General features: G+C 47.6%; 50 protein-coding genes and 1 tRNA gene (1 of these 51 running past the window's edge). 33 read left to right on the forward strand and 18 right to left on the reverse strand.

Annotated elements, in window-relative coordinates:
* Positions 1–149: 149 nt before the first annotated feature.
* On the reverse strand, positions 150–440 hold the full coding sequence (locus RIG61_03815) for a co-chaperone GroES (GenBank protein ID MEQ9618285.1): 291 nt from the start codon (positions 438–440) through the stop codon (positions 150–152).
* A 214-nt stretch (positions 441–654) separates the two neighbouring features.
* Complete coding sequence (locus RIG61_03820; protein ID MEQ9618286.1) at positions 655–1,020, reverse strand: YraN family protein; 366 nt, start codon at positions 1,018–1,020, stop codon at positions 655–657.
* 166 nt (positions 1,021–1,186) lie between these two features.
* Here RIG61_03820 and RIG61_03825 point away from each other — a divergent pair, with 166 nt between their 5' ends.
* On the forward strand, positions 1,187–2,497 hold the full coding sequence (locus tag RIG61_03825) for a tetratricopeptide repeat protein (protein MEQ9618287.1): 1,311 nt from the start codon (positions 1,187–1,189) through the stop codon (positions 2,495–2,497).
* A 71-nt stretch (positions 2,498–2,568) separates the two neighbouring features.
* On the opposite strand, the gene mutS is transcribed toward RIG61_03825, so the two are convergent.
* A complete protein-coding gene (mutS, locus tag RIG61_03830; GenBank protein MEQ9618288.1) occupies positions 2,569–5,163 on the reverse strand; it encodes a DNA mismatch repair protein MutS in 2,595 nt (864 codons plus the stop codon).
* Between the two features lie 135 nt (positions 5,164–5,298).
* Here mutS and hspQ point away from each other — a divergent pair, with 135 nt between their 5' ends.
* The 3 genes from hspQ (at position 5,299) to RIG61_03845 (ending at position 7,687) form a co-directional block, all read left to right on the forward strand.
* Complete coding sequence (gene hspQ / locus RIG61_03835; GenBank protein MEQ9618289.1) at positions 5,299–5,613, forward strand: heat shock protein HspQ; 315 nt, start codon at positions 5,299–5,301, stop codon at positions 5,611–5,613.
* A gap of 123 nt (positions 5,614–5,736) precedes the next feature.
* Positions 5,737–6,825 (forward strand): histidinol-phosphate transaminase, encoded by a 1,089-nt coding sequence (gene hisC / locus RIG61_03840; GenBank protein ID MEQ9618290.1) that lies wholly within the window; start codon positions 5,737–5,739, stop codon positions 6,823–6,825.
* A gap of 4 nt (positions 6,826–6,829) precedes the next feature.
* Complete coding sequence (locus RIG61_03845) at positions 6,830–7,687, forward strand: prephenate dehydrogenase/arogenate dehydrogenase family protein (protein ID MEQ9618291.1); 858 nt, start codon at positions 6,830–6,832, stop codon at positions 7,685–7,687.
* A gap of 18 nt (positions 7,688–7,705) precedes the next feature.
* On the opposite strand, the gene RIG61_03850 is transcribed toward RIG61_03845, so the two are convergent.
* Both RIG61_03850 and RIG61_03855 read right to left on the reverse strand, forming a co-directional pair.
* Positions 7,706–8,185 (reverse strand): gluconokinase, encoded by a 480-nt coding sequence (locus tag RIG61_03850; protein ID MEQ9618292.1) that lies wholly within the window; start codon positions 8,183–8,185, stop codon positions 7,706–7,708.
* 695 nt (positions 8,186–8,880) lie between these two features.
* On the reverse strand, positions 8,881–9,912 hold the full coding sequence (locus tag RIG61_03855; protein ID MEQ9618293.1) for a hypothetical protein: 1,032 nt from the start codon (positions 9,910–9,912) through the stop codon (positions 8,881–8,883).
* 826 nt (positions 9,913–10,738) lie between these two features.
* On the opposite strand from RIG61_03855, the gene RIG61_03860 reads away from it, so the two are divergent.
* The 14 genes from RIG61_03860 (at position 10,739) to RIG61_03925 (ending at position 26,278) form a co-directional block, all read left to right on the forward strand.
* Complete coding sequence (locus tag RIG61_03860) at positions 10,739–11,698, forward strand: phosphate ABC transporter substrate-binding protein (protein ID MEQ9618294.1); 960 nt, start codon at positions 10,739–10,741, stop codon at positions 11,696–11,698.
* 41 nt (positions 11,699–11,739) lie between these two features.
* Positions 11,740–14,061 carry an ABC transporter permease subunit gene (locus RIG61_03865; GenBank protein ID MEQ9618295.1) on the forward strand — a complete coding sequence of 774 codons (2,322 nt, stop codon included), beginning with the start codon at positions 11,740–11,742 and terminating at the stop codon, positions 14,059–14,061.
* A gap of 48 nt (positions 14,062–14,109) precedes the next feature.
* On the forward strand, positions 14,110–15,732 hold the full coding sequence (gene pstA, locus RIG61_03870; GenBank protein MEQ9618296.1) for a phosphate ABC transporter permease PstA: 1,623 nt from the start codon (positions 14,110–14,112) through the stop codon (positions 15,730–15,732).
* A 154-nt stretch (positions 15,733–15,886) separates the two neighbouring features.
* Positions 15,887–16,633, forward strand: coding sequence for a phosphate ABC transporter ATP-binding protein PstB (gene pstB, locus RIG61_03875; GenBank protein ID MEQ9618297.1), 747 nt, complete (start codon positions 15,887–15,889; stop codon positions 16,631–16,633).
* 72 nt (positions 16,634–16,705) lie between these two features.
* Entirely contained in the window at positions 16,706–17,137 is a 432-nt protein-coding gene (locus RIG61_03880; GenBank protein ID MEQ9618298.1) for an arsenate reductase ArsC, read from the forward strand.
* A gap of 46 nt (positions 17,138–17,183) precedes the next feature.
* Positions 17,184–17,846 carry a phosphate signaling complex protein PhoU gene (phoU, locus tag RIG61_03885; GenBank protein MEQ9618299.1) on the forward strand — a complete coding sequence of 221 codons (663 nt, stop codon included), beginning with the start codon at positions 17,184–17,186 and terminating at the stop codon, positions 17,844–17,846.
* Between the two features lie 180 nt (positions 17,847–18,026).
* On the forward strand, positions 18,027–18,878 hold the full coding sequence (prmC, locus tag RIG61_03890) for a peptide chain release factor N(5)-glutamine methyltransferase (protein ID MEQ9618300.1): 852 nt from the start codon (positions 18,027–18,029) through the stop codon (positions 18,876–18,878).
* Entirely contained in the window at positions 18,866–20,122 is a 1,257-nt protein-coding gene (murA, locus tag RIG61_03895) for a UDP-N-acetylglucosamine 1-carboxyvinyltransferase (protein ID MEQ9618301.1), read from the forward strand. Before prmC ends, murA begins: the two co-directional genes overlap by 13 nt.
* Positions 20,119–20,742 carry an ATP phosphoribosyltransferase gene (gene hisG, locus RIG61_03900; GenBank protein MEQ9618302.1) on the forward strand — a complete coding sequence of 208 codons (624 nt, stop codon included), beginning with the start codon at positions 20,119–20,121 and terminating at the stop codon, positions 20,740–20,742. Before murA ends, hisG begins: the two co-directional genes overlap by 4 nt.
* A 235-nt stretch (positions 20,743–20,977) precedes the next feature.
* Positions 20,978–22,312: an ergothioneine biosynthesis protein EgtB gene (gene egtB / locus RIG61_03905; protein MEQ9618303.1), complete on the forward strand. Its 1,335-nt coding sequence runs from the start codon at positions 20,978–20,980 to the stop codon at positions 22,310–22,312.
* Positions 22,313–22,364: 52 nt separating this feature from the next.
* Positions 22,365–23,327, forward strand: coding sequence for an L-histidine N(alpha)-methyltransferase (egtD, locus tag RIG61_03910; protein MEQ9618304.1), 963 nt, complete (start codon positions 22,365–22,367; stop codon positions 23,325–23,327).
* 37 nt (positions 23,328–23,364) lie between these two features.
* Positions 23,365–23,859: a DUF427 domain-containing protein gene (locus tag RIG61_03915; GenBank protein ID MEQ9618305.1), complete on the forward strand. Its 495-nt coding sequence runs from the start codon at positions 23,365–23,367 to the stop codon at positions 23,857–23,859.
* A 170-nt stretch (positions 23,860–24,029) separates the two neighbouring features.
* Positions 24,030–24,782, forward strand: coding sequence for an ATP-binding cassette domain-containing protein (locus tag RIG61_03920; GenBank protein MEQ9618306.1), 753 nt, complete (start codon positions 24,030–24,032; stop codon positions 24,780–24,782).
* 20 nt (positions 24,783–24,802) lie between these two features.
* Positions 24,803–26,278, forward strand: a complete 1,476-nt coding sequence (locus RIG61_03925; protein MEQ9618307.1) for a glycine betaine ABC transporter substrate-binding protein — start codon at positions 24,803–24,805, stop codon at positions 26,276–26,278.
* Between the two features lie 44 nt (positions 26,279–26,322).
* On the opposite strand, the gene RIG61_03930 is transcribed toward RIG61_03925, so the two are convergent.
* Positions 26,323–27,045, reverse strand: coding sequence for a hypothetical protein (locus tag RIG61_03930; protein ID MEQ9618308.1), 723 nt, complete (start codon positions 27,043–27,045; stop codon positions 26,323–26,325).
* Between the two features lie 518 nt (positions 27,046–27,563).
* Here RIG61_03930 and ispE point away from each other — a divergent pair.
* Entirely contained in the window at positions 27,564–28,448 is an 885-nt protein-coding gene (ispE, locus tag RIG61_03935; protein MEQ9618309.1) for a 4-(cytidine 5'-diphospho)-2-C-methyl-D-erythritol kinase, read from the forward strand.
* An 84-nt stretch (positions 28,449–28,532) separates the two neighbouring features.
* Positions 28,533–29,057, forward strand: a complete 525-nt coding sequence (locus RIG61_03940; protein MEQ9618310.1) for a gamma carbonic anhydrase family protein — start codon at positions 28,533–28,535, stop codon at positions 29,055–29,057.
* Positions 29,058–29,089: 32 nt separating this feature from the next.
* Here the strand turns inward: RIG61_03940 and RIG61_03945 are convergent, their stop codons facing one another.
* Both RIG61_03945 and RIG61_03950 read right to left on the reverse strand, forming a co-directional pair.
* Positions 29,090–30,703: an ATP-binding protein gene (locus tag RIG61_03945; GenBank protein MEQ9618311.1), complete on the reverse strand. Its 1,614-nt coding sequence runs from the start codon at positions 30,701–30,703 to the stop codon at positions 29,090–29,092.
* 63 nt (positions 30,704–30,766) lie between these two features.
* Positions 30,767–31,246: a CAP domain-containing protein gene (locus tag RIG61_03950; protein ID MEQ9618312.1), complete on the reverse strand. Its 480-nt coding sequence runs from the start codon at positions 31,244–31,246 to the stop codon at positions 30,767–30,769.
* 960 nt (positions 31,247–32,206) lie between these two features.
* Between RIG61_03950 and RIG61_03955 the strand changes: the two genes are divergently transcribed.
* From RIG61_03955 to RIG61_03975, 5 genes are all read left to right on the forward strand, one after another.
* Positions 32,207–32,284: transfer RNA gene (locus RIG61_03955), tRNA-Glu, on the forward strand.
* Between the two features lie 266 nt (positions 32,285–32,550).
* Positions 32,551–33,024, forward strand: coding sequence for a hypothetical protein (locus RIG61_03960; protein MEQ9618313.1), 474 nt, complete (start codon positions 32,551–32,553; stop codon positions 33,022–33,024).
* A gap of 84 nt (positions 33,025–33,108) precedes the next feature.
* Positions 33,109–33,651 (forward strand): heme NO-binding domain-containing protein, encoded by a 543-nt coding sequence (locus RIG61_03965; GenBank protein MEQ9618314.1) that lies wholly within the window; start codon positions 33,109–33,111, stop codon positions 33,649–33,651.
* A 2-nt stretch (positions 33,652–33,653) separates the two neighbouring features.
* Complete coding sequence (locus RIG61_03970; protein MEQ9618315.1) at positions 33,654–35,810, forward strand: ATP-binding protein; 2,157 nt, start codon at positions 33,654–33,656, stop codon at positions 35,808–35,810.
* Positions 35,811–35,953: 143 nt separating this feature from the next.
* Positions 35,954–36,559: a calcium-binding protein gene (locus tag RIG61_03975; protein ID MEQ9618316.1), complete on the forward strand. Its 606-nt coding sequence runs from the start codon at positions 35,954–35,956 to the stop codon at positions 36,557–36,559.
* A 167-nt stretch (positions 36,560–36,726) separates the two neighbouring features.
* On the opposite strand, the gene RIG61_03980 is transcribed toward RIG61_03975, so the two are convergent.
* Complete coding sequence (locus RIG61_03980) at positions 36,727–37,467, reverse strand: glycosyltransferase family 2 protein (protein ID MEQ9618317.1); 741 nt, start codon at positions 37,465–37,467, stop codon at positions 36,727–36,729.
* 143 nt (positions 37,468–37,610) lie between these two features.
* Positions 37,611–38,588, reverse strand: a complete 978-nt coding sequence (locus RIG61_03985; protein MEQ9618318.1) for a family 43 glycosylhydrolase — start codon at positions 38,586–38,588, stop codon at positions 37,611–37,613.
* A gap of 193 nt (positions 38,589–38,781) precedes the next feature.
* Between RIG61_03985 and RIG61_03990 the strand changes: the two genes are divergently transcribed.
* Positions 38,782–40,401 (forward strand): glycosyltransferase family 39 protein, encoded by a 1,620-nt coding sequence (locus tag RIG61_03990; GenBank protein MEQ9618319.1) that lies wholly within the window; start codon positions 38,782–38,784, stop codon positions 40,399–40,401.
* Between the two features lie 480 nt (positions 40,402–40,881).
* Here RIG61_03990 and RIG61_03995 read toward each other — a convergent pair whose 3' ends face one another.
* The 4 genes from RIG61_03995 to RIG61_04010 all read right to left on the reverse strand — a co-directional run bounded on the left by RIG61_03995 (position 40,882) and on the right by RIG61_04010 (position 47,548).
* Positions 40,882–46,137 (reverse strand): pentapeptide repeat-containing protein, encoded by a 5,256-nt coding sequence (locus tag RIG61_03995; protein ID MEQ9618320.1) that lies wholly within the window; start codon positions 46,135–46,137, stop codon positions 40,882–40,884.
* Between the two features lie 270 nt (positions 46,138–46,407).
* On the reverse strand, positions 46,408–46,782 hold the full coding sequence (locus RIG61_04000) for a peptide chain release factor-like protein (protein MEQ9618321.1): 375 nt from the start codon (positions 46,780–46,782) through the stop codon (positions 46,408–46,410).
* 9 nt (positions 46,783–46,791) lie between these two features.
* Positions 46,792–47,247 (reverse strand): CBS domain-containing protein, encoded by a 456-nt coding sequence (locus tag RIG61_04005; protein MEQ9618322.1) that lies wholly within the window; start codon positions 47,245–47,247, stop codon positions 46,792–46,794.
* A gap of 88 nt (positions 47,248–47,335) precedes the next feature.
* The gene (locus tag RIG61_04010; GenBank protein MEQ9618323.1) at positions 47,336–47,548 is read right to left on the reverse strand and encodes a hypothetical protein; all 213 of its coding nucleotides are present in this window, start codon (positions 47,546–47,548) and stop codon (positions 47,336–47,338) included.
* An 89-nt stretch (positions 47,549–47,637) separates the two neighbouring features.
* Here RIG61_04010 and RIG61_04015 point away from each other — a divergent pair, with 89 nt between their 5' ends.
* On the forward strand, positions 47,638–47,880 hold the full coding sequence (locus tag RIG61_04015) for a BolA/IbaG family iron-sulfur metabolism protein (GenBank protein MEQ9618324.1): 243 nt from the start codon (positions 47,638–47,640) through the stop codon (positions 47,878–47,880).
* A gap of 66 nt (positions 47,881–47,946) precedes the next feature.
* Entirely contained in the window at positions 47,947–48,264 is a 318-nt protein-coding gene (gene grxD / locus RIG61_04020; protein ID MEQ9618325.1) for a Grx4 family monothiol glutaredoxin, read from the forward strand.
* Between the two features lie 3 nt (positions 48,265–48,267).
* Here grxD and RIG61_04025 read toward each other — a convergent pair whose 3' ends face one another.
* From RIG61_04025 to RIG61_04040, 4 genes are all read right to left on the reverse strand, one after another.
* Positions 48,268–48,960 carry a sigma-70 family RNA polymerase sigma factor gene (locus tag RIG61_04025; protein ID MEQ9618326.1) on the reverse strand — a complete coding sequence of 231 codons (693 nt, stop codon included), beginning with the start codon at positions 48,958–48,960 and terminating at the stop codon, positions 48,268–48,270.
* A 78-nt stretch (positions 48,961–49,038) separates the two neighbouring features.
* Positions 49,039–49,656 carry a TetR/AcrR family transcriptional regulator gene (locus RIG61_04030; GenBank protein ID MEQ9618327.1) on the reverse strand — a complete coding sequence of 206 codons (618 nt, stop codon included), beginning with the start codon at positions 49,654–49,656 and terminating at the stop codon, positions 49,039–49,041.
* A gap of 221 nt (positions 49,657–49,877) precedes the next feature.
* Positions 49,878–51,092 (reverse strand): RNA polymerase sigma factor RpoD/SigA, encoded by a 1,215-nt coding sequence (locus RIG61_04035; GenBank protein MEQ9618328.1) that lies wholly within the window; start codon positions 51,090–51,092, stop codon positions 49,878–49,880.
* Between the two features lie 55 nt (positions 51,093–51,147).
* A complete protein-coding gene (locus RIG61_04040) occupies positions 51,148–52,473 on the reverse strand; it encodes a nucleoside transporter C-terminal domain-containing protein (protein MEQ9618329.1) in 1,326 nt (441 codons plus the stop codon).
* A gap of 264 nt (positions 52,474–52,737) precedes the next feature.
* On the opposite strand from RIG61_04040, the gene RIG61_04045 reads away from it, so the two are divergent.
* From RIG61_04045 to RIG61_04065, 5 genes are all read left to right on the forward strand, one after another.
* Positions 52,738–53,277, forward strand: a complete 540-nt coding sequence (locus RIG61_04045) for a hypothetical protein (GenBank protein MEQ9618330.1) — start codon at positions 52,738–52,740, stop codon at positions 53,275–53,277.
* A 186-nt stretch (positions 53,278–53,463) separates the two neighbouring features.
* A complete protein-coding gene (locus RIG61_04050; GenBank protein ID MEQ9618331.1) occupies positions 53,464–54,477 on the forward strand; it encodes a TRAM domain-containing protein in 1,014 nt (337 codons plus the stop codon).
* Entirely contained in the window at positions 54,437–55,183 is a 747-nt protein-coding gene (ispD, locus tag RIG61_04055; protein ID MEQ9618332.1) for a 2-C-methyl-D-erythritol 4-phosphate cytidylyltransferase, read from the forward strand. The genes RIG61_04050 and ispD overlap by 41 nt, the downstream gene beginning before the upstream one ends.
* Before the next feature lie 60 nt (positions 55,184–55,243).
* A complete protein-coding gene (gene ispF / locus RIG61_04060) occupies positions 55,244–55,723 on the forward strand; it encodes a 2-C-methyl-D-erythritol 2,4-cyclodiphosphate synthase (protein MEQ9618333.1) in 480 nt (159 codons plus the stop codon).
* A gap of 403 nt (positions 55,724–56,126) precedes the next feature.
* A protein-coding gene (locus RIG61_04065) for a sulfatase-like hydrolase/transferase (protein MEQ9618334.1) crosses the window boundary here: on the forward strand, positions 56,127–57,671 show its 5' portion. Its footprint extends 183 nt past the window's final position; the window shows 1,545 of its 1,728 coding nt (coding positions 1–1,545); the start codon lies at positions 56,127–56,129; its stop codon lies beyond the right edge, outside the window.

Consider the following 57,671-nt stretch of genomic DNA (forward strand, 5'->3'; position numbering starts at 1 on the left):
CTTCTCTATCAGTACGTTCCTCCCTCTTGGCCCCAACGTCGCCTTCACCGCGTTCGCAAGAGTGTTTACTCCCTTTAGTACGGCGTCCTGCGCCGCCCTGCTGAATTTTATTTCCTTCGCTGCCATGCTTCTGTTACCTCCAATAAGATTTAGGATTCAATAACTGCCAATACACCATTTGCATCTAGGATAACATAATCCTCTCCCTCGATGCTTATTTCGGTGCCGCCGTACTGTTCGAAGAGCACCTTTTGCCCCGCTTTAACCTCGAGCGGTTTTACAGAACCATCCGGCATGAGCATACCGCTTCCGACAGCGACCACTTTCCCCTCCTTGGGCTTTTCCGCCGCTGTATCGGGAATGATAATTCCGCCCTTGGTTGTCTCTGCCGCATCAATCCGTTTTATCAATATCTTGTCGCGAATTGGTCTTACACCCATAGTAAAAACCTCCTGAGTTGAAAATTATAGTAGAATTACCCAAACCCTTCAGGTAAAAAACTGATTATAAGATATGCACGAATCTTTCGGTGTCAAGAGCGGAAAAATAAAAATTTTTTCACATATTCTCAGGTGATTATACCGGTTAAAACTCGGACTCGGTACAAGCCCGCAACGGAGACCGGAAGCCCGCGCCAAGAGTCGGGAGGAAGGCTCAAACGCTTACCTCGAAGGCGTTCTTTATAATTCTCGTTTTATCGTTTACGAGGTCAACCGACACGATATCAAACCGCATGTCTTTTGATTTTACCTTTTTCGATTCAATATAATTAAACGCAGCCGCAAGTAGATTCCTCTGCTTCCTTGGTGTCACCGCTTCCTCCGGAAGGCCGAAGTTCTCAGAGGATTTGGCTTTAACCTCTACGAAGCAAAGAACCCCTTTTCTATCCTCGGCGATAATGTCAATCTCACCTTGCCTGCATGCAAAATTCTTCTCCAGTATTTTGTATTTATCCTTCTTCAGAAACTTGCATGCTATATCTTCCCCTCTTCTCCCTATAGACCTGTTATTTTTAGTCATAAGAAAAAACTCGCTTACAATTCAATGCATCGTTTGAAGCCTATGCGCCGAAACTTCTCTGCCTAATATAGCAAATTTACATTATCCCCGCCTGTCCACTTCCCAAAACAGGCAATTTGATATAGATTTTAAATCAGTACCCTGTGGAGATACAAGGGGGGGTGTATTGAAAGACTCGAATGATTTGGAAATAACAACCAGCTCATCGGAGGTAATATCAGCGGCGGATAAATTCAGAGCGGAGCTGCTTTCCATGGGCGGTGGCGTAACCGAAATCTTGACTCACGCGGAAAATTATCCGGAAAGCGCTTTAATTCAAGCATACGCAGCCTGTCTTTTTCTCTACGGACAAACAAAGGAATCTGACAGGGAAGCTCATAAATATCTCGTCCGGGCCAAATCGGCGGCTGAGGAGACAAATGACAGGGAAAGGCTCTTTCTCTCCTCACTTGAGAGCTGGCACGAAGGCAGGCTAGAGGAAGCGTCCCGCAAACTCGAGAATTTGATCAGGGAGTGGCCGAGGGACCTCGTTTCCGCAAAAGTTCTCGAATTTTTATACTACCTCCTCGGTCAGCAGTACTCGGGGCCGAGGTTTTTAAAAACAATGGAGTCAATATATGAGCCTAATAAGAACTCTGGCTACTTTCTTTCAAGCTATTCCTTCGCCACAGAGCTCTGCGGTCGGTATGAACAGGCTCTTACCCTCGCCGAAAGGGCGGTGGAGCTTGAAGAAATAAATCCCTGGGCGCATCACACTTTGTCTCACGTCCTTCTAAAGAGGGGGAATATATCTTCCGGCACAAGGCTGCTTGAGAATTACCGGTATGTATGGGAAAGAAGCGGACAGGCGATTAAATCACACAATTACTGGCACCTGGCTTTAATGTATCTTGAGAACCTCGAGCATGATAAAGCGTTTTCTTTTATACATAGTGAAATTCTGAAAGATAAACCCTACCTGGTAATACAGCATTTAGACGCGATATCGCTCCTGTGGAGACTTGAGATGGCGGGTTTTGAGGTTCCGTATGAACTGTGGAAATCCATCGCCGATATAACCTTGGAGAACTCAGGCGACTTTTATGTCCCCTTTAACAGCGCCCATTACACATACGCCCTTGCAAGAGCGGGGAAAAAAGATGAGCTCGCCGCTTCGATGTCTGTCATAAAAAAACGCGCGTCGGAAAAAACCGGTCATGAAGGAGAAGTATGGAACAAGACTGGCATACCCCTTTTAGAGGCTTGCAGGGCGTACGCCCTAGGCAATTACACTCAGGCTGCGCTCTTCCTCGAACCCGTTATTGATGATGTTGTAAAGGTCGGGGGTAGCGACGCTCAGGACGACCTCTTCAGGCAGGCTTATTTACTAAGCCTTATAAAAAGCGGAAACAAACAAGAGAGCAAAACCTACTTAAACGACATTTCCACATCAGAGGTTATGACTCCTCTCCAGAATTATTGGAAGTCGCTCATTTAATATAGAAACCGGTTGTGCATATTCCCGGAACGGTAACGTCCATATACGTATTAAACTCGTAAGGTATTGTACTAATTATCCTCCAAAATCTTCTTTAATTCCGAAAGCCTGGTCAAAGCGTCGAGCGGGGTCATCGAGTTTGTATCAAGCGCCTTTATCTCCTCAATAACCGGGTGCTCTTCAATATCGGAATTTTTTTCCCTCTCGTCGAAAAGTGAAATCTGCCCCCCCATGATTGAGCTTCTGAGGCCCGCCTGAGACTTCTCCAGGTTTGACAGCACCCTTTTCGCGCTTTTGATTACCGTCTCGGGCACCCCCGCGAGCTTTGCGACCTGAATCCCGTAGCTGTGGCTCGCCGCCCCCGGTATGAGCTTCCTCAGAAATACGATCTTGTCCCCGTTGTCCTTGACGTAAATATTGTAATTCTTCGCCCTCCTCTTCGACATAGCGAGCTCGGCAAGCTCGTGATAGTGAGTCGCAAAGAGCGCCCGCGCGCCCCTGTCGTGAAGAAACTCAGCCACGGCCCAGGCAATGCTCATACCGTCGAAAGTGCTTGTCCCCCTCCCTATCTCGTCCAGTATAACGAGGCTCTTCTCGGTTGCGTGCCTCAGAATGTAAGCCGTCTCCACCATCTCCACCATAAAGGTCGAGTGTCCCTTCGCAAGATTGTCCGAAGCCCCGACCCTGGTAAATATCCTGTCGGTGATGCCTATCCTGGCATGTGACGCAGGGACGAAGCACCCCATCTGCGCCATTATTACGGTAAGCGCGACCTGCCGTATGAGCGTTGATTTCCCCGCCATGTTTGGGCCCGTGATGATAAGGAACTGATTCTCGTCCGAATCGAGCTTTATGTCGTTTGGCACGAACCTCTCTCCAAGCTCCATTCTCTCAACGACAGGGTGACGGCTGTTTTTAAGCTCTATTATTTTCGAGTCCGTAACCCCTGGTCTCAAGTAATCGTATTTTTCAGCCACATCGGCAAGAGAGCAAAGAACATCCACCTGCGCTATAAGCGAAGCGGTTTGCCTCACCCTCCCGGACTCGCCCGCCACCTTTTTTCTGAGCTCTTCGAAAAGCTCCCTCTCGATTTCGAGAATCCTCTCTTCCGCCCCGAGAATTTTTTCCTCATACTCCTTAAGCTCTTCTGTTATATAACGCTCTGCGTTCGAGAGCGTCTGCTTTCTCACGTAGCCTTCGGGCACGGATTGGAGGTTCGTCTTCGAGACCTCAATGTAGTAGCCGAATACCCTGTTGTAACCCACTTTGAGGGAATTGATCCCGCTCGATTTCCTCTCCCTTGACTCAAGCTCGGCAATCCATTTTTTCCCGTCCCTCCTGAGAGATTTGAGCTCATCCAGCTCACCGCTCACCCCCTCCCTAACGATCCCCCCGTCGCGTGCGCTTGCCGGTGGCTCCTCTACGAGAGCCCTGTCCAGCATCTCCTTCAAATCGCTCAGATCATCGAGATTTTCCCGGATTCTCGCTAGATATCGCGAGCCGGCTGAGCTAGATGCCTCTTTTATCATTGTAATGTATTGAGAGGAATCTCTAAGAGATCCCAGATCTCTAGGCCTGCCAGAATATGTCGATATCCTTCCGATAAGTCTTTCAATATCGCTTATCTCCTTCAGGGCTTTCCTTATTTCCGCTCTCATCACCTGATTGTTTTTAAGCTCTTCCACAGCGTCGAGCCTGACCTCAATTTCCTCAAGATCCAACAGCGGGTAATTGAGCCAGTGCTTGAGCATCCTCCCTCCCATGGGGGTCACCGTCTCGTCAATCACATAAAGTAAAGAACCCGAGTCGCCGCCCGCCGCTGACTTTAATAGTTCGAGGTTCTTCTTGGACGAATCGTCTATCAGTAAGAATTCGGATTTCTCATAGAACTCCGGCTCTCCCAAGGGCGGCATATCATCTATCTGAGTATCTCTCAGGTACTGGATCATGGCCCCGCACGCCGTTACAGACTCGGGGCGGCCCTCCAGACCGAAAGGCTCAAGGGTCTTTACCGAAAGCTGCTCAAGCAGCATTTCACTCGCCCTGTCCAGGTCCCAGATCCAGGAATCAAGCTCCGTAATCAGGGGATTTCCCGCATTCTTAATCGAAAGACGTATGTTTTTGTTCTCATCTGCCGAGCCCTCTATGAGTACTTCCTTGGGCTCAATCTGAAGTATTTCGTCCACGAGCTCATCCACTGAGTCAAAACTGGCGGTTCTGAATAGCCCCGTCGATATGTCAGTGTAGGCGAAGCCGTAAAGCCCGCCTCCCGCATATACGCTCGCCAGATAGTTGTTCGATTTCGAATCCAGGTTTTCCGTATCGAGAATCACCCCCGGTGTAAGAACCCTGACAACCTTCCTCTTTACAACCCCCTTGGCGGATTTCGGATCCTCGACCTGCTCGCAGATTGCGACTTTGTGTCCGCTTTTTAGCAGCTTGGCCAGATAAGGCTCCGCGCTGTGGTGAGGGACCCCGCAGAGGGGGACCGGATTTTTATCGGATTTATTTCTTGAGGTGAGCGTAATACCGAGCACCTTGGACGCGATTCTGGCATCCTCGTAGAACATCTCATAGAAATCGCCCAGACGGAAAAACAGTATTGCGTCGGGATATTCCTTTTTGATCGATATATACTGCTTGAGCATCGGGGTATGTGCGGACATGGATGAAAAGATTATATCAATTCGCCGTGCAACTCTCAATTTAAAACAGGAAATCCTTGAACCGTATGCGCGTACATAATACAATAAAGGGTGACTGCGAGAATCAGTATTCATGCAAACAGGGGATAAATGACAATGGAAAATTCCGTTAAATTTTCAATAGGACAGATCATTCATCATAAGATGTTCGATTACCGCGGGGTCATAGTCGATGTTGATCCCGTGTTCAGCAGTACCGATGAATGGTACGAAAAGGTCGCACGGTCGAGACCCCCGCGGGACAAGCCCTGGTATCACGTGCTCGTTGACGGCGCCACGCACACGACGTACGTTGCGGAAAGGAATCTGGAGCCCGACAAGACGCGAAAACCCGTCGATCATCCCCTGATCCCGGAGTTCTTTTCGGGGTTAAAAGACGGGATATACACAATACGAAAGGGAGTCAATTAAGAGCGCCGTATTGCCTGAGACGCGCCCCGGTGATAGATTATTCCTTTTCGGTCGAGCCTTTATTAAACGAGCAGAGTCGGTTATTGCCAAAAACTTACAGAAATCCACACCCGGGAAACAAAATTGATAAAGCCTAACCCTTATGTGAGGGATTTAATCCCATACGTCCCCGGAAAACCGGTAGAAGAGCTTGAACGGGAGCTTGGAATCAAAGGCGCCGTCAAAATAGCGTCAAACGAAAACCCTCTTGGGCCTTCTCCCCTGGCGCTGCGAGCAATAGAAGCAGCCCTGAGGAATGTAAACCGCTACCCGGATGGAGACGCATTTTATCTCAAGCACAAGCTTGCCGGGAAACTGAACTTAAAACCCGAAATGCTTATCTTCGGAAACGGCTCTAACGATGTAATCGACATTGCGGCGAGAACATTTTTAAAACCGGGGGACGAAGCGGTGATGGGGGAGTACGCTTTTATCGTCTATCCGATAGTCACGCAGGCGGTGGGGGCAAAGGCCGTTATATCGCCCATGCCGGATTACAAACATAACTTGACGGATATGTGCTCCCGGATTACCCCGAAGACAAAAGCCGTTTTCATAGCTAATCCCAATAATCCCACGGGCACAATGGTAAGAAGGGACGAGCTCGAGTGGTTTCTGGACAGGGTGCCGGACGACATAATGGTTTTAATAGACGAAGCCTACTTCGAGTACGTCGAAGACCCGCACTACCCGGATTCTCTTCATTACCACGATAACGGGAAATCCATTATTACGACGAGGACGTTCTCGAAAATATACGGCCTCGCGGGGCTCAGGCTCGGGTACGGAGCGGCGTCGGAGGAGATTATATCAAACATGCAGAGGGTAAGGCATCCCTTCAATACCAACTCCCCCGCCCAGGCGGCCGCACTCGCGGCGCTCGACGACGATGAGCATGTGGCAAGATCAAAAGAGGTTAATAAAGAAGGTTTGACGTACCTGACCGGGGAGCTCCGGAAAATGGAGATACCATTCGCGCCCAGCTACACGAACTTCATACTGATCGATCTGGGTTCGGACCCGATCCCTGCATACGGCGCGCTTCTCAGAGAAGGCGTCATTGTGAGACCGGTCGGCGGCTACGGGCTCAAAACCCATCTCAGGGTCACTGTCGGACAAGAGGCGGAGAACAAAAGATTTGTAAAATCTCTTAAGAAGGTACTAAAAAAATAAGAATATGCCATTTAAAAAAGTAACCGTAATAGGACTCGGGCTCATCGGGGGTTCGCTTGCGTGGGCGCTTAAAGAGTCAAAGCAGGTCGAAAATGTTTACGGCGTCGATACAGACAGAGAGTCCGTCGATTATGCGCTCGGAAACAATATGATCGATACGGGCTCGTCAGACCCGGAGGAGGGTGTATCGGATGCGGAGATAGTGGTAATCGCAGTCCGCGTGGGAGCAATCACAGAAGTCGCAAAATCAATTATTCCATCACTTACTCAGGGCACGGTGCTTACGGATGTCGGAAGCGTCAAGGGAGATATTGTGAATGAAGTGGAGAACCTAGTCCCCTCCGGTATCCATTTCGTCGGAGGACATCCTATAGCCGGCACCGAGCGCTCCGGCGCCATGGCCGGAGAGCGGGGACTCTTTCGAGGTAGAAGAGTAATCCTCACGCCCACAGCAAAAACCGATCCAGGGGCCAGGGATAAAGTGGCCTCTCTGTGGAAAGCCGCGGGCAGCGAGGTCCACGAGCTCGACATGCTGGCGCATGACCGCATATTCGGTTTCATAAGCCATCTGCCGCATGTAGTCGCTTACTCATTAATCGATTCGGTACTCAACGCCGATAATTCGGAGGCACTCTTCGACTTTGCGGGAGGGGGGCTCGGGGATTACACCAGGATCGCGGCGAGCTCGCCCGATATGTGGGCCGATATATTTAACGCGAACAAAGGAAACGTGCTTCAAGCTATCGGAGAGTTTAAAGGATCTCTCGAAAAAATAGAGGCCGCTATCAAAAGCGGTGACAGGAGCTCACTCTTGGAAATTCTTTCACAAGCTAGCGAGGCAAAAAGAGAAACCGTAAAGTAGCCCCAGGTTTTTATCATCTCAACCCAGACCGAGCGCGCCTATAATATCATCGGCAATAGACTCGGCGTCGTTAGAAATATCCTCTGTCAGGGCGTCATCAGGCTCCTCGAGCGCATCGAACTGCCCATCGAGAATGCCCGCTCCTGCAAAATGTCCTTTCCTGTTTTGAAGCCTCTTGCGAATTAATTCTTTACTTCCCTTGAGATAAATAAACCTCACCCCTTTATTACCCGATCTTAAATAGTCCCTGTACGACTGCTTGAGCGCGGAGCACGCTATTACAGCGGACCCCGTCTGCTCCCCGATAAGCCCCCGGAGCCTTTCGAGCCAGGGTTTTCTATCCTCGTCCGTCAAAGACACACCCCTTTTCATCTTCTCCACGTTCTCTTTGGGGTGGTAGTCGTCGGCATCATAGAATTTCCAGCCGAGCTTCTCGGCCAAAAGCTTTCCGACGGTAGTCTTCCCGGCCCCGGCCACACCTATTATTATGAGGATCATATGTACCGTGATTTAAACAGGCAGCTTGTCAATACTGGTTCTTGATTACCGCTTTTATCCTACATCGCACTGGCATGCGGTGAGCATAAGCGTCACGAGAACTATCGAAAATAAAGTCAGGTACAAGCGCATTCTCTTTATCCTTCTTCAAGATTAATTTTTATGCTTAAAAAGGATTATACAATGAAAATTTAATTCTGAATATTTTTGTCGGCGGCACAAGCGTCGTGAAAGCACCGGTTCCCACGCCAGTCGGGATGAGCTTACGGGCAATCCCGAATACCCCTAACATTACCGGTTTTAATGAGGCTCGGAGCTTCAGCAGCTCTACAGTTCTTGAAATCCGGTTCGTCAGCGGTATCCTCTAACCGATTCCGCATCTGCAAGCCGTTACCAGAAACGCGATCACGAGTATCGAGCTCAAAGCAATGTATGTACGCATATTTATATCCCTGTTCAAAAAATTATCGAACTACTCGTAAAAACTATACAATTTTAATTCCATATTCAAGCGAAATAATCACGCGGAATGTCGATGATAAATCCCGTTTTAATCCGCAGAACATAAAACCCGATGAATCGCACCGGCTTCTAACTTTTATCTTGAGATAATAATCGGCAGCACAGCTTTTGAAGCAATCTCGTATAAAAAAAGACAATGGCTGAAAGCGAAGCGCCATGTTACCGTGCCAGCATTATTTGCTTTGGCTTTTATTTAATTTGAAGCACCATGTCCGCAAGTCAAAGCATTCGAAGTCCGAGATAAGGTCGTCAAAATTCAATAGGTTTATATCCTCGTTCATCAGCATGTCTTCTATCTTGAAGGAAACATTCATGCTTCCGACATCACCGGGGTCAAAGCTACTATCCGTCAAACCCTTATGGCCGCAATTGTGTACAAATTCGTGGGCCATTACATGAGGCGTCAACACGGCGGACACAAAGGCTTTGTCAGATATGAGAAGGGGCTTTTTCTTACCTAAATTCAATCCATTTACTATTCTTCCCTTTTTGTCCTTCAGCCCTTTAACGAAGACAAAGTTGACGCACTCGCTCGAGTCCGGGAGTCCCTCCTTTTCAAGCTCTTTCAGTAATTTATTACTATTCTTGCTATTCAGAGTGCCGTCGTCCTCGAAAACGTCATCGGATACCGGGGCGCTTTTCACCACTTCAATCTCAACAGAAATATTACATTGATCGAGTGTATCATTCAGTTGCTCCAGAAGATCTTCTTGAAAATCCTGATTTTCTATTTTACTTATATTTGAGGTCCCGCCTTTTCCCGTCACAGCCGTCAGACAGATTTTAATCTTGCACTCATCGACAACCTGTGTAAAAAGCATCTTTGAGCACTCCCGTGTTCCCGGCCCCGTACAGGTTGCTTTAGCCTCGAGAATCTGGTTAATCTCCACGTCCTCCGTAGTAGTCACTGTCGCCTTAGCTCCCGCCGAGGAGAAGGAAAATCCCGGCGGTACTATTATACTTTCCCACGTACACACTGCTCCGCCTAATTCGTTCATTGCTCCGGTGAGGTCAAAACTCTTGGCAGTGTAGTCTTCTTCGTCACTCGGGCATATGAACGGATCTCCAAAAATCATCACCTTACATCCCCCGGGTCCCGGCGTAGGTTCCTGAGCATCCGTGGTGTAGGAAATACCGTACGTAAGCACTAATATTATGACTGCTCGGGTTAGAACGAGAACGGCCTTTCTATGTTTATACTTCATTGATCTCCCCCCTTCTGACAATCTAATGGAACAATTAGTGTCAGATAATTTATAAACTTCGCTCTTTCACCTTCATATCGTTAAAAAGTTTACAAAAAAGACCTCGCGCTCAATCATTGGGGTCTCCTGCTGCTTTCGTCGTGTGTGCTCGCAGACGATGTTAAGGAGTTAGGAATCCAAAAGAATATTCGGTGGAATGTATGATAGAATAGTTAAAGCTGACTCTCTTGAGTACTTGTGGAAGTTTAAAAGCTAAAAAGCGATGTAAGAGAAACCTGGTTCTTAAACCTGCTCCAGCAGAGCTAAAAGAACAATTATGTTTGAACTTAATATGCGCTACCCCATCCCTGTTTCTTCCTCCGCCGTTAATCTGACAAAAAATATAATAGCATTTTCGGAGGTGATCTTCAATAATCCGCCCGCCCCCGTAATAAGTCCATAAGTTAACTTGGATTTTTGACAGAGAATCCCGTTAAGGAGATCATAAGAATAGCCCGTAAGCGGTGCGTGTTTCATAAATCCGACTTACACCACGCACGACAAAAGGGCGCCGCCGCAAGTATTTCTTTAATATGTTTCAATACTAAAAGCGATTACAATGCAGAGCGAATATATCACAGGAAATTGCTATAAGTGCTTATTTTCATAGGATATATTTTAAAGATAAAGAAAAAACGGACAGAGGCTCAAAACGGTTAACTCGTGTTTAACCTTTTCTTAACATGTTCTTAACAATTTTAGGGTTTACTCCTAACGAGATTACATCCTAAAGGAGGCAGTAAAAATGAGTAATAGTAAATTTCTAAATATAAGCATAGTAGCCGGCATGATTGTTTTCATGCTAACGCTGGTTTCAAATACAGGTATCGCGGATGAGCCCGCGAAGGTAGATTCCAGCATTCCTACGTATACCAAAACAAGCGGAGTATCGGGGAATATAAACAGCGTAGGTTCAGACACCATGAATAACCTCATGACTCTCTGGTGCGAGGGTTTTACAAAGTATTACCCGAATGTTAAATGCCAGATAGAAGGTAAGGGATCGAGCACGGCGCCGCCCGCGCTTATAGAGGGCACGGCACAGTTCGGACCGATGTCGCGTGCTATGAAGAGTAAGGAAGTGGATGAATTCGAGAAGGCTTTCGGATACAAGCCTACCCCGGTTGCGACGGCAATAGATACGCTTGCGGTGTTCGTGAACAAGGACAACCCTATCGATTGCCTGACTATAGAGCAGGTGGACGCAATATTTTCCAAAAACAGAACTTGCGGGGGCTCTGAAAACATCACGACCTGGGGGCAGCTCGGACTCACGGGCAACTGGGCTGATATGCCGCTAAGCATGTACGGCAGAAACTCCGCCTCCGGAACCTACGGCTTTTTCAAGGAAAACGCTCTGTGCAAGGGCGACTACAAAGACTTCGTCAAAGAGCAGCCGGGCTCGGCATCGGTCGTTCAGGGTATTACCGAGGATAAATCCGCCATCGGTTACAGCGGAATCGGATACACAACTTCAGGCGTAAAAGCCGTGAAGCTCGCTGAAAAACCCGGAGAATGCGCCGCTCCGAATCTTGAAAATGTTGCCAGCGGGGCTTATCCTCTCGGAAGATACCTATGGCTCTACGTTAACAACAAGCCGAACGAGGCCCTTGATCCCCTTCGGAGGGAGTTCCTGAAATATGTACTCAGCAGGGAAGGCCAGGAAGTCGTGATCAAGGACGGCTACCTGCCGCTACCGGCTAAAGTTGATTCCGAGCAGATGATGATGATCGAAGCCAAAAAATGATTTGTAATATGAGTAAACAGTCTCATCCGGGTTATTAATTTATGACGCCCAGAACCAAGCTGAAAGAACCCGGACAATCTTCCTCCGGCATCAAACGGAGGAAGATTGTCAACCGTATAGCGACATTTGTCGTCACAACCGGGGGAATCGGAATAATCCTGAGCATCATCGCCATTCTCGTATTCATAGGAATCGAGACTATACCACTGTGGCAGGGCGTGAAATCCGAGCTCACAAGCTCCTTCATTTTAAAGGAATCACCGGAGCTCGCCTCTTATTCCCTGGAGGACCCTGAAGCTAAAGAGTTTCCGTTCCTAGCGACGGGCGCCGAAGAATACAAGGAAATAGGTTTTGTGGTATCCGATGACGGAGTCGTTTACTTCCTTTCCCTCAAAGACGGAAGCGTAATAAAAAAGGTTCCGCTTACGGGGCTTGAAGGGAACAGGATTACTTCAAGCTTCGTATCCGTTAATAATGAGCTCTACAGCTTCGGAACCGATAACGGATACATTTTACCCCTCGAAACGAAGTACAAAATAGATTTCGAGGATGGTAAAAGGACTATTACACCCTATATCACTCAGGATGAACTCCTGAAAGTGAGCGATTCCTCTATAGTAGAGTTGGCGTTTGAAAAGCATATAGACGAGGACAGCTTCGCCGGGGCGGTATATACGTCGGCGGGGGAGCTTTTATTCTTCGCTTCCGAAGAATCCGGTTCCTTGTTCGGAGGGCTGGGAAGTGACGATAAGGATGAAGGGGAGGAGAGTAAGCCGGATACTACCGACCTCACCCAAAGCCTTGAGGGAAGTAAAGCTACCGCTATAGAGCTTGACTATTACCTAGAGAATCTGTTTATAGGGACCGACAACGGGAAAATATTTCACTGGGATACAAGCGACAAGAATAATCCGGAGTTGTTGAATGTTCTCAATGCCGACGGGGATATCAGAGCCCCTGTTACGGCCCTCGCATTCCTGATCGGAGACCGCTCCCTCGTAGTCGGAAACGAATCGGGAGATGTCTCCGTCTGGTTCGAGGTTTCAGACCCCGTCAGGGGCAGAGTGTTTAAGAAGATCCGCGAGCTTCCCCCTCTTGCTCTGCCGGTAACGAAGATTATAGCATCGACAAGGGACAGGGGATTTCTGGCTTCGGACACGGGTGGCAATATCAATCTCTACTATGCGACCACCGGCGAAAAGCTTGAAAAATTTAAAACGGACGGATCAGAGGTTAAGAATCTCGCCTTTACCCCAAAGGCAAACGGAATAATAGCTATTGACAAGGAGGGAAAGCTCTACAACTGGAACGTAAAAAATTCCCACCCCGAGACAACCCTCAAAACCCTGTTCGGCAAGGTATGGTACGAGGGCTACAGCGAGCCCGAGTACGTATGGCAGTCAACCGGAGGCACCGATGACTTCGAGCCTAAATTAAGCTTAACTCCGCTCGCCTACGGAACGTTGAAGGGAGCGATTTATGCGCTTTTTTTTGCAATACCCCTATCGATTCTGGGCGCTATATGCGTCTCTCAATTCATGCATCCGTCTCTCAGAAACACAATAAAGCCCGTGATAGAGATAATGGCGGCACTTCCAAGTGTTGTGCTCGGGTTCTTCGCGGGCCTCTGGCTTGCCCCGGTCATAGAAAAAATAATACCGGCAGTCTTTACACTACCCATAGTCCTCACACTTTTTACCTTGCTTACCCTATTGATCTGGCAATATTTACCGAGAGCGATAAGGGGGAGGTTCAAGGTCGGATCCGAGCTCTTCTTACTTGTTCCCGCTATTGTATTGGGAGTTATTGTTACCTTATGGCTGAACACCCCGGTCGAGAACGCGATCTTCGGCGGCGACTATAAATCCTGGTTTTATAATGTATTGGGGCTTCAGTACGACCAGAGAAATTCCCTGATAGTGGGATTTGCCATGGGATTCGCGGTAATACCTATAATCTTCACTATTTCCGAAGACGCCCTGTCAAGCGTGCCGAAGCATTTACAGGCAGGCTCGCTCGCTCTGGGAGCAAACCGCTGGCAAACCGCGATAAGGGTCATACTGCCGACGGCAAGCCCCGGCATATTCTCTGCGGTCATGATTGGTCTCGGAAGAGCTATAGGGGAGACGATGATCGTGCTTATGGCAACGGGAAACACTCCGATAATGGACTGGAGCATGTTTAACGGCTTCCGCGCGTTGTCGGCAAACATAGCGGTGGAGATACCCGAAGCACCGCACGGGGGAACTCTGTACAGGGTTTTATTCCTGGCCGCGTTACTTTTGTTTTTCTTTACATTTTTCATAAACACGGCCGCGGAGCTGGTCAGGCAAAGACTGAGAAAAAAATACGGACAGCTATAAATTACCGATGAATCTTGTAACTTGCGAAATGTACCGAGGTTGTAATTAATGAAAAAATTCTGGAAGAGCGGCGATCCTTTTATATGGCTTACAGGTGTCGCACTTATGTTCAGCCTGCTTATGATAGCGGGGCTCATGTATCTCATAGCCGCAAAAGGGCTCGGATTTTTCTGGCCGTCCGACGTAGCCCAGGTCCGGCTCAAAGACGGCAGAAAGCTTCTGGGCGAAATCACCGATCGTGAGAAAGTTAAGACGGATTACTCCGGCGAGAGTGATACTTTCACACAGAGGACTCAGCTCAAGATCGGCAACAGGGACCTTTACGGGCTCGACTTCAGATGGGTCGACAATGACGAGATAGAGGACATAACCTACCCCGAATACTCCGTGGTTCTCGAGAGAAGGGAATGGGGAAATATGTACGGATTTATAAAAGAGATAACCGGGAACGGCACCGTTAAGTGTGCGGGCAATCAGGATTGCTGGCCCGTGCTGGAATCCCTCCTTCCGCAGTATAACAAAATCTATAAAGAGATAAAAGCTATTGAAAAGGGTGAGATCGGCGGGATAAACAGGGAAATTGAGCACCTCAGGCTCGAAATCCGGGGTTTGGGGACGAAGGAGGGGGACAACAGGGAAAAAATCAACAAACTTGAGGCCCGGGTTGAAGAGCAGGAAGCAATTTATAGGGAGAAGGAAGAAAAGCTATCGGCGCTTTACAAAGAGTTCAATGAAGACAAGATAACAATGACTTCGGTCGACGGAAGGGATAAGGAGATGCCGGTGGGAAACATAGTAAGAGCGTTCAGACCCAACGCCATGAGCTGGCTTGAAAAGGCGTCCCTGTACCTATCAAAGATGTGGGAATTCGTATCCGAGGATCCGAGAGAAGCCAACACGGAAGGGGGCGTATTCCCCGCCATATTCGGAACCATCATGATGGTGTTAATCATGAGCATCGTGGTTCTTCCCTTCGGCGTGCTGGCGGCTCTGTATCTGAGGGAATACGCAAAGCAGGGGACCCTTGTAAGACTCGTCAGAATATGCGTCAACAACCTGGCGGGCGTCCCCTCGATCGTATTCGGCGTTTTCGCCGTGGGCTTTTTCATCTACGGTCTCGGGAGCACCATAGACAGTCTCTTTTACAGCGAAGCCCTCCCCAATCCCACTTTCGGCACGGGCGGCATACTCTGGGCATCGCTTACGCTTGCGCTCCTCACAGTCCCCGTTGTAATAGTAGCGACCGAAGAGGGGCTTGCCGCCGTCCCGAGGGAAATCAGGGACGGCTCACTGGCGCTTGGAGCGACAAAATTCGAAACCACATGGAAAATAGTTATTCCGAGCGCGATGCCGGCAATACTTACAGGGCTTATACTGGCGATTGCCAGAGCGACCGGCGAGGTGGCTCCGCTAATGATAACAGGCGTCGTGAAATTGGCTCCGGAGCTTCCCATAGACGGCTATTTCCCATACGTGCACCTCGAGAGAAAGTTCATGCATCTGGGTTTTCACATATACGACGTCGGCTTCCAGTCCCCTAACGTGGAGGCTGCAAAACCGATGGTCTTTACAACCGCGCTGCTTTTGATATTGATCGTAATCGTGCTTAATCTAACGGCAATAATAATAAGAAATCAACTAAGAAAGAAGTACACTACCTCGGCTGTTTAATAAATGTTATATTATTTTTTGTACGCCGGAAACGGTGAAGGAGATTAAAGAGGTGGCGATTGAAAAAGTGAAAGAGGCGTTCGAAGGCACTGTTTCAGACCGGGTCGGGGTTCACGTAGATCCCAAGGCGGACAAGTTCAAGGTACCGGATCCCATAGTCGAGGCAAACGACGTCAACCTGTGGTACGGCGACAATCATGCTTTAAAAAATATCTATATGGATATTCCGAAGAATAAGACAACGGCGTTTATAGGACCTTCAGGCTGCGGAAAATCGACCCTGCTCCGCTGTTTTAACCGTCTTAACGACCTTGTAGACTCGGCAAGAGTAGAGGGCGAGATACTCATTGACGGAGAGGATATTTACGATCCCGGCGTCGATATAACCGAGCTTAGAAAGAATGTCGGAATGGTCTTCCAGAAATCGAATCCCTTCCCGAAATCAATCTACGAGAACGTCGCCTACGGCGCCCGAATAGCGGGCGAAAATAAAAAATCGGTACTCGACGAAATTGTCGAAAAGAGTTTAAAAGGAGCCGCGCTCTGGGATGAAGTTCATGACAGGCTAAACGACAGCGCGCTCGGTTTGTCGGGCGGTCAGATGCAGAGGCTTTGTATCGCAAGGGCAATAGCGGTCGAGCCGGAAATGCTCCTGATGGATGAGCCCTGCTCGGCGCTCGACCCCATAGCAACCGGAAAGATAGAAGACCTTATCACAGAGCTTAAAGACAGTTACACAATAGTGATCGTAACTCATAATATGCAGCAAGCCTCACGTGTATCCGATTACACAGCTTTCATGTATCTGGGAGAATTAATAGAGTACGACAGCACAGAGACAATCTTCCTCAACCCGAAATTAAAGCAAACGGAAGATTACGTTTCCGGAAAATTCGGATAATAAAAGCCGTTGGAATACGGCATCGATCTTTTACATGTTTTATTACATCTCAAGTAATTTAAACGGGACAAAATGTCTGAAGTCGACAAAAAAAAGGTTATTTTCATCTGTACTCATAACTCAGCGAGGTCACAAATGGCCGAAGGGATATTAAGAGATTTATACGGTGACAGGTTCGAAGTGTTCAGCGCCGGTACGGCTCCTTCCAGAGTAAATCCCTACGCAATCAGGGTTATGGAAGAGATAGGCATCGACATATCCGGACAAAGCTCAAAAAATATGAACAGGTTCCTCGAAACAAATTTCGACTATGCAGTGACCGTATGCGATAACGCCAGGGAGTCCTGCCCGGTATTGAAAGGCGGGGACAATTACCTGCATAAAGGATTCAGGGACCCTTCCAGATTCAGGGGGAAAGACGAGGAAATACTCGAGGGGTTCAGAGAAATCAGGGATGAAATAAAAAGCTGGATAGAGGAGGAGTTCGGAAATAACCAGCTTTAATTGTGAGATTTAATTTATATAATCAGCAGGAAGCAAGAGATAAAAAATGATCAGACTGGAAGAAGAAATCGGCAAATTAAAAAAAATGCTCTTCGAGATGGCAACCTCCGTTGAAGAGATGATTGCCAAGAGCATCAAGGCGCTTAAAGACCGTAATATGATAATGGCGGAGGAGGTAATTAAAAGCGACGCCAAAATCAATGAGATGGAGATCGATATAGATAACCAGTCCATTAAGATTTTAGCTTTGTTCCACCCCGAGGCAGAAGACCTGAGAACCGTCTCAATGATAATGAAAATAAACAACGACCTTGAGAGAATAGGCGATCATGCGGTGAACATAGCCGAAAAAACCATTTATCTTTCCGACAAACCGGCCGTTAAGCCCCTAATCGATATCCCCAAGATGGCCGATAAGGCAATTCAGATGCTGCAGGAAAGCCTCGATGCATTTGTCAACAAGGATGCCCAGCTCGCGATAGCCGTGTGCAAGAAAGATGACGAAGTCGATTCGCTCGAACCGCAGATAGTAAGGGAGCTGATTACTTATATGATATCGGACCCGCAAACAATCGACCGGGCTCTATCACTGATTCTCATAGCCAGGGAGCTTGAAAGAGTGGCGGATCTGGCGACAAACATAGCGGAAGACACCTATTACATAGCGAGCGGGAAAACCCTGAAGCATAACGTCCTGAAAAAGGACTGAATACGAGCCTTGTGCGCCGGTCCGTACTGCCACGATTCCGGTTTTTAATTGCGCACCTTCCAAATCCCCGCAAAATCAAGCCGCTGCCCGGAACGCCGTTTTTTCGGGGCGCGGGACGAGCTTGAAAAGATTCGGCATACGTATAAACTCTTTGTTTCTTAAATTCAAGGTATTAATAATATGCACCTGAGAGAGCTCTACCAGTATGGAAAAGAGAACATGAGCCTGCATTCGATAGAGAATCCCGGGCTCGAAACATCCCTGCTTCTTACCAGGACCGGAGCTATTAATAGTATTTCCGAGATATACACATCCCCCGAAAAGGAAGTCGAGCGATACAAGGTCGTAAATTTTCACGGCCTTCTCGACAGAAGAATCAGGCGTGAGCCAATGGCTTATCTAATCGGTGAAAAAGAGTTTTATTCAAGACCCTTTTCGGTAAACCGCAGCGTGCTCATCCCGAGACCCGAAACGGAGCTTCTGGTAGAACAGGCGGTTCGAGCGGCAGACGGTACACGGGACCCGGTCATTCTCGATATCGGCACGGGCAGCGGGTGCATATCGGTCACGATTGCGTGTGAGGTCAAGGATTCCGGGGTTTATGCGACCGACGTATCAAGGGAAGCTCTTTCCCTCGCTCACCGGAACGCTATAAGGCACGGAGCGCGCGATAGAATACACTTTATCAACTGCAACCTGTCGGATCCGCTGAAAGAAGAGTCTTTTGATGTCATCGTATCAAACCCTCCCTATATTCCGGAGTCTGAGTTCCCGTTTTTAGAGCGGGACGTAAAGGACCATGAACCGGGCATATCGCTCATCGGGGGAGAAGACGGGTTACTTTACATAAGAAAAATAATCTCCACTGCCGGCTCTTTACTTAAAGACGGCGGATGGTGCCTGCTTGAAGTAGGGGCGGGCCAGGCTTCGAGAGCAAAGGAGCTATTCGAGGAACACGGTTTTCACGAAACCTCGTCGGTAAAAGACCTCGCTAATATTGAAAGGGTAATAAAAGCCAGATGGAAAAAATAATAATAGAAGGCGGGAAAAGGCTTGAGGGAGAGGTTACTGTAACAGGGGCCAAAAACGCAGTCCTGCCACTTATGGCCGCCTGCATACTTTCAGAAGGCGTGAACACCCTCGAAAACGTCCCCGATCTGGCGGACGTGAGAACGATGGCGAAACTGCTCGAGATTCTGGGAGCGGCAGTCGAGTTTGATAGAGGCAATTTCACAATAGATACGACAAATTTGAACAAATGGGTTGCGCCCTACGACCTCGTTAAAACCATGCGCGCCTCTGTTCTTGTATTGGGACCGCTTACGGCCAGATTCGGCAGAGCGAGGGTTTCACTTCCGGGCGGATGCGCAATAGGGGAGAGACCGATAGACCAGCACCTCAAGGGATTGAGCATATTGGGCTCCAATATAGAGATAGATGAAGGGTATGTAGAAACAGAAGCCAAAAAGCTCACTGGCGGGATCATACCGTTTGACGTTTCGACTGTAACCGGAACGGAAAACCTGATGCTCTCTTCAGTGCTTGCGGATGGGGAGACTATATTACTGAACGCCGCGTGCGAGCCCGAGGTCACGGACCTGGCAAATGCGCTTAACCGTATGGGCGCGGATATAAAGGGGGCGGGTACTGATATAATTACCGTTACCGGAGTGAGCGGCCTTTCCCCTCTTAAAGACTACGCGGTCATGCCCGACAGAATAGAGGCCGGGACATATATGATCGCTTCCGTGCTTACAGAGGGAGACCTGCTGGTGAAGAATTGCCGTTTTGAGAATATGGGAGCCCTGATAGGAAAGTTAATCGAAACAGGCGCTCAGATTTCCCGTGAAGACGGCGGCATAAGAATTAAATCAAACGGAATAATCAAAAGCACCGATATAACCACGCTTCCCTATCCGGGATTCCCGACCGATATGCAGGCGCAGATGATGACGCTTATGAGCACTGCAAACGGCCTGAGCGTCCTGACAGAGACAATATTTCCCCAGAGGTTTCTTCATGCGGGCGAACTCAGGAGAATGGGCGCGGATATAAAGCTCGTCGGAAACAGCGCGGTCGTGAGAGGGGTCGGCAGCCTGAGCGGGGCGCCAACGATGGCGAGCGACCTGAGGGCGAGCGCTTCTCTGGTACTCGCGGGACTCGCCGCTTCGGGAAAAACCGAGATATCAAGGGTCTACCATCTCGACAGGGGCTATGAAAGGCTGGACAACAAACTGGAAACGCTCGGCGCAAGAATCTGGAGGGAGAAGGAATGATAACCGTTGCGATAGCAAGGGGGAGACTGCTCGACGAGGAAGTCTCGCTACTGGAAAAAGCCGGGTACCCGGTTGGTAATATTTTAAAGGATTCGAGGAAGCTTATATTCGAATATCCCGGGCTTGAAATGAAGATACTGATCATCAGGCCTACCGATATTCCCTCCTACGTTGAATACGGGGCTGCCGATATGGGAATAGTCGGCATGGACACACTTATGGAAGAGAAACACAATTTGTACGAACCGCTTAATCTCGGCATAGGGCAATGCAAGCTCGTGGTCGCGGCGCCCAAGGGATTTGAGTACAATTCATCCGGGTCACTGAGAGTGGCCACCAAATATCCGAGAATTGCACATGAGCATTTTTCAGGGAAGGGGGTCGGTGCGGAAATAGTCAAGCTATACGGCTCGGTCGAGCTCGCTCCAATTGTAGGGCTATCCGACGTGATAGTGGATCTGTCCGCGACCGGGGAGACCCTCAGGAAAAATAATCTTGTGGAGTTTGAATCGATTGCCGATATTTCCGCGAGGCTTGTGGTAAACAGAGTGAGCATGAAGGTGAAATCAGAGGAAATAAAGGAGATAATAAACAAGCTAAAACAGGTAAGGGAAAATTAACTCACTCCGTTTTTACTCAACACTCTCTATCAGCGCCTGATAAACGCGATTATCCACAACTTTCCATACCCGGATCACCTCCGATTTACTGAGAGATGCTGCTGAAAGAACAAACGCTTTGAAAACAGCCGAGTATTTGCTACACTTAAACCAATCAAACCCTGCGAATTAGCGCTTAAGATAATCAGTTTTTTTCTTGTTTACAGGGGGAGCTACTCCTCCCGGGAGAATCAAAATGGCAAAAAAAACCGTGTCGCGCGCGGAAACGAAAGAAGAAATAACCGGCTCGAATAATAATCATTCTAAAGAGCGGTTAATCGAAAGTTATAAATCCGTAAGGGAGCTTTCGGGCGCCCTGGCCGAACCGCTTGAGATAGAGGACTGTGTAATACAGTCCATGCCCGATGTGAGCCCTACAAAGTGGCATCTCGCTCATACGAGCTGGTTTTTCGAAACCTTCGTCCTTTCAGAGGCGATAAAAGATTACAAATCCCCTAGCCCTCAATACGCGTACCTCTTTAATTCCTATTACGTGCAGGCGGGGGAGAGGCATTTCCGTCCCAAGCGCGGACTAATATCGAGACCCACTGTCGAGGAAACCTATAACTACCGGAACTTTGTAGATGAGCACATGATTCGGTTCATGGAAGATGCGGATGATAAAGAATGGAAAGAGTACGCGCCCGTAATCGAAATCGGGACACATCACGAGCAGCAGCACCAGGAACTGATAGTAACAGATATTAAGCACGTGTTTTCCGAAAATCCCCTCCACCCGCGATATATTAGCGAAAAACCGGTAAACGGCTCGGATAAAGCACACACCCCACCACCCGCCGAATGGATTGCATTCGAGGAAGGAATCTACTCCATCGGACACGAGGGCAAGGGGTTCGGATACGACAACGAATTCCCGCTTCACAAGGTCTTTCTCAATCCGTTTTTACTCCAGTCCCGCCTTATAACGAACCGTGAATATATGGAATTCATGAAAGACGGGGGATACGAGACCCCGGAGCTCTGGTTGTCCGAGGGCTGGGCTACGGTCGAGACAAATAACTGGAACGCGCCCTTTTACTGGGAATTAAGAGACGGTGAATGGACTCAGTTTACGCTCTCCGGTATGCGCAAAGTCTCTCCTCACGAGCCCGTATGCCATCTTTCCTATTTTGAAGCGGACGCCTATGCCCGCTGGGCGGGGGCGAGGCTTCCTACAGAAGCCGAGTGGGAAATTGCCGCGGGAGACCTGCCGATAGAGGGTAATTTCGTCGGCGACAGAAACTTTCATCCCGCACCCTTAAACGAAAAGGGTGGTAAGGATTCTCTTCAGCAAATGTACGGGGACGTATGGGAATGGACTCAGAGCGCCTACTCCTCTTATCCGGGCTTCAAAACGCTTCCCGGTGCTCTCGGGGAATACAACGGCAAGTTCATGTGCAATCAGTTTGTATTGAGAGGAGGGTCATGCGCAACCTCGAAATCGCATATAAGAAAAACATACAGGAATTTCTTCCCCCCGGATGCCAGATGGCAATTCACGGGTCTCAGACTGGCTAAAGATTCCTCTTAAAGAAAATTTTTTAAATCCAAACGGCGTTTAGCGCCATCTAAAATATGACCCGATGAATAAGAACCTGCTTAAAGTAAAAAAATTCGAACCCGAGATAGAAGATATTCTATCCGAGGTTATCGACGGCTTCGAAAGACCGCAGAAACAGCTGCCATCCAAGCTTTTTTACGACAAAAGGGGCTCACAGCTGTTCGATCAGATCACCGAGCTTGAGGAATATTACCCCACTCGTACGGAGATTGCGATAATGGAGCAAAACATTGACAGCATTTGCTCCGTTCTGGGAGAGAACTGCCTTCTGATTGAGCTCGGCAGCGGAAGCAGTATAAAGATAAGGTTGCTGATTGAGAATCTCCTGAATCCGGCGGGCTACGTCCCCATAGATATATCGGAAGAACATCTTACGGATTCGGCGGAAATTCTCTCGCGGGACTACCCCGAGTTAAGAATCATGCCCGTATACGCGGATTATACGCAGCCTTTCAGCCTGCCGAATTTCGACTTTCCGTACTCACGCAAGGTTGTTTATTACCCGGGCTCAACCATAGGGAATTTCCCGCCCGTCTCTGCAAAACGTTTCATAGACAGCGTAGCCGAATGGGCCGGGAAGGGAAGCGGTCTCCTTATCGGGGTTGATCTTGTAAAGGACGTAAAGACTCTCGAAGACGCGTACAACGACCGTAAAGGCGTAACAGCCGAATTCAATCTGAATATTCTCAGGAGATTAAACCGCGAGATAGGCTCCGACTTCAATATCGGCATGTGGAGGCACGACGCGTTCTACAATGAAAAGGAGAGTCGTATCGAAATGCATCTTGTAAGCCTTGCCGATCAGGAAGTGCGCGTTAACGGTACACGTTACCGCTTCAGGAAGGACGAATCCATATTGACCGAATACTCATACAAATACTCGCTGGAAGGATTCAAGAAACTGGTTTCGGGGTCATTCAGAGTTGACGAGGTATGGACAGATAAAGAGAACAAGTTCAGCATACAGTATCTGACGGCGTTTTAATCTATTTCTATATTTGTGAAGGTTTCAACAAACTACTATGAAACATAAACGAATAGAACCCGGACCGGGTCAGGAATCCGTGTGGGACTATCCGAGACCCCCGGCAGTCGAGGATACGGACAAACACGTCGAAGTCTTTTTCAACAACATACTGATAGCGGATTCCACAGATGCTAAAAGGGTGCTTGAAACGAGCAGTCCTCCGGTATTCTATATCCCGCCGCAGGACATCGAAATGAAATACCTTATAAAGAGCGGGAGAACCACCTATTGCGAATGGAAGGGCATTGCCTCATATTACACCCTGGAAGTACACGATAAGCGCGCCGAGGACGCGGCCTGGTATTATCCCGACCCTACAGCCGGATATGAGTCCATTCAAGATTACGTCGCCTTCTACCCCGGGCGCATGGACGCCTGCTACGTTGACGGCGAGCTTGTAAAAGCCCAGCCGGGCGAATTTTACGGTGGCTGGATTACAAGCGACATCACCGGTCCCTTCAAGGGCGAGCGCGGAACAGAGGGCTGGTAATCCCGCCGACTTTGATAACATTGCAATACATCCGAGGGTATTCCTCTATCAAGTTTTAGAGTTAAAATCCTGCGCGTTCCGACCGAAGTGGCCAATCACCGAGCTCCTGCCAAATTCCTGCTCAACGAATATGATATATTAAGAAAATTGAATTTGATTAAGGATGTAATTTGATCGAGCTTAGAAATATATCGAAATCTTACGGGAAAACAGTAGCGGCAGACAACATCGATCTGTCTCTAGAAGCCGGTAGAACAACCGTTATTATCGGGCCCAGCGGATGCGGCAAATCCACCCTTCTGAGGGTCATCACGGGCCTCGTGACGCCGGACAGCGGTGAAGTGCTCATAGAGGGGACGAGCCTGAGCCCGTCAAGCTTAATATCTCTCAGGAGGAAGATGGGTTACGTAATACAGGAGGGCGGCCTGTTCCCGAATCTGACGGCAGAGGGGAACGTATCCCTCATGGCGCGGTATCTGGGACGCGGCAACGAAGATATCAAGGCCCGAATTGATGAGCTCTGCGAATTGACAAAATTCCCACCGGATGCCCTAAATCGATACCCGCTTCAGATCTCGGGAGGTCAGAGGCAGCGGGTGAGCTTAATGCGCGCCCTGATGCTCGATCCCGATATACTGCTGCTTGACGAGCCGCTCGGATCGCTCGATCCCCTCATAAGGAGCGAGCTTCAAAACGATCTTAAAGAGATATTTCGCAACCTCGGCAAAACGGTGGTCATGGTTACGCACGATATAGGCGAGGCCGGTTTCCTGGGCGACAACATCGTATTTATGCGAGAAGGAAGAATCTTGCAGAAAGGAAGCATTGAAGACCTGGTCAGGCGGCCCTCCGACAGATTCGTCACTAAATTCATAAACGCGCAGCGGAGTCCGGTCAATTTCACGGGAGATGCGGCCGATTGAAAATTCCCTGTTTACTCCTTATCCCCTTATTTCTCATCCTGCACGGCTGTTCCGCTCAGGACACGTCCGAAGATAAATTAAAAATCGGCTCCAAAACATTTACCGAGTCCGTAATACTGGGCGAGCTCATCTCCCAGCTCGCAAGAAGCGAAGGGGCAAGCGTCGAATACAGAAAGGAACTGGGAGGTACGAGAGTCCTGTGGAACGCGCTTCTAGAAGGAAACATAGATGTCTATCCCGAGTACACGGGCACCATTACGGAGGAGATACTATCGGGAAAAAATATTTCAGATACGAGAGGGTTAAAAGCCGAGCTGGCTCTCCATAATATCGAGATGAGCCGGCCGCTCGGTTTCAATAACACATACGCGCTGGGTATGAAAAAAGCGCTTGCGGATAAGCTTGGAATAACGAAGATTTCCGACCTCAGAGGATTTCCCGGTCTCAGGTTCGGATTCTCAAATGAGTTTATGGACCGTGGAGACGGCTGGCCGAGCCTCCAAAGGAGCTACAGCCTTCCTCACGAAAACGTAACGGGACTCGATCACGATCTCGCCTACAGGGGGCTTGAGAACGGGGGCATCGACGTAATCGATTTATACGCAACGGATGCCGAGATAAAATATTACGGCATCCTGGTTCTGGAGGACGACCTCAAGCACTTCACCGATTATAACGCGGTTATTCTCTACCGGAAAGAAATTGAGGACACTCATCCGGAGGCGCTTAAAGCGATATTGAGCCTTGAGAATCTCATACCGGAAGCGGCGATGTCGGGGATGAACGCTTCTGTCAAAATAGAAGGAATTCCCGAAAGCCGGGCTGCCTCAGACTTTCTCAATGAAACGATATCCCTTAAAACCGACCCGGCTCAAGACAGTTTTCTGGCCAGGCTCTACCGAAACACAGTGGAGCATCTGTTCCTTGTGGCCGTTTCTCTGGGCGCAGCCATTATTCTTTCGATTCCCCTCGGAATCCTGGCCTTTAAAAATCAAAGAGTCGGGCACGCCGTCCTGGGACTGGTGGGTATTATACAAACCCTCCCGTCGCTCGCGCTTCTCGTGTTTATGATCCCCTTCTTCGGAATAGGAACCGTGCCTGCAATCGTCGCTCTTTTCCTCTACAGCCTGCTACCCATCGTCAGAAACACCTATTCGGGCCTTCAGGATATTCCGTCCGATGTAAGGGAATCGGCGGAGGCGCTCGGACTGCCCCCTTTGGCGCGCCTGAGACTGATCGAAATGCCGCTTGCCTCAAGGTCGATTCTCTCGGGAATCAAGACATCGGCTGTTATCAACGTGGGAACCGCCACCCTCGGAGCGCTTATAGGCGCGGGCGGATACGGTCAGCCTATCCTGACGGGCATAAGGCTCGACAATATGGGGCTGATTCTGGAGGGCGCAATACCTGCCGCTGTCCTTGCGCTTTTAGTGCAGGGTCTATTCGATCTGTCGGAATTCTTTTTCGTTCCGAAGGGTCTGAGACTCAAAAACTAGCGCCACTCCCGGGAAGTAATCTGTAACAGCTTGAAGAGATATTTCTAGTTCCGGCTGAAATCGAGCGACATGCTCAAGCCCCTTATTGTGCCCGTTGCCTTTTGAAGGGCTTTATCGTCTTTGCTGAAAACAAACTCCGTTTTGAACTCGAAGTCGTTACTCCCTGAGACGGGCACGTCGCTCTTAAGATAATACAGGTATGTAAATTTCGTGGACTTGTCGGACTGCTCGGTGTCGTACGGCTGACCGAGCGTTTCTACGATATTCTCCATTTTTGGAATCTCGTCCGGATTATCTCCCTTGAACTCAGAGCTGGCGCTCTTTTTGAGCTTGCTTATATCCGCGTCTCCCATAGATGAAAACATTCTCTTTAAAAGCGGGATCGACAGGTTTTTCAGAAAGCGCTCCGGGAAGGTTATCTCCGCCACCATATCCTCCCGCATCACCATTAAAACAGGGATATCATATTCGCCGTTTTCATCATTTGAGAGCAGATACTGCTTCTCGAACACATAGGTCCATAACTCCTCCCGCTCCTTCTCTTTTACAGAGTAAGGGCCGTTCTTCATGAGCCAGACCATATCGTCCGATTTGAGCACAGGATTGAGAAATACTAGAGTGAGCCCGCCTTCATCGTTAAGCTCGAAGTTTTCCTCAAATGATTTGAGCTGGTTCTGTACCTTGTGCAGTCTCAAAAACACGCAGCTCATTATGGGCAGAATAATCGCGACCAATAAAACGGATGCTAATATGCGTCTGGGATTCATATAAATAATCCTGTCAAATAAACTAGGTTTTGTTTGTAGAGAAAAACAATTTAAAGAATACCTTACTTGAAAATTTCGTGCGGCTTTCAAATATTCTCTGACTCTAAATGACAGGCCTCAAATGCAAAAACGGGAGTAATTCTCAGTTTAAGAATTACTCCCGTTCTCTTAAAGGAGGATGGAGGATGATTTTAAGTGCGATGTTTAATTTTATAATATAAATTAAAGTACGATACTTTAAATGTCAAGTCCTTATTTCCGGCAGTCCGTACATTTTCGCCATAATTTTTATTACGCCCGCATAACCACCTGTATCTATTCAATAGTTTTGCAGTTTCAACCATGCAGAATTTATATTGCAAATCTCATAAAATTAATAAAACTCCCCCTTTTATTTTAACTGGAAAGAAAATGCAAACTTCTGATCTCAAGGTAAAAATCAACATCCGGACTAATGTTAAATTATTTCGATTGAAAATCCCGCAATATCCATTAAATTGTAGCTCGGTAAACTCACCATGCGCTCCATAACACTGCTTTCGCCGGCAAAAATAAATTTAACCCTCGAGGTGCTCGGACAGAGGCCCGACGGATACCATGAGATAAGATCGTTAATGCAGCCTGTAGACCTGTTCGACGAGGTTCGCGTAGAGACGATCGATACCCCCGGAATCGAGTTCACGTCGAGCGGCATCGAAATCCCTTCAGGAGCCTATAATCTCGCCTCAAGAGCCGCGGAAATTTACCTGAAGAAAGCCGGTCTCAAATCAGGCGTAAAGATTCATATAAAGAAAAAGATTCCTACGGGAGCAGGCCTCGGAGGAGGCAGCGGCAACGCTGCCGCGGTGCTCACGGGAATGAACAGGATATTTAACGCGCTCACGGAGGAGGACTTATTCCTTCTCTCTCCCGGACTAGGGGCTGACGTAGCCTTTTTCATCCGCTCCGCAACCGCTCTAGTCCACGGTATCGGAGAAAGAATTACAGTGCTCAGGGACTTTCCTCTCTTCTGCTATGTGGTCCTCTGCCCGAACCTTGAGATAGCCACCGCGGATATCTACAGAAAATGGGACGAATTGAACAAAGATACCGTTATGGAAACGGGGGACGGGAGAGATATAGCTGAGGACATTGAGCGGTTCAAAAGCGGGGACGGCGATTTCCCTCTGATGAACGATCTGGAGCTCCCGGCATCTGCGCTCCATCCTGAGATAAAGGCCTACAAAGAGATACTCTTCTCCCTGGGAGCGAAGAACGTACTAATGACGGGAAGCGGCTCCGCTGTTTTCGCCGTGTTCGGAGACGAAGATGAGGCGCTTCAAATATACGATTACTTAAAAACGACCCCCACGTTCCGGGTTTATTTCACGAGGGGAATCAAAGGATGGCACAGAATAATTTAATAATAGGTAACCCCTATCCTGGGTAAAATTAACTTATCCCAATCGAATATCTTCGATTATGTGCTATCACACAGGAGGATCAAATTGATATACTCACTCGGAGAGCGAAAAGTCGAAATAATAGGCGGGGACTATTTCATCGCGGATAATGCCGTAGTCATAGGCTCCGTTATCATCCATAATAACGTAAGCATCTGGTTCAACGCGGTCCTGAGGGGAGACCACGACCCCATCACTATACTGGAGGACACGAATATTCAGGACGGTGTTGTCATACACGCCGACGAAGGCGTTCCCGCGACTGTTGGAAGGGGGGTCACGGTGGGGCACCAGGCCATGCTTCACGGATGCACTATCGGGGATAACAGCCTTGTCGGAATAAACGCCGTGATTTTGAATAACGCCAAGATCGGAAAAAACTGCATAATCGGCGCCAACTGCCTTATCACACAGGGTAAGGAAATCCCGGACAATTCGATGGTGCTCGGCTCTCCGGGCAAGGTGGCAAGGGAGGTCACGGAGAAGGAGATAGAAGAGCTTAAGTTATCAGCAGAGCACTATGTAAAGAACTTCAAACGGTTTAAAAAGGACTTACGCACAGAAGGTTAACCGACATTCATGCATGGAGCATAACGGTTAAATCACCCGTAAAGCTCCTCCACGTACTCCCCTGATTTCCCCTCTTCAAGCGCTGAGGAAATTTCCCTGTAGAATTCTTCGCCGTACTCTCTAGTCTTAACTACTACAGGCATCGGGACCGAATGCCCCAGAATAAGAGCCTGCTGCTTCGTGTCCAGGCTCGCGAGAACGGACCTCAGCCCCGACGTATTGCTAACCCCCGTGAGCACCGATTGTATGTCCTTCTCGTCGTTAAGCAGAGCCGTAATCCTAGTTCCCACCTGCGATATGACCTCGTCGTCTATACCCGACGGGCGCTGATCCACTATGAGCATAGTCACGGAGTACTTTCTAAGCTCCCTCGCTATCGTGCCGAATATAGTCTGCTTCGCCGCGTGTGAGTTAAGGAACTTGTGAGCCTCCTCTATCGTAATCATAAGCTGCCTCGGCTTGTCCGACTGATCCTTGGTAGCGTGGTACCTTTCCGTTCTGTCTATATAAAAATCATGTATGCGTCTCGACAGGATATTAGCGGCGAGCAGATAGGCAAGCGTGCTGTTGCTTCTGCCGAACTCAAGCACTATGTTAATACCGCGCCCCAGATAATCTATTATTTTCTTTATCGTCCCTTCACTCTGAGCGTTATCCTCGACTATAAAGGGAAGCGCCCTGATCCGGTTGAGCTTCCTTCTCATCGCGGAGAGGGACTGCATGTGAATTCCGAGCTCTTTTGAGATATTTCCAAGCTCCTCTTCGTCCCAAGAGAGAAGCTCGCTCAGCCACTTGCCGCCGTACCTCCTGTAGATTGCGAAGGCGGACTCGATAGCCGTGGTGTTCAGCTGAAGCTCGTCCTGAAGTAGAGCTATGTCTTCTATATCGATCTGGTCGAGTGAAATGAACGCTTCTACATCAGGCTTCCTCCCCCTCTTTCTTGTCGAATCGGGGTCGAGCGAAAAAATGGCGACCTTGTCCGGGAATAGCTGTTTCAACCCTTTCACAAAACCCTTCGAGTCCTCGCTTTCCGTCTCCCATCCGTACTCGTTATGCATGTCGAATATAAGGTTCACTGCCTTGCCGTACCTGATTACCCCGGCGAGCATCACCCTTGTAAGAAAGGTCTTTCCGGTCCCGCTCTTGCCGAATATCCCGTTACTCCGCTCGACGAACCTGTCCAGATTGACGCAGACGGGTATTTCCATGTCGAGAGGCGTCCCGATGTTGAAGAACCTGCCCTTCCCGTCTTCCGTGCCGAAAACCGTGCTCACGTCTTTCCGTGTCGCCTCCGAAACTTCTGCAAAATGTGGCGGTATTGTCTTCACGGGTCTCAGCTCCTCGTCCCTGTGGGAGAGCATGAGCATCGGCCTAAGCTCGACAGTCGCGTATGTGTTCGTGCCCGAAAGCACCTGCCGCAGAAGCTCGTCCTCCTGTGACGGGGGGTTTATCAGTATATTCGGGGAAGAGGCGTCAAGCCTTACGTCCGTAATAAGGGAGAAGAACTGGTGATACATGCCCGAGACGACTACGAATTTGCCGGCCTTGACTTCCTCGATGCTCCTCTCGGGGCTCAGTTTCATTTGAAGCCCTTCAATGAGCGAGCCGCTCGTAATAAGGCCCAGTTCCTTGGTATGATCCGTCATATGCCTGGCATTCAGAATATCAAAACGGGCGCGCTTTAGCAAGGAAAGCGCTTTTATACAGGGTCAGTCGTTCTCGGTCGCGAGGTCAAGAGTCCAGTACATAGCGCCACTGCCCTGAAATATCCCCCCGGCCGCTCCGACGCCCGCTTCCTCAAAAACAGGGTTCATTATTATGGCGCAGTGGGCCGGCGAATTGAGCCAGTTATCTATTACATTGGCCCCGTTATCGAGTCCGACAAGTATGTTCTCGCCGAACGTAAACCAGTCATAGCCCTCCATAAGCAGCCTGTCGCCCGGGTCGCTGCCGTCCGAGCCTATGTGAGTTAGCTCTCTCATTTGGGCCATGTCGATTGAGTGATTAAGCGCGGCGCTCTCGATCCTCGTGTCCCAGCCGACGGGCGGGGCGGCCGGAAAAAAGTTGCCGCCGCAATTCCTCGACTGAGCCCTCGCCTCGTTTATCAGGTCCAGCATGGCGGCTTGAAAGTCATTAAGCGGCCCGCCTGCATCGGGATCAGGTGGAGAGGGATTTGAAGGAGGATTCAAAGCGGGACCGCTCAGGGGCTCGTCCAGTACCGCCCCTGTTCCGCCTGTGGAGCCGTCTCCGCTCTCAGAGCCGCCGTCACACGCGGCAAATATAAAAAGTAGTAAAAGCAGTATCCCGTTTATCGTAAGTAACTTTTTGATTCGCTTGCTCCTCCCATTCAGTTTTGAACCTATAATCTTTCGTTACAAAATGTCTTTACATATTGTTTTGTTTCTTGATTTTTCATTCCCTCTTTTTATAAAGGCACGGGGTATCAATTAGATCATTTAAATAGCCCCGTCACCATGAGCCTGTCGAAACATGTAATTTCGATCAACCACAGGAACCCTTTCCTTGTCATTGCGAGCGCGGCAATCTAGCTTTTTTTAGTCTTCACCCTGAATCATGTCCCGAACTCATTTCAGGCTCTATTCGGAATCTCTAACCCGTTCATCCTGAGCGCACACATCGTGTGCAGTCAAAGGATTTATATGTTTGTCATTCTGAACTCGTTTCAGAATCTCGCCTTTTAAACCGTTCATCCTGAGCCCGTCGAAGGATGTCATCCTTTTGTCATTCGACTTACCCCGACATTACAGAAATTGCGTCAAGAAAATGAATTACGAAGTCGTAAAAATATTTTAGGGCTGCGGATAGAATTAAAATATTTTAGACATAGTAATTTATTTTTAGCCATTTCTGTTTGTCGGTGATTTTTGCTTCTTTTTATCAAGAAAAAGAAGAAATATTTGCCTTTTCTTCATCCTTCCAACGACCTCGATCATGTATGAGGCCGGAAGGCCGGATTAGATGTAGTCAAATAACAACCTTATTGAACAACTACCTAAAAACCTCCAGCGCAATTAATTATACAGCCGTTAAGCTTTTTCTGTCGATACAATAAAGCCGGCGCGCAAAAACTAAATTTTTTGATTTTATTCATTCTTGTGATAAATTCTATTTTCTCTGAAACTTCATACGGCCCCTTCGTCTAGCCTGGCCTAGGACGTAGCCCTCTCAAGGCTAAAACACGGGTTCAAATCCCGTAGGGGCTACCACATTCCTCCAATCTTCATAATAAAAGTAAGAAAGATAAATACATAATCCCTTTCTAAGTAATTATAAATTAATAACAATTTTTGTCATATCAATTACCAGCTTTGTAAAAAACGCCATCCAGGTTCGATTTACAATTAAGGGAAAACCAAGAAATCTCGTGTTTTTTCAACATCTTATATCCTTAAACTAACCCATCCCTACTTTCTGGTATGTATATTGCAATAATAATTAATAAAAATAAATGAAGGATAAGAAAGGAGAGAAAATGTCTATTGCTCAAAAAAAGGGAAGAAAAACAAGATTTTTAAGTACGCTGATAGCGTTCCTAGCAGTTTCTATGGCCGCCGCTATATTCCCTCAAAGCGAAGCTAAAGCCGAATTAAACGAATCTCCCGGAATCAAGATCACAGACTGGTCCTTTTACGCAGCGTGGGGTATGTCCACTATGCACAACGTAACGATCGAGAACACAAGTGACGTAGCCTATAAAGAGATAAAAGTAAGAGTAAGTTATTACCTGTCTTACTACCCGACACAACCGAGCACGGCGGTGTTAGTTTTACCTGTAAATTTACCTCCCCGGAGCAAGGACACCTATCTGGAAGGCGGACTTGCAAGTTTAATAGTAAACCCCGGCGGGATGTTTGGTATGCATCTATCATCGGGGGAAATAGAAGTGCTGGAAGCCGTTCCCGAAACGGCGGAAACTAATGCACGGATTTCAAGAAAAGATATTTAGAAAATTTGTGTATACCACTTTTAGTTAGAAATTAGACATATTTCACAAGACTGAACGAGGCATTCGAAGGAGTGAAGGGGCAATATGAAGGGAATTGTTTTTAATCTGCTTGAGGAAACAGTCCGGCGTGAGTACGGTGAGGATACGTGGGATTCCCTCCTTGAGGAAGCCCGATTGGACGGCGTTTACACATCATTGGGAAACTATCCTGACGAGGACCTGATTAAGCTCATCAGAGCGGCGTCTTCGGCTCTCGACATGCCCAGGGACGCTATCGTCCGCTGGTTCGGCCGCAATGCCTTCCCTCTTTTTACCCAGAGATACCCGAAGTTCATGGAGGGGCATAAATCCACACGGCCGTTTTTGCTCACTCTGAATAACATCATTCATCCGGAAGTTCGAAAGATTTACCCCGGTGCCGATGTACCCGAATTTGATTACGATGTATCATCGGAGGAGGTACTCGTAATGGGGTACAGCTCCGCACGAAGACTTTGTGCGTTTGCCGAGGGTTTGATCGAGGGCGCAGCGGCTCACTATGGAGAAGACGTGATAATAGAACAGCCGAAATGCATGAACCGGGGAGACGAAAAGTGTATTCTCAGGATTTCATTCAGGAAAAGGTAAGCATGAGCGTAACCAGCGAGCTGACTCGCCTCAAGAAGCGGCTCGAGAGGGAACGTAAAGCCAGGCTCGAGGCCGAGGCGATTACCGAGAAAAGTATTCGCGAGCTTTACGAGAGGCAAGAGGAGCTCGAACTGCTTCAGCTAATAGCGGTCGCCGCTAATGAGTCCTCCACTACCGAGGAAGCGATTCGTGTCGCGGTCAATAAGGTTTGCGTTCATACCGGATGGCCCGTCGGACACGCTTACATGCTCGGTAGGGACTCTGATGAACTGATTCCCACATCTATCTGGAATTCTGAGAGCGCTCAGCAATTCGAGACGTTTCGCAAAATCACTGAAATTACTCATTTCACTCCGGGAGTCGGTTTGCCGGGACGGATATTCGTCAGCGGCAAACCGGAGTGGATTGTGGACGTGACAAAGGACTCCAATTTTCCGAGAGCGAAACAGGCGCAGGACATTGGAGTGAGGGCCGGTTTTGGTCTCCCCGTGTTAGTGGGGAGTGAGGTCGTAGCGGTACTTGAGTTTTTCTCTACCGACGCTCTGGAGCCTGATGAGCGATTATTGGAAGTCATGTCTCACGTAGGCACTCAGCTTGGGCGAGTTGTCGAGCGCAAACGGGCTGAGGAGACATTACGAGAAAGCGAAGAGCGTTTTAGAACCATATTTGAAAACTCCCAGTTAGGAATCTATCGTACAACTCCTGACGGTCGCATTCTCATGGCTAATCCCAGGTTGGTTCAAATACTGGGATATTCTTCCTTCGATGAGTTAACCTCACGCAACCTGGAAGAGGAGGGATTTGAAACTACCTCCAAGCGGAGTCAATTTAAAAAACTCATCAAACGAGAAGGCGAAATTAAGGGTTTGGAATCCACATGGAAAAGACAGGACGGCGCCGTGATTTTTGTCAGAGAAAACGCAAGAGCCGCTCTGGGAGATGACGGCGCTGTTTTATACTACGAAGGAACAGTTGAAGATATTACAGAGAACAAGAAACTCGAATCACAGCTGCTGCGGGCACAACGTATGGAAAGCGTCGGCACACTTGCCGGAGGAATCGCGCACGATCTTAACAACCTGTTTACACCTATAATGATGGCGCTCCAGATATTGCGGCAAAGGCTCCCGGATGAGAAGAGCCGGAATTTGATAGACACGGTCGAAACAAGCGCCAAACGCGGGAGTAGCTTGGTAAACCAGGTTCTCTCCTTTGCGCGGGGGATCAAAGGTGAGCGCACGGTTCTTCAAGTGAGACATCTTGTGTCCGAAGTTGTAAAGATCGCAAAAGAAACATTCCCAAAATCAGTTGAGATTCAAACTGACGTGCCGGAAGACCTCTGGGCTATAAACGGAGATCCTACGCACCTCCACCAGATTCTAATGAATCTATGCGTAAACGCTCGTGATGCTATGTCAAACGGCGGTATTTTAAGTATCACCGCTGAAAACCTGTCAATTGATGAAAGCTATGCGCAGACGAGTATAGACGCTAAAGTTGGTCCGTACATTGTTATTACCGTCTCCGATAATGGTACCGGTATCCCTCCTGCGATTCTGGACAGAATTTTCGAGCCTTTTTTTACGACAAAAAAAGCGGATGAAGGTACGGGTCTTGGTCTTTCGACAGCGTTTGGAATTGTAAAAAGCCACGGCGGATTTATTAATGTGTATAGTGAATTAGGAAGAGGAACGAAATTTAAGGTTCATTTGCCGGCTGTTGAAACGCCCGACAAGCGGAAAACGGAAGATAAGCAAGTTGAATTACCTATGGGACATGAAGAATTGGTGCTGGTTGTTGACGATGAGGTTTCAATTCGCAAGATTGCCAAAGCAATACTGGAAACATGCTGCTATAGAGCAATCACAGCAAATGATGGAGTTGAAGCCGTGGCTTTATACAAACAAAACAAGGAAGAAATCAGAGTTGTTGTGGTAGATATGATGATGCCCGTTATGGATGGTCGGTCGGTCATTCGAGAGCTGAATAGAATTAACCCGGGGGTTAAAATTATCGCTGCCAGTGGATTAAAAGAGCAATACAATCTTGCTGAAGAGACCGGCGCCGAAATATCCGCTTTTTTATCAAAGCCTTACACGGCGGAAACACTTTTACAAACTCTACATGAAACCCTCAATGCAAACACAGATACAGTTTAGCCCGGATTTATTACCTGCCTCCAAAAGCCCTTCCTGTATCACCAATATTTCAGTGCCCTCCGGCACGTTAACACTATTGCTGATCCGGGGCTCATAAAAACATAGGGTATAGTTATAATATTACTATAAAGCGAGGATTAACGATGAAATATAACCATGTGTTCTTGATTGCACTTCTTACGCTTTTTATAACCCCGCAAACCCCTGTTACCGCCGATCCCGAAAATAAAACAAACGAAGAAGCGGAGGTAAGCAAAGACGATGTCGTAATCGGCAAGGAGGGAGATGACAGGATAAATACGGGCGATGGCAACGACAACATTGCCGGAAAAGGGGGAGACGATTTTATAGAAGCGGGTGAGGGAGATGACCTGATTTCGGGCGGCGAGGGGGACGATAAAATTCTGGGCGGTCCCGGTGATGATTATATCATTGGCGGGGACGGCAACGATACTGTTGACGACGGGGCCGGTAACGATTTCATTAACCTCGGAGATGGTAACGACACCTTTGTGTACAATGTCAAAAACAATCTCGAATTTACGGATTACGCAGTCGGCGGGGAAGGGGATGATACGCTTGTAATCGTGAAGGAAGATATTGATGAGCTCATGAAAAACGAAATCATCAAGTACTATGAGAAGCAAAAAATGGTAGGCGCCGACATTGTCCATATGGGCAAATTCGACATTTCTTTGGGAGTAAGTCAGTTTGAACATGTGGTAGTTGCGACCAGTTTTTCATTTTAGCAGCGCCGCTTGAAAGAGGACTCTTTAATAAATAGGAACCAATCCTCTCTCATCTTTTTAACCCGTAGATCCGAATGCCTGTTTACAGTGTGCTGGCGCCCTCTCAATCCTGAACCCCATATTTAAACCCCACACAATAGCTATCACAGTCATCCGCTTTATATAAATCAACGATGCTTGCAAGAATTTCTAAGCGCCTTCCTCAATTTCAAATTTTGTGATAGCGAGAGAAAGCAGACTTTAAGCAGTTTCCACTTTTTAATCGACACCTCACCAGTCAGCCGGGGAAGATGGGTTACAGCTACCTCTTTGACACGATAACCTTTCCACCTCGCCGTGACAGCCAGCATAATGGAAGGTGCGAATGCATCGGGATCGATCGCATTAAAACACTCATCCAGACAGTCTTTTCGCACGATCCTGAAAGGACTATTAGCATCTCTAATATTGAAACCGAATAAGAACATGTTGGATAGCCTCAAGATATTGGTAATGAGCAGACGAGGGATTGGGTCGTGGCGTACTGCTCTATAGCCGATTACAAGATCGTTACCCTCTGATTCTCTATAGAGCTTCCAAAAATCTTTTGGATCAAATTGATAATCGCTGTCCGTATGAAAAATTAAGTCGCGCTTGGCGTTTTCATACGCAAGACGAAGCGCTTTACCATGGCCGGAGTTCTTCTCAGTTTGTAGAATCTTCACTCCTTCCAACTCACGAGCCAGATTTCTCAAAATTACCGGAGTGCTATCTGTTGAGCAGTCATTTACCACAACCATTTCAGAGCCGGGAAGCTGTCTAACAATTTCCGCATGGTAGTCGCGGACAACCTTCTCTATTACCCCTTCTTCATTAAAAACCGGCATCACAATCGAAACCGGGATTCTTTTTTGAGTCAGGTTACACAATTTAAATTTCTCATGAAGCGAGGGTTTATTATTATGTTTTTTTATAACACCTCTGAGAATTACAATTTCTGAAATCGGGGAAAAATATGCTTATACAGCCCAACCAGGTCATACTGTGTGAACAAACTTCGAGATACAGCAAACTAATTTGCTTCGTCAAATGCAAAATCTTCCTTTTTATGTGTAGCTAGACCTATCTGTTCAGTACCGCCGCGCCGGCCATTATACCAGAGATACCAAAGGTTATCGCTCTTAATTGCAAAGGGTTTATAGACCGCATCGCTATCCCAAGCCCTATAACCACCCTGTTTGATAATAGGGTTTGCCGGGTGTCTTTCCCAATTATCTATTCCATCAGGCGAACGCGCAAGACCTATCATAGCGTGGTCAATGTCTTTAAAGCCGATGTAAAACATTATATACCATCCATCGAGCTGGAGTATCTGTCCTCCGGTAACTTTGTAACTATCCCATCCGAAGCCCTCGGATGGCAGAAATATAGGTTCCGGGTACTTTATCCATGTATATTCATCGGTGCCTGTAGCATATCCTATCGCATCCGGTTCATACTGCTCACCACCTGAGTACCACATTTTGAATATCTGCTCTTTTTCATCCCAGAGGACATGTGGACCCATAACGGCGACCTTTTCCCATGGCCGGTCTGGAGAGAGTACGGGTTTATCACTACCCCTCGTCCATTTTATACCGTCCGGACTAACTGCATACCCAATGTATGAGTTATTATCAGTTTGCCCCGTATACCACATATGGTACTTATCGGAATGTTTCAAAATTACTGGTCGATTCACCTTATTCTCCCATCCTGAAGTCTTATTCGGTCTGAGCACAATTACCGGTTCACTCCAGTGTACGCCGTCTTTACTCTCGGTCAGAGCTATACTGTCCTTCGGGCGCCATGAAAACCACATACGGTATAGATTTCCCTCCTTCAAAACAGAAACGTCAAACACTGTGCCCAGTTTTCCTCCGAGCACAGGGTTTCTCTTAAACTTTATCCAGCCGCCATTTGTTTCCTGCATATATACACCAAGGATAAACAAACAAATTATCAATATTACCAATACAAGAGAAGTAACTATGTATTTAATCGTGCTCATCTCATGGAAGTACCTTGCATATATTGCGGATTTGTGAATTATTAACCCGGCATTATCAGACCGAAGTTTTTATAGAAAACGAATGAAATTGAATTATTTACACTATTACCTCATAATTCAGATTCCAAACAATGAAGGTCCCAATGAATTACACAAATTATAAATTGAAAATCTATAAGAAATTATTGTGCAAATGAAAAAATTTGCAAGAGACCAATCAATCTATATTTTCCTGCTATTTGTAATTTTAGTCCTGATAGTAGGAACTTTCTTTTTCCCAACTAATGAAAATCTGCCCAATCGAGACTCGGGTGTATTTCTATATGTAGGACAACAGATTCTTGACGGCAGCATCCCCTATCGCGACATCTGGGATCATAAAGGACCCGTAATTTATTACGTTAATGCACTTGGATTATTTATAGGCCAGGGGTCTCAATGGGGGGTGCTGTTGGTAGAGCTATTTTCGCTCTTTATTGCTGTTTCTTTGGGATATATAGTTATGAGCAAATCATTTGGAAGAATACCGGCGGTTTTTGCTTCTATAACGTGGCTCCTGGCTATAGTTTACTTAATTTATGACGACGGTATTAGAGAAAAAAGCGGTGGAAACTTAACAGAAGAATATAGCCTTCCTCTCAGTTTTGCTACTTTATACTTTTTTTGGCGATCAAGAAATTCAAGCTCGAATCTATTTTATATTTTCCTCATAGGATCGATATTCTCGATTTCGTTTTTGTTGAGACCAAATAACACGGGAATGCAAATTTCCGCTGCATTGTTTATTTTTTTTGCGGGAGTTTTAAGCCATCGAAAATATGACCTTATTAAGCAAATTCTGGCTTTTATACTCGGTTCAACTGTTATTCTGATACCCGTTTTATTCTACTTCGAATGGAATAATGCTCTCAATGATTTTTTTGACTTATTTCTGAGATATAACCTTATTCATTCCACATCCAGTTTAAGAGATAAAATAGTCTCGATATATTACGGACTCTTATTGCTTTCTCCATCCGGTCTTCCGCTAATAGCATTGGTTACTTGGATTGTCGGAATTTTTAGTATAGGAGGCGGGCTGAAGCTACAAAAAAGCCAAAGGGACTTAATTTGCCTCGGTCTAATAGGTATGCCCGTTGAATTTATTTTGGCCGCTCTTTCGGGTAGACAATATAATCACTACTACATATGCTGGCTGCCAATATTCGCAATTTTGACGAGTTTTTTTATTTTCAGCATTATCACACAATTCTCCTCTATAAAAATCAACATATTTAAACGCGCGGTCAGCTTAAACTACCTGTGGACGTTTGCTTTTCTAATTGCTATGTCAGGCTTAACATGTGTAAAGATCTATTCTAATTTTGAGGATCTCATATTATCAAATAAACAGAAACTCAATCCAGGAATCGAAAAAATCAGAAAATACACGAAAGATGAAAACTATTTATTGATGTGGGGGGCTGAGTCATCCGTAAATTATGTTACTGAAATCAAGGCTCCTACTCGCTATGTTTATCAGTATCCTTTGTATACTTGCGGTTATTACACGGAGGAAATGATAAACGAATTCCTTGATGACATTGCACAAAAAAAACCTTTAATCGTTGACACTTCCATGACAAACGAATTAATTCCTCCTATTGACGATAATGAGAGAAAACAATGGATAAATGCAGGGGGAAATACCAGAGATTGTCTGCTATCTCCAAAAATGGATGATGTATTTAAGTTTATAAACTCCAGATACGAACCCGTAGATGTAATAAGTAAAAACGGATGGACACTCTATAAATACAGGGACAATAAATAGCTGGAGCACTTAATGGCCTATTTATTCAATCCTTTTAAAGGGGAAGGTGGCTCTCAGAGGCCGCAGTGGGATCAATCCCAGCGAAGAAACAAAACCAACAAGCTCTTTTCATAAATCGAGGCCGCTGAGATAAACAGGGCCCGTCCGGGGGGCAACACAAGAATAATTTCCTTCGTTATGAGTGAGGAAAGGTTCAATCAGCTCTTTAATAACGGCAATATCGCCGATGCCGATCGCGGGATTTTATCACGCCGGCTCTGCTAAAAACAAAACGCACTCCGGGATTTTATTCCGGCGTTATTAAAATAGACAGTGGTGCACAAAGTGCCTGGAAAGCACCTTATACACAGTGGAACAAGAAATAGCACAGCTAATGCGAACTGTGTCCGAAACCCTTATAAAGTGCCAGTACGTGATCTGTACCGGACAAAGCCCTTATACTTCGGTTTCTGATTCTCTAAAGCCGTAATCTCATTACCGCTAAGTTCTAATTCTCAACCGTCTCCGTATAAACACACCCGCGGGTATCAGAGCGTAAACGAGCAATCCGGCCAATCCGCCTTTAACGCCTCTATCTCCTGATATGGCGCACGAGCTGTCGCTTCCGGCGTCAGCGCTGTCACCGACACCGCTGTCATTTACATTATCCAGAAAATCGGGCACTCCGTCACCGTCCGTATCCGGCAGCGGAAGTAAAATTCCTCCCTGATCAGGATCATACGCGTCGTTAAGCCCGTCTCCGTCCGCGTCCGAGAAATTATCCGCTATGCCGTCTCCATTGGCGTCATCAGTCCCCCCGGCCTCGAAGTGGTCCGTAAGTCCGTCTCCGTCCGAGTCAAGATCGAGCTCATTAGGTATGCCGTCCCCGTCGGGGTCCGCCGGTATTTCCAGGCGTGTCGATGTCAAAGAGCTGATTCCGTTCGTGGCGGTTTCCGTACCGTCCGGAATCCCGTCATTATCGGAATCGGCGTCAATAGCATCAGGCACGCCGTCCCCGTCCTGGTCCACGGTATCCACAGGAGGCTCGGGCGTATTGACGGGGGGCTCGGGCGGACCAGGTACCCCGCCACCCGGAGATCCTTTTACTTTGCAGAACATAGCGTCAGGGGTCGGAAGGTCAAAGCACTCCTGCCCTGCCAGGTCCGCCGGGACTTTAAGCCACGGCACATTCCAGTCGCCGTCGTTAGGGAAACACACGGGCTGTGGACGGCGGTCGACGTCGTCTGCGACAAAGCTGTCAGGCATAGTTATTCCAAATCCCAGACACCGGGGAACCATCTGACCGCCAACATCAAACACAGGACAGTCCGGATCGTTGCCCGACCATCTGCAGATATCTATCCTCTGGCACTCGGCGTATAGATCAGGGTCGTCAATTTTTAACTGATCAGAGCACTGGCAGCTGTTACTTTTAAACTCACAGAAGCTTATCGGCTTACAGCTCTCTTCCTTTGCTTTATCGAAGTTTTGTTTAAATTCATTCATATCCACAGTAATGCTCAATATTCCCGTGCTACTGTTGTACTCTCGTTCCCATGAGGAAGGCCATCCACCGGGAATATTGTCGAATTGGACAGCCAGGTTTGCAATGTTTGTCCGAACTGCATTTACAATTTGGGGGTTGTCCTCATCAATACTGTCATCCTGTCCCACATAGAATTGATATGTCTGTCTAATCTCCGGCTTTGCAAAAATTAAAAATGTGTAATATGTTTCGTTAGCTTTAAATTTATTTCTCAGTGGGAAACTGTCCTGTACTTGATTTCTGGTTGTGTCTATATAGTAATTAGCATTATTAGCCGTAAGGTTGATTCTTCCCGATATAGCAGGCCCCATCATACGTATCTCGGTATCAGGATTAGCTTCCATTTCTTCGGGACCCGTCAGAAACTGACGTATGAGAGGCACACCGTAGCAGCCTGCAGTGCAGTTAGTAGTCCAATCGGCTCCGCAACCCTGTCCGCAGCCCGGGTATATAACAGTCGATACATACTCATAGGGGCTGGTTTTAGCTGTAGCATCGGAACGACACTGGAACTGTTCAATAGGAGCGCCAAAAAACGGGTCTTCATTGACCGAGATAGTTTTCTTTACGCCGGTAAGTGAGCCGTCGTCATCGTTCAAAATCGTCTGGCGGTCTATCGCAGTCCAGCCTTGAAAGCTTGCGGAGTTATAAACACAGTAATTCTCTTTTACAGCCGGGAAATCAGTATTGAATGTGCCGGGCTCAAATAGAGGTTCTAGAACAAAATGCCTGATATCTACATTCTTAAAGTACAAGTTGTCGGAATGAAAAGCGGGAGGATAATAGAAACCGTTTGGCTGCTTCCACGCTATAGCGGCGTTGGGCAGTATGCAATTATCTTTAACCACGCGTTTTACATCGTTTCCGTTTATAACTTCTTCAACGTCTCTCGGTACACCGAGCACTCTTCCGTACATCCAGTCACTGTCACTACATGTACCGTTTTTCTCCGGTGTGCAATCAGTGACGTCAGTCTTTGTAATATCCAGATAAGCGTTTGAGCTCTGGTTAGCGGGTCCGTCATAGATATTGAAAAGGCGCTGATTCATAGCGAAGTTACTGAGCGGCATACTGATACCTTCGTTGACGGAAAGACAGTAATTATTATCAGATATAGGATTCTCACAACTGAGTCCGCCTTGGCTGAAAGGTCCGGCATTGGATGAGAATGGATTTCCATCCTCAGTGTTGCCTATGAACACATTCTTAGCCGCCAGCATAAAGCTTCCTGGCAGTAGTGAGGACTGGGTATAATCGCCCCCTGTAACAAAGGTTAGACCAGCGCCTAGGACATTCGTTATAGCGCTGTTTATTACAGTGAAAAAGGCCCGCCTCAGCCAGATAGCTGAAAAGTTAGTCTCAGTCCAGTTAAATGCGGATGTATAGCGGTCAAGCACAGTAACTGCACAGTTATCAACATTATCACCTGAGCACTCAGGGACAGTACTGCAATCCGTGCCACTGCATATTGTAGCGTTTGGATTAGCCGAATATCTTGGGTAGTAGAATTCATTTGCACTATCAATATCGCCAACCAAGCTAAGGGGTGGAGCAGGAGCAAGAAGATTTGGAACGGGTTCAATTTTAACCGATCCCCCAATACCGACTCCCTCACAAGGAGTTGTGCTCACAGTTGCGTTATAAGAATTCATAGCTGTTGAACAGTAATTACCTTTAAACTTTTTTATTGGAGCTGTTGCGGAACGACCAGGGTTGGGTTTAATCGAAGCATAAGACTCCCACTTTTGTCTCCTGGAAGGTCCGCTTACCGCTACGTTTACAGCCCAGTAGCATGCTCCGCATGCGGTTGCGCCAGCAGCCATGTTGTACTCAAGATCATTCCATCCGTTTGTAAACCAAAATACTGTTGGCTGCATATAGTCAGAGTATGAAGTAATCAAGTTTCCGTTAGTTAGTAACGGTCTTGATGGTGCTGCAGCTAGAATCCCGGGAACTTCACGGGGATTTTGCGTATTTTTGACTGCGGCTCGCGCAAGAATTCCGAGATTGGAATAGAGCTTGTTGTTAATCTCAGTACCATCCTCAAGATAATAACCATGTCCGATTGACATGAAGCCCACGTTTCTGGCGAGCGTGACTTCCTGTGTCCCGTGAAGGGTTACCCAGCGGGTCATGGAGTCGTGTATGGAGCTATCTTTTACAAACGCGCCGGGAGACTTCCTGAGAAGATGTAAATGCGCAGGATAACGCCCTTTGCGCCCTCCCTGACCGAGCTGATAAAACTCGACGCCCTGGATCTCAAGCGACTTGACACCCTGTCTGGCCATCATGTGTCCGCCGAAGTAATTGCCCGGCGTAGGGGGACCGAAATCTTCCCCAATGTTGTCGCCCCCGGAAACTATACGAATGCTTCGGCTAAGCAATGCAACTGCAGCCCTGGTCTCTACAGCAGGTTCTCCGTCAACATTTATATCAAGATTTAAACGGCCAGGGACTCCTTCCAGCGAATACGTTTTGCCATTATGCGGATACTGCAATCCCCCGGGTATTTCCGCGTTAGTGTGCGGGTCGAGCACCTTAAAATCGAATTGCCTGTTGCCTGTTTTACCGGTAATTTCGAGCTTCTCGGAGTGACCGGGTAAATAGTCGGTTGTTGTTATCACGATATGATCGCCAACATCCCAGTCTACATCTCTATCAAGAGTTAAGCTTGTAGCCCCTTTAGGTAATATCCCGTCTACATTTAACCTCGCCCAGCTTGTGCCGGAATGGGATGACGGAAGGTCGCTAAAAGTAGCCCCTTTCTTGCCGTACATCTGGAGAGTTCCGCCGAAGGAAACAGCGAGTACTTTTGAGCCGAAAAACCCGGTCTCACCGCTTACAGGGTCAGGCGCCATATACTCATAGAAGCAGTCTGTTGTTCCGTCGGGTAAAACGCTTGTCTGACAGGATGACGGGTTTACCGTATTCATAGGATTGACAGTAACGTCAATCCCGCACATTGCATCGGTTTTACACTCTATGCCCGCTTTATCGTCTTTGCTGCCGTAGAGATGAATAGTTAAAGTGCCGTTATTGCCGATAGGGTTAGCAGGGCTGCCGGCAATGAGGCTGCTGTCCTTTTCTATAAGGATTGACTTGGCCCAGAAATCTATATCTGCGTCCATGAACTCAAGCGTGCCGCCGTTATAAATATTAACGTTCCTGTAATGATAGGTGCCCGCACCCACCATGCAGTTGCCGGTTACCTCAAGGTCATCAGGATCCCCGGCGTTCCCCGGAGGAAGATTGCCGCTGCATGTGAAGACAGCTCTCGTGCTTACTATATCCTTAGCCTGATTTTCTCCGCCCGAAGTTGTTTTGGTTCCTGCGGCAAGCGTCCCGGTCAACTGGGCTCCTGAAAATTCAGCGCCTGTCGTGTCCGCGTTCTCCAGATTAGCCTGAAGGAGGTTAGCGTCTGTCAAATCCGCATTAATTAAAATTGCGCCTGATAAATTAGCGCCTGATAAATCCGCACCCTTTAAGTTGGCCCGGCTGAGATCGGCGTCTCTAAGCTCCGCCCCGCTCAGGTCGGCCTCGCTCAGGTCTGAGTCAACCAGAATCGCATCGTTAAGTATGGCCTCGCTGAGGTCAACTCCGCTCAGATCGGCCTTATTCAGATTAACCCCGCGCAGGTTACACCCTGCGCATTTATTGGTGTCCAGAAACGTGGCTACATCGTCCGCCGCCTCATCGGTCGTCGTATTGAGTATCGACTTGTCGCCTTCGGGAATTATAAAAACCGTTATTCTCTTATCAGATTTCCCGTCGTGATAGAGGCTCATCCTGTAATCTCCGGGCTCTATCAGCTCTGTCACGCATTCCCCGTTCGCGGTTACAGTCAGTATTTCGTCTCCCTCACTGTCGGAAAGGGTCGTGTGATGCTCCGCATCCCCATTATCGTCCCGCCAGCAGAACACACGCTCTGTCGCCTCGGCATACCTGTAAGGTATGACATCAAATCCTGCGCCGCCCGTGTCGCCGTCTTCCGCCTTCGACCCCGGAGGCTCCAGAAACACAACCACGATGTCGCTCTCGGGAGCGGCTGATAAATCCCCGTCTTCCGCAAACTCCGCTTCCGTACGAGTTCCCTCGGAGTCATCCGGCTTACCGCTTACAGTCTTGTTAAAATTGAAAGGTCCAAATAGAAAGAAAATAATTAAAGAAGGAACAATTATAAAAAACGGGACGTAATTTTTAATCCTCTGCATATGTATCATCCTCCTTTAAAGCTTCTGGCACAGAGTTACGGGCTTATGATAGCTGACGACCTAATTTTAAGTTTCATTGCCTCTCTCTGTCAACGGCCGTATATAAATAACTATAACCAAGTTTTTCGTGTCAATACGGACGTAGTAATTCAGCACTGTGGAAAATTATTTTAAAGCACACTTAATATAAAATGCGGCTAAACTCAAAATGGGGTTGCCGGTGCTGGCGGGAGTATTATTATCTAACAAAATGCCAGCCCTCAGCCCCGGTTAATCAGGAGTTCTTTCAGAGTCGAGCCTGCTTTTAGCCCTCCTTTTTCTCCTCTTCTTCTGCTTTCTGATCTTTTCAATCTTCTGCCGCTGAGGAGAGGCTTTTCCGTAGAGCTTTTCCTCAATCTTTCGCACGAGCTCACGGCGGGCCAGAAAACGGTTTACTCCCTGAGAGCGCTCTTTTTGAACTTTGACGGTGATGTCTGTCGGCAAATGCTTTAATTGTACGCACGTCGCAACCTTGTTCACGTTCTGTCCCCCGGGTCCTCCCGACCGTATAAACGTCTCCTCCAAATCACTTTCCCTGATTTCAAGCTCCTCCATTTTATCCCTGAGCGCCTGCTCCTTCCCGATGCTTACTCCGAATTTGCTCATTTCCAGGATTTATTCCTCAATCCTGTTCACAATCAGCTTTAGCAGGTCATGTCTCGATATCATTCCGATCGGACTGCCGTCCCTCACAACGGGCACTCTGTGCACGTGATGATCGAGCATTTTATTTATCGCTTCCGCCAACAAATCGTCTTCTTCCACAGTCACCACAGCAGTCGTCATGATTTGTTTGACCTTAATTCTCCGGGCAGCCTCGTAAGCCTTCTCCACCCCCTCTTTTGACATCCATTTCCCGAAAAGCCGGGGCGCATATATTCTGGAGAAGGGAATAGCGTGTTCCTTTGCGGCGAAATCGGACTCGGTTATAATCCCCACAAGTGTGCCGTCGCCGTCTACAACCGGAAGCCCGCCTATATTTTTATCGAGCATCAATCCTGCCGCCTCTTCCAGTGTCTCGTCCTCGTTTATCACAATTACAGGCTCCGTCATGATTTCTCTGACTTTCATAACCGTTCCTCCGGATTTATTCACAAAATTTTCGAAGTCTATTATTCTATGTGGGTATAAATTAAAAACAAAGGCTATTGTCAGGAATTTAATATTCCTTTTCTAGGAGGGTTTCTTCCTGCTTTTTGATAAGCTCCTTTCTTTCCTCGCCCATATTTCTGACTTTCCCGGCTGCATTTACCGTCTCCCTAAGGTAAGAGGACGACGGATCATTTTTCTCCCTCAATACCCCGAACAATTGAGACAAACCCAGTACAAGAAGCAATATAACCGTAAGCCATACCGCAGTTTTTAGACTCATAGACCAAATTATATTATTCTGTCCGGCTTTTTACAACAGTTGTATTTACTTTTCCTTTTCTTGAAAGGGACACAAAAACATTTATAATAATTTTGATGGATCCTAAAGAAATACAGGAAATGATCGAGGCGGGCTTGCCCAGCTTGTCCGTTCATGTGGATGGTGACGGCACACATTTCGAAGCTGTTATAGTTTCATATGGCTTCGAGGGAAAATCTCTTCTGGAACGCCATCAGATGGTTTACGGAGCGCTCGGAGACGCGATGAAAGAGAGGATTCACGCTTTATCCCTCAAAACCTACACCCCCGAGCAATGGGAAAAGATAAAATAAAAACTTTTTCTCTAATTTATCCCTTGTAAAGTTTTTTAATTCCCTATCAGGTATCAGGAGGCAGACATAATGGAAGACGTAATGAAAAAAATAGAATCACAGGTTAACGGTAATAAAGTAGTTTTATACATGAAAGGAACCAGGGATATGCCCCAATGCGGCTTTTCGGCCAGGGTAGTGCAAATACTCAATTCCTACGGAGTCGGTTACGAAACGGTCGATGTTCTTGCCGATCCCGAAATCAGACAGGGAATTAAAGAGTTTTCAAACTGGCCCACAATCCCTCAACTCTACGTAGGCGGAAAATTCGTAGGAGGGTGCGATATCTGTGTTGAAATGGATCAGAGCGGCGAGCTTGAGCCGATAATAAAAGACGTCTCCTGACCCTCAACCCTCAGCCCTGTCAAAATAGTAATCCGACAGCTTGTCCCTCAAGAACAGCCTTGCCCTCAATACCCTGGATTTTACCGCAGGGAGCGTAAGTCCGAGTATCTTCGAGATCTCCTTGCTTGTAAGCCCCTCTACGTCCTTTAAGTGGAAGACTATTCTGTAATCCTCGGGCAGCTCCGAGATAGCCTTTTCAATTATTTCAGTCCCTTCCCTGTTAAGGAGGGCCGAATCGGGGCTGTCGCTCCAATCCTTCTCCGCCACTCCCTCAAGCGCACCGTAATCGTTATAGGGTTTGTAGTCATCAAGGCTCAGCTCTTTGTCGTTTATCTTTCTGCCGTTCCTCAGATACATGAAGCTCGCGTTCGATGCCACCCTGTAAAGCCATGTTGAAAATCTGGCTTCTTCTCGGAAGGTCCCGAGTTTTTCCATCAGGATTATAAAGACCTCCTGGAGCACTTCCTCAGCGTCATCCGCATTGCCCGTTATTCTATAAGACAGTCTGTACACCTTGTCCCAGTACCTGTTTACTAATTCGTTAAACGCGCCCTCGTTCTGCTTGCTCACGTAAAGCCTTACAAGCTCCTCATCCCGGAGCTCGGCAGGATCGAAGTCCTGATCGTCAAAAGCCCTGCTAATCTTGCTGTTCAGCACGCCTACTGCCCTATCCCTGCTTGAAGTTACGTTATTCATATCGATTCTCCTCCTGCGTCTAGTTAGTTGACCGGTCAGTCCATACTTTGTCAAAAAAAATATATTCAACGAATCATTCTAACCGGCGTCATTTTCTTTCTTTTTTATACATAAATTGAAAATCCCTTCTCCCAACCGGTTAATCATTCCTGGGTCGTTAAAAGTTTTACTCATTAACGATACCCCTTCTATATAGGCGAGGATTGCCTGTGAAGTAGCCAGCGGATCGGTTTCTGCAGGCAGATCTCCGAGACTTACGGCTTCTCTGATTATATCCTCGAAATACTTTGCCCACTCTCCGAAAATCTCCTCTATTTTCTGCCTGATCGCTTCATCCTGCGTACTCAATTCAAGCGCAAGATTGCCTATGCTGCATCCGGTCACACAGCCGAAACAATCCTTGGCCGACACCTGATATTCGTATGAGCTTCTGAGTATTGCGTTGAATTTTTCAATTGTCGACGCTTCGGAATCTAAAACCGGATCGAGCATTTCCTCCCTGAATCTCTTCCACATAACGTCGAGTGCTTCGAGAGTAAGATCCCTTTTCGACGGGAAGAAATGATAGAAGCTTCCCTTTTTAACCCCGGAATGCTCACAAAGCTCCTGAACCCCGACTGCGTTGTAGCTTCGCATGCCGATAAGCTCTATTGCGCTCTGAATAAGATTTTCTTTTGCGTCGCTAGTGCGTCCCATAAACCACCTTTAGTTGACCAGTTGGTAAAATAATAGCCCCTTCGTTCCATTATGTCAAGAGATTTTTTTTCGGAATGAAAATTTAACGCGGAAATCCCGGTTTGTATATCTTCCCTAAGTTCGCATTTCTTATTCGGGGAAAAATCTAACTCCCTGAAATAATGCAAGAAATATAGTAATAGGTGCTCAAATATAAAATCAGGGAGACATCTCTCCCTGAATCAGTTCTGCTCGATCAGGCTCTTTAGAGCGGGAGCGAAATTTGAATCCCTTATTTTAGAAAGGGCCTTCTTTTCTATCTGCCTGATCCGCTCCCTCGTCAAATCGAACTTCTTTCCTATCTGATCGAGCGTGAAGCTACTGCCGTACCCTATGCCGAACCTCATTTTAATGATTTCCCTGTCCCTCGTATCCAGCTGACTGAGGGCGCGCTCAACACTCTTCGGTATCGACACCTCCGCTATTAGAGAGTCCACAGGGGCAGTATCCGAATCGGCGATGCAGTCCATAAACGTCATATCGTCCCCGTTCCAAACCGGCGAGTCTAGCCTTACCATATTGATTCCCTTACGCGAATCGAGAATCTGTTTCACGTTTTTGGCGCTCATGCCGACGCTGCCCGCGATCTCAGTCGAAAACGGCTCCCTGCCGTTCTCCTCGATAAACCTGGCGCGCTCGGCCCATACCTTCCCTGCCTTTTCAAGTACATAGGCCGGTATCTTGACAGTCCTCGTCTGATTGAATATCCCTCTTATCATGGATTGATTTATCCACCAGCAGGCATAGGTGGAGAATCTGTAACCCCTTTTGTGATCGAACCTGTCAACGGCTTTAATCAAGCCGAGGTTCCCTTCCTGTATAAGATCGAGAAACGGTATACCCCTGCCGGTGTATTTCTTCGCCATACTTGCGACAAGTCTCAAATTGGCTTTCACAAAACGGTTTTTCAGCTTGGCAGCCGTTCCGAGATAGGCTTTGAGGAGAGGCGCCAGCTTTCTCAAACGCTTATCAGCCCCTTTATTCATTCCGGGGTGAAAATAGCGATCCCCTGATAACTCTCCGAGTGTTTCGATCAGGCTGTCCGCATCCCCGTCAAGCTCTTCCCCCAGAATTCGCCCGATCTCTTCCCTCAGCCGCCCTGCGCGGGCTTCACATTCCCTCATCTTCGCCGCGACCTGAATCTCCTCCCTCGGCGTCATCAGGGACTCCGTTCCCACCTCCTTAAAATAATCGTTGACCAGCCTTAACTCCGGATTTACATCCCGCCCGGATTTATCGGGATTTCCTGCGGGCTCGAAATCAGGCGGCTCAAATTCCTGGTCGAAGTCGCCGCCGTATTGAAGAAGCTTGTTTTCATGAACGCCCTCTTCATATGAATTAGAGGAATCGGTGTCATATCCGTCCGGCACCGTCTCGTAGGAAGCGGATTTCAGCATGATAAATCCTCCTGACTTATCAATATTAGACCCCCTCAAACTAATACGAGTGGTTCTAATAAGAAACTACGTCAGCACCGAGCAGAACGGATTTACCTGTGAAGAAAACCCCGGCAATACAAGCGGTCATAAGACATGCGAGTGTGGCCGCAATAAGCGCCCTGAAACCAACGGATGCTATATCCTTTTTCCTCCCGGGAGCGAGCGCCGCGAATCCCCCGACAAATATTGCCATGGAGGCCAGATGAGCAAAGCCGCAGAGAGCATAGGCGGTAACCACAGGGGAGCGGGGATTTTGAATGAGCCCTTCTTTCAGGGCAAGCGCAAGGTCCTGGTACGACACAACTTCCGTTACAACAGTGCGCTCGCCGATAATCTTGGAAATCGTGTAGGCATCGGACAAGGGAATGCCGATTATGAGAGTAAACGGATAGAACAAATACCCCAGGAGCCCCTTTAAAGACCAGTCTATATTTATACCGATCAGGTCGTTGACATAGCTCCCCGCGCCAACCGAGAAAAGATCGAGGAGCGCGACCAGTCCCAGCACAGCTATCAGGAGCGCGACGACGCCGATTATAAGCTTCACGCCGTTCTCCGCGCCGTTAATTATCGCCTCGAACAAGCTGCTCTCTCTTTCATAATACGGATCGGCATTTACACCCAGCGTCTTCGGAGCCGAGTCTTCGGGCATCACGAGCTTGGACATCGCAAGCGCGGCCGGCGCTGAGAGAATCGAGGCCGATATGAGATGAGCCGCGATTGTCGGGAATTCATTCTGAAGACTAAAAATATAAAGGGCCAGTATATTGGAGGATACGGTCGCCATTCCGGCAGTGAGAACAGTGCAGAGCTCGGAGCGCGTCATTTCATCAAGATAAGGTTTTATGGTCAACGCGGACTCGATGCCGACGAAAATATTGCTCGCCGCGCTTAGTGACTCCGCTCCGGAAATCCTCATCAGTCTCGTAAACGCATAAGAGAATCCCTTTATTACCCTCGGCATGATGTTGTAGAAGTAGAGTATGGACATCAATGCGGAGAAGAAGATAATCGTCGGTAGTCCCTGGAAGGCCAGAAAAAACCCGAGCGAGCTCTCTCCGTACTCGTTCTGTGCTCCGGGCGGGAGCGCGAGCCTGCCGAAGAGAAACTCGGCCCCCGCCGAAGCGGAGTTAAGCACCTTCACCACCACATCATTGAGAAACAAAAACACCTTGGCTCCGGCAGGCAGCAGAAAAACGAACGCGCCGAAGACGAGCTGAAGCAAAATAGCCCAGATTATAACTCTGTAGTTCACATTCCTTCTGTTTGTAGATATAAGCCACGCGAATCCGAGAAATATGAATATTCCGAAGAAGCTGACTAGATTATAGACGCTCATAGAAAAATCTCCTCAGGCAATCTTTTATCATTTTTTCCCGAATTAAACCAGACAGCGCCCTGACGAAAACGAAATTATACGGCATTTTATATTTATTCAGAAAAAAAACAGGGTAAAAGAAAATGGAATAAACCGGGCTTTGATGCTTTATTTTCAGGCCCTGTCTGGGTAGTACAGCCTCTTCGATTATAACTACCTGAGCGCTGCTCTTTAACAAATCCTAAATTGGTATAAAATATAACGGTCGAAAATCGGAGGAACGTAATGGTAAATAAATACGTACATATATGTGTAATCCTATTTTTCCTCTTATTATTCGGGTGCGCAGGCCCGACTAATGTCAATGTTTATAAAAAGCCCGAGGCTGCATATTTAAATTACGAAGTCATTCTAATACCCGATTTCAGGAAAACGGATTTGGAATGGGTGCCTTATGATTCCGGTACGGTAATTGCCGACATGGTGGCCGAAGACCTGAGAAAGGAGGACAGGGTCAAGGTTATAAGCCGCTCGGATTCCGCACTGGAATTTAATAACCAGAGGGTGCTCGTAGTTGACGGAGTAGTCAGCGGTTATACGCGCGGTTGTAAATACTGCGAATATGTATTTCAGGGAATAGACGACAAGGGAAAAATGTCCGTACAGGTCAGGGTTACGCTGGTCGACGAGACCACCGGGAAAATCCTCGCCGATGTGGGAATAGACGGCAGAGCGAAACCGCCCGGGCATGGAAGAAGCAAATATATAAGAGTGGTTGATGAAATTGTTAAAGTTATAGAGACCGTTAATAACGGCGCCTCTTAACTAAAAATATAAAATAACAATCTCTTCCGCTCTCGCTGATTCAAACAGAGGTAATCGATAAAAGCCCGGAGTATAGATGGAAATTTTAATTTCATAATCTTTTATAATCTTGTGAAATTTTAAGCGATTACTTATACTTAGTCATATCCGAATCCAGAGAGAGGCAGGGATTGAGGTGAGGGAGAAATGAAGCTCAAAATACTATTTTTTATACTCGGCACACTAACCGGATTTTTCATTGCAAATTCACAGTTTGATCTCGTTATAAGCTCCGCCGCCGCCGTTGTGTTCGGCGCGGCGACAACAGGCATAGTTTGGGGATTCGAGCAGTTCATGAAAAGATATACGCCCAAGGCTTACCTCGGGGCGGCTATCGGCATGGCTGCAGCATCGTTTACATTTTTTGCGCTTAAAGACGTACTCGCGGGCCTTTCCATACCTTCGGACATACTCCCGTTTGTAACAGCGGCGTTTTTCCTGATGCTGTTCCATTTCGGTATAAGAGTAGGATTCAGAAAGGGCAAGGAAGCCGAATACATAGGGAGAAAGCGCATAAGAAAACCCGCGGGGGAGACAAAGATACTCGATACGAGCGTCATTATCGACGGAAGGATTGCCGATGTGGCCGAAGCCGGCTTTATAAGCGGCACTATGATTATTCCGAAGTTCATAATCAAGGAGCTTCAGCACATAGCCGACTCCTCAGAACCCATAAAGCGAGTGAGGGGCAGAAGGGGGCTCGATGTCCTTAAAAGGATGCAAAAGGAAATCCCCAACGTCACGGTTAAAATCACCAACCATGACTTTCCGAACATAAAAGAGGCCGATTTGAAGCTCGTGGAGCTGGCCAGTAAATTAAACGGCATAATCATCACTAATGATTTTAATCTGAATAAAGTTGCCGGCCTTCAGAACGTTAAGGTCATGAATCTGAACGAGCTTTCAAACGCTTTGAAACCCGTCGTGCTTCCCGGAGAGACAATGACCATTCATGTCGTAAAAGAAGGGAAGGAGGAAAATCAGGGTGTCGGCTACCTTGAGGACGGCACGATGGTAGTAGTGGATGAAGCCAAGAGGCACCTCGGCGACGAGATTCAGGTCTCCGTGACGAGCGTCCTTCAGACACCGACCGGGAGAATGATTTTCTCCAGGGTAAAAGATGAAGGCGGCAAGAATATGGTTTCCGATCTTCATGGCTGAACCGAGCGCTTCCGCGATTATCACCGCCGCCGGACTGGGAAAGAGATTCGGCGAAGGTTTACCCAAGCAGTTTATGCCACTTAGCGGTAAACCCGTGCTCATCCATTCCATCGAGGCCTTTTCAAAATCCCCTTTAGTAGAGGATATTACCCTCGTTGTCCCTGAAAGATGGGTGGAATACACTCGCAGGGAAATAGTAGGGCGTCTTGAAACAGATAAAGTCGGGAATGTAATAGCCGGGGGGGCCGAAAGGCAGGATTCGGTCGCAAACGGTTTTCAGTCCTTAAACGGGACTCCCGATATAGTGGTCGTTCATGACGGGGTGCGCCCGTTTGTATCGGTCGAAATAATCGAGGAAGTCATAAACGCGGCTTCAGAGTGCGGCGCAGCGATCGCCGCTCTCCCTTCCCATGATACGGTAAAGAAATCATCACCCGCTCAATATATCGAAAGCACCCTGCCGAGGGACTCGCTCTGGTTCGCGCAGACTCCCCAGGCCTTCAGGCATGAGATACTGAGGCGGGCATTCATTAAGGCCTCTGAGGACGGGTTTACGGGTACGGACGAGTCGCTTCTCGTAGAAAGGACGGGGGTTGATGTTAAACTTGTAACAGGCTCTCCATATAATATAAAAATCACCACGGAAGAGGATCTCCTTCTCGGAGAGCTGATTGTGAAAGAGGGGATACACAAAAAACAGGAATAGCGGCGTAACGCCGCGTATTATTCTCCCGAGTCAAATAGAGGCTTAAGGTATAGAGGAACCATGTTTAAAATCGGACTCGGCTTCGACGCCCATAAATTCTCCACGGACCGGAAGCTCGTACTCGGAGGCGTGGAGATACCCTTTGAGTACGGCCTGACGGGACACTCGGACGCGGATGTGCTTTCACACGCTATATGCGACGCCCTTTTGGGGGCGCTCGGCGAGGGAGACATAGGGAGCCATTTCCCCGATTCCGATCCGAAGTACAAAGGCGTGTCCAGTCTCGTCTTTATCGAAGAAGCGATGAAGCTCCTCCGCGCGAGCGGTTACGAGGCTCAGAACATAGACAGCGTAATCGTCTGCGAGAAACCCAAAATCGCCCCTCACATTCCGGAGATAAAAGCCAGACTTTCACAGGCGACAGGGCTTCCGGCGGGTGCCCTCGGAGTCAAAGCCACGACGACCGACACGATGGGGTTTACGGGAAGGGGGGAGGGAATTGCCGCTTACGCAGTAGCTATGGTAAAATCGCAACCCTAAGCCCCCATACTATCGCTTGTCTTCCATGTAGAACACTTCAGTATGTGATCCATACGCAAAATCGAGGAATTGCACTTTACAATAGATTCAAAGAGACCGATCCCTCGGCTGGTTAAAAATTATTTGAAATAAACTATTTCAATCCTTAACATAACTTACGTCAACTCAAAATTGAGGCTATAATATGTCAAAAAAGATATGTAGGACGCAGTTGCGGGTAATTGAGATCTTGGATTGATGGGTAAATAGTTTGTCCATTCCATATCAAAAACCGAAAACCGTGCGATTTTACAAGCATCTCCTGGCTTACCGTCGATTCTACTCCCTGTCGATAGCCATTTTATTTTATCTCTTCTGCGTATTATCCAATTATCCATTAGAACATTTAAAACGATATTCATATGTGGGTTTTCTTTTATACGGCGTGCTTTTCATAATCTCGTTACCCATTCGGCTCGTGCCGGTTCTTTTAATTTCCAGCGCGGCACTGACTTTGGGATTGACTGTAATAAATGACAGGAAAATACTCTTAACACAATCACCGATCACCTTTCTCGACTTTAAGATTACCGCCCTGAATCCCCAGGGCCTCATCAATGCCGTGAAGGCGCCTCCCTGGACTATATATCTTCTCTATGCCTTGGCAATACTGGCTGTAGTCATTGTATTCTGGGTCCTGTTTCACAGCTCACGAGTCTTGTCCGACGCAAGAAGAAAAGGTACGCTGGGACGATTGGCGCTTAATTTTATAGCATTAATTCTATTAGTTGTTACCGGAATTTTTTTCCTTAAACAGTTTTCGCATACGGTTCAGGAATTTGTGATTGAATCGGACGTAGCCTGGGAGAGCAAAGACTTCTCCGACCTATCCAAGAAACTTAGTATCTGGGGATTCCTGTACTATTCCTATTATCTTGAGAAAAATGAATCCGGTGATTATTTTAATTCGAGGCACAGCGCGACACCTCCCTCAAAAAAAGAGATCGAAGAAGCGGTTAAAGAATTTGTGAATCTTGAGAGGGCAAGACCGCATAAGAAACCGAATATAGTAGTTGTTCTTGCTGAGTCGACATTTAATCCTTCAGACGCTTTCCGGCTGACCAAACCAATAAAAAACCGCCTATTCGAGCCCAATAAATATACGCAGGCAATCGGACCTATGTACGTTAACGCAGTTGGAGGCGGCACATGGATCACCGAATTCGAGTCAATCATCGGCGTCGACTCACGCTTGTTCGGTTATTCCGGATATTACACTCATGCTTCTCTTTCGCCCTATGTCAGCAGGTCTTTTGCAACTTATCTGAAAGACCACGGATACAGTACAGAGACATATCAGGCACTCGAAGGAGATTTTTACAACGCCGCCAATGCATACAGAAACTACGGATTCGACAGGTTCTATGAAAATATCGGCGGTGCAGGCTGGGATACCACCGATGAGCAATTCATCGATGCTGTGATAAGCATGTCTCACGAGGAGGATAAACCCTTCTTCAAATATCTTGTGACTATACAGAATCACTCCCCGCATCGGTGTAAAAATTTTAAAGATAAGACTCAGTTCGTCACAATGCTCAAGGGTCTTGATGAATTTAACGAGTTAAACTGCGCCCTGAATGAGTACGTACTCAACGCGAAGTCGACATCACGTGCTTTCATAAAGCTGATAAAATATCTGGAGGAGCAGGAAAAATTGACCGGACGGCCTTTCGTGCTTCTGATTTTCGGAGATCATCAGCCACATACTTTCTCCAAATCTGCAAGTGTTATAGATTATTATAATAGCGAGCAATACCAGAAATTTCGGAAAAACTTCAGCGAACGCGAGACATTTTTTCATATCGTCTCGTCGATACCGGGCGTGCTCAAGTGCTGCGGCGGAACAGCCCCTCATGTAACCATGATGCCTACGCTTCTCAGTGCTTACGTGGCCTCTGACTTGGAT

This window comes from Deltaproteobacteria bacterium, from assembly GCA_040223695.1.
Classification (GTDB): domain Bacteria; phylum Desulfobacterota_D; class UBA1144; order Nemesobacterales; family UBA2774; genus JAVKFU01.

Excerpts from the sequence above, each read along its gene's own strand:
- RIG61_04025 (MEQ9618326.1), bottom strand. The coding sequence starts at position 48,960 with ATGAATAACGTAACTTCAAGCAGGGATAGGGCAGTAGGCGTGCTGAAC.
- prmC (MEQ9618300.1), top strand. The coding sequence starts at position 18,027 with ATGCACCTGAGAGAGCTCTACCAGTATGGAAAAGAGAACATGAGCCTG.
- RIG61_03985 (MEQ9618318.1), bottom strand. The coding sequence starts at position 38,588 with ATGAGCACGATTAAATACATAGTTACTTCTCTTGTATTGGTAATATTG.
- RIG61_03930 (MEQ9618308.1), bottom strand. The coding sequence starts at position 27,045 with ATGAATCCCAGACGCATATTAGCATCCGTTTTATTGGTCGCGATTATT.
- RIG61_04030 (MEQ9618327.1), bottom strand. The coding sequence starts at position 49,656 with ATGGGACGCACTAGCGACGCAAAAGAAAATCTTATTCAGAGCGCAATA.
- phoU (MEQ9618299.1), top strand. The coding sequence starts at position 17,184 with ATGATCAGACTGGAAGAAGAAATCGGCAAATTAAAAAAAATGCTCTTC.
- RIG61_03820 (MEQ9618286.1), bottom strand. The coding sequence starts at position 1,020 with ATGACTAAAAATAACAGGTCTATAGGGAGAAGAGGGGAAGATATAGCA.
- RIG61_03915 (MEQ9618305.1), top strand. The coding sequence starts at position 23,365 with ATGAAACATAAACGAATAGAACCCGGACCGGGTCAGGAATCCGTGTGG.
- RIG61_04045 (MEQ9618330.1), top strand. The coding sequence starts at position 52,738 with ATGGTAAATAAATACGTACATATATGTGTAATCCTATTTTTCCTCTTA.
- RIG61_04000 (MEQ9618321.1), bottom strand. The coding sequence starts at position 46,782 with ATGAGCAAATTCGGAGTAAGCATCGGGAAGGAGCAGGCGCTCAGGGAT.
- hspQ (MEQ9618289.1), top strand. The coding sequence starts at position 5,299 with ATGGAAAATTCCGTTAAATTTTCAATAGGACAGATCATTCATCATAAG.
- egtB (MEQ9618303.1), top strand. The coding sequence starts at position 20,978 with ATGGCAAAAAAAACCGTGTCGCGCGCGGAAACGAAAGAAGAAATAACC.
- RIG61_04005 (MEQ9618322.1), bottom strand. The coding sequence starts at position 47,247 with ATGAAAGTCAGAGAAATCATGACGGAGCCTGTAATTGTGATAAACGAG.
- RIG61_03815 (MEQ9618285.1), bottom strand. The coding sequence starts at position 440 with ATGGGTGTAAGACCAATTCGCGACAAGATATTGATAAAACGGATTGAT.
- RIG61_04050 (MEQ9618331.1), top strand. The coding sequence starts at position 53,464 with ATGAAGCTCAAAATACTATTTTTTATACTCGGCACACTAACCGGATTT.
- RIG61_03975 (MEQ9618316.1), top strand. The coding sequence starts at position 35,954 with ATGAAATATAACCATGTGTTCTTGATTGCACTTCTTACGCTTTTTATA.
- hisG (MEQ9618302.1), top strand. The coding sequence starts at position 20,119 with ATGATAACCGTTGCGATAGCAAGGGGGAGACTGCTCGACGAGGAAGTC.
- RIG61_04040 (MEQ9618329.1), bottom strand. The coding sequence starts at position 52,473 with ATGAGCGTCTATAATCTAGTCAGCTTCTTCGGAATATTCATATTTCTC.
- RIG61_04035 (MEQ9618328.1), bottom strand. The coding sequence starts at position 51,092 with ATGCTGAAATCCGCTTCCTACGAGACGGTGCCGGACGGATATGACACC.
- pstA (MEQ9618296.1), top strand. The coding sequence starts at position 14,110 with ATGAAAAAATTCTGGAAGAGCGGCGATCCTTTTATATGGCTTACAGGT.
- RIG61_03865 (MEQ9618295.1), top strand. The coding sequence starts at position 11,740 with ATGACGCCCAGAACCAAGCTGAAAGAACCCGGACAATCTTCCTCCGGC.
- RIG61_04010 (MEQ9618323.1), bottom strand. The coding sequence starts at position 47,548 with ATGAGTCTAAAAACTGCGGTATGGCTTACGGTTATATTGCTTCTTGTA.
- ispF (MEQ9618333.1), top strand. The coding sequence starts at position 55,244 with ATGTTTAAAATCGGACTCGGCTTCGACGCCCATAAATTCTCCACGGAC.
- ispE (MEQ9618309.1), top strand. The coding sequence starts at position 27,564 with ATGCGCTCCATAACACTGCTTTCGCCGGCAAAAATAAATTTAACCCTC.
- ispD (MEQ9618332.1), top strand. The coding sequence starts at position 54,437 with ATGAAGGCGGCAAGAATATGGTTTCCGATCTTCATGGCTGAACCGAGC.
- RIG61_03960 (MEQ9618313.1), top strand. The coding sequence starts at position 32,551 with ATGTCTATTGCTCAAAAAAAGGGAAGAAAAACAAGATTTTTAAGTACG.
- RIG61_03945 (MEQ9618311.1), bottom strand. The coding sequence starts at position 30,703 with ATGACGGATCATACCAAGGAACTGGGCCTTATTACGAGCGGCTCGCTC.
- RIG61_03880 (MEQ9618298.1), top strand. The coding sequence starts at position 16,706 with ATGTCTGAAGTCGACAAAAAAAAGGTTATTTTCATCTGTACTCATAAC.
- RIG61_03965 (MEQ9618314.1), top strand. The coding sequence starts at position 33,109 with ATGAAGGGAATTGTTTTTAATCTGCTTGAGGAAACAGTCCGGCGTGAG.
- RIG61_03970 (MEQ9618315.1), top strand. The coding sequence starts at position 33,654 with ATGAGCGTAACCAGCGAGCTGACTCGCCTCAAGAAGCGGCTCGAGAGG.
- egtD (MEQ9618304.1), top strand. The coding sequence starts at position 22,365 with ATGAATAAGAACCTGCTTAAAGTAAAAAAATTCGAACCCGAGATAGAA.
- RIG61_03860 (MEQ9618294.1), top strand. The coding sequence starts at position 10,739 with ATGATTGTTTTCATGCTAACGCTGGTTTCAAATACAGGTATCGCGGAT.
- RIG61_03845 (MEQ9618291.1), top strand. The coding sequence starts at position 6,830 with ATGCCATTTAAAAAAGTAACCGTAATAGGACTCGGGCTCATCGGGGGT.
- mutS (MEQ9618288.1), bottom strand. The coding sequence starts at position 5,163 with ATGTCCGCACATACCCCGATGCTCAAGCAGTATATATCGATCAAAAAG.
- RIG61_03850 (MEQ9618292.1), bottom strand. The coding sequence starts at position 8,185 with ATGATCCTCATAATAATAGGTGTGGCCGGGGCCGGGAAGACTACCGTC.
- RIG61_03855 (MEQ9618293.1), bottom strand. The coding sequence starts at position 9,912 with ATGAAGTATAAACATAGAAAGGCCGTTCTCGTTCTAACCCGAGCAGTC.
- RIG61_03995 (MEQ9618320.1), bottom strand. The coding sequence starts at position 46,137 with ATGCAGAGGATTAAAAATTACGTCCCGTTTTTTATAATTGTTCCTTCT.
- murA (MEQ9618301.1), top strand. The coding sequence starts at position 18,866 with ATGGAAAAAATAATAATAGAAGGCGGGAAAAGGCTTGAGGGAGAGGTT.
- RIG61_03990 (MEQ9618319.1), top strand. The coding sequence starts at position 38,782 with ATGAAAAAATTTGCAAGAGACCAATCAATCTATATTTTCCTGCTATTT.